The sequence below is a fragment of the Agathobaculum faecis genome, assembly GCF_014287995.1.
In the GTDB taxonomy this organism is placed as follows: Bacteria; Bacillota; Clostridia; order Oscillospirales; family Butyricicoccaceae; genus Agathobaculum; species Agathobaculum ammoniilyticum.
Genome location: NZ_JACOPL010000001.1, coordinates 56,190 through 113,860, shown reverse-complemented (window position 1 = coordinate 113,860; position 57,671 = coordinate 56,190). Strand labels below are relative to the sequence as shown.

Genomic DNA, 57,671 nt, shown 5'->3' with positions numbered 1-57,671 from the left:
GTCCGCTCCATACGCAATGGCAAAGCGCAGCTTTTCCATATCCCCTGCCGGCGCGAGCAGCTCCGGCCGCTTATTCACCGCTTCCCTCCGCGCTGGCGGCCGCAGCCTGCGCCGCGTTGGAGGCGGCGATATTCGCCTCATGCTCCGCATAGCTGTTGGCAAACAGATGGCTGCCATCCGGCATGGCGACATAGTAGAAATAGTTATGCTGCTCGGGATGGCTTGCCGCGTACAGCGAAGCGTAGCCGGGATTGCAGATCGGTCCGGGGGGCAAGCCCTGCTTGGTATACAGGTTATATGGCGTATCGGACTGCAGATCCTCCTCGCTCAGCTTTCCGCTCGTCCGTCCCAAGCCATACAGCACCGAGGCGTCCACCTGCAGGTAGGGGAACGAATCCGGATTGTTCAGACGGTTATAAATAACACCCGCGATCGTCGCACGCTCCCCGTCCTGCTGCGCCTCGCGTTCGATCAGGGACGCAACCGTTACGATATCGTGCATCGACATGCCAAGGTTCTCGGCCCCTGCCTGGATCTCATCGTCATACTTTTCATCAAAGTTGTTGAGCATCTTGTTGAGACTGGAAACGACCGTGGAGTTCCCCTTGTATATCTCATAGGTGTCGGGGAATACATACCCCTCCAGCCAGCCCTGCTTCGCCGGCTTTTCCTCCTGTAAAAACTCATGCTTGAACTCGTAATCGTTGAGCGCTTCGTCGATCGCTTCCTCCGTGCAGACGTGCTCATCAAGCAACAGCTGCTTGATCTGCATGGTCGAATAGCCTTCCGGCACGGTTATCTGGATCGTCTCCGTGCTGGTGGAATTTGCCAGCGTGTCGATGATCTGCCCGTAATCCATATTGGGATTGAGCGCGTAGGCGCCGGCCAAAACGCTCTCGTTATCCCCTTTCAGACGGACATACAGCTTGAAAATCGTGCCGTAATTAATCACGCCCTCATCGTCAAGCTGTTTGGCAAGGGAGAGAACGTCCGTATTCTCCGCAACGGTTATTTCTTTTACCGCGTCGTCCTTGACAAACGCAAACACGTCGTTTGCAACAAAAATCGCCACCAGCGACAGGACGATCGAAATGCCCAGCACGGCGATTACATACACAACCGTGCCCGCACACCCGCTGTTCTTGCGCCGCCTGCTCCGGCGGCGCGTTTGCTGTACCGGTTGGGTTTGCTGATTCTCCATGTTTTCCATGTTTTCACCTCATCCATTTCTCAAGGTTTTTTCAGATCCAGTGCAGCACTACTTTGACGAGAAACGCCACGATAAAAGCTATAACACCGGGATTGCGCACGAGCAGGAACAGGTCGTACAGCCCCGCACCCTTTTCCAGGTGCGGGATATACCCCTTTGCCAGCAGTCCTTCCGCCCCGCGCAGCGTCAGATACAAAAACAGCAGCAATACGATCGCATTGATCGCCGCGAAATGATTCCAAATGCCAAAGGCGGCATAAGTATCCGTGATCCAAAGGACAAAAACATAATACAGATTATTGACCGCGTGCGCAAGCACGGCCGGCCAAACGCTTCCGAACGCATACGTCAGATACGCATAGGCGATACCCGCCAGCAGCGGGCCGAAAAAATTCATCAGGCTGCCGTGCAGCATCGCAAACGCAAAGCCGCTGAACACCAGGCACGCGCCGGTGCCGACGCTTTGCTCCTGCGCGGCCATCAGCGCGCCGCGCAGATACATCTCCTCCACGGTCGCGCTCAGCGCTACGATCACCAGCAGCTTCCCTGGCAGCGTCATGCCGGTCTGCGGTGTGTCCAGCGCGGTTGCAGTCAGATCCGCTCCGGCAAGGCCGGCGATCTGGTATATCAGCAGGTTCAGAAAAAGCGACAGCACCGCCACCGTTACGCCGAGCTTAACCGTTACGCCGAGCGCCCCTTTGGGGAGCCGCCTGGGCCGCAGGCGCTGGCGGACCGCCTTCTGGTCGCGCAGAGAGACGACCGCCAAAACCATCGGCAGCAGAAAAGCCGCTGCCTCCGACAGCGCGGTCAGCGGCGCGCCGCCGCCGAGCCGTCCTGCCAGCCGCCCCATGCCGGTCAGCAGGCAAAAGCACAGAAACAATGACAGGCCGGGCAGCAGCGCGATCTTATTGTTTTTCATCCGTGTGCAGCACCCGCCTTTCGGTAAAAATCCAGCCGCAGCGCTGATCGAACGCCGTGCGCGGCAACCGTTCCAACAAACGCCCCTCCGCGCACAAGGCAGCCCGAATGGCCGGCGTCCGTATCATAAAGCGGTCGTAATATCCGCCGCCGTAGCCCAGGCGGTACCCCGCACGGTCGCAGGCCAGCGCCGGTGCGACAATCAGGTCGATACGCTCCGGCGGCACCTCCCGCGCAGACGCATCCGGCTCCAGAATGCCGAAGCGTCCCGTCCGCAGGCTGTCCAACGACGCGATATGGTACGCCCGCATCTCCCCCGCGCGGAGGCAGCGCGGCACGCAAACGTTTTTCCCCTCGGCAAGCGCCTGACGCAGGATACCATGCGTATCGATCTCATCCGGCGTGGATACATAACAGAACACGCATTGTGCGCGGGCAAAAACCGTACTGGCCAGCAGCCGCTCGGAGATACTCCGATCGGCCGCGGCTTTTTCCGCCCGCGGCTGCTCCATCCGCTGCTTCAGGAAAAAGCGGCGTAGCTCCGGTTTATTTTCCAAACGCATACAGCGCGGAATCCGCCACACGGCGGGCCTCCGCTTCACCGCAGAGCGCGGAGACGAGCGTACAGGCAAAATCCAACGCGCCGCCCACGCCGCACGCCGTGATGATTTTTCCATCCCGCACACAGGTCTGCCGAACTGCGGTCGCACCTTTCATTCCATCCTCCATGCCGGGGTAGCAGGTCGCCCTGCGCCCCTGCAGCAGCCCCATGCCGCCCAGAATGACCGAGGGCGCGGCGCAGATCGCCGCGACGAATTTGCCATCGTCATAGCACTTCCGCACGGCATCCGTCACACGCTTGTCCGCATACAGGTTGGCCGTACCCGGCATTCCGCCCGGCAGTATCACCGCTTCCGCCGCATCCCAATCCGCTTCGTCCATGGAAAGCTCGGTTTCCACGCCGATACCGTGAGAACCGTGTACGATTTTACCGGTCACGCCCACCAGCTTTACCTCCACACTCGAACGGCGCAGGAGATCGACCGGCGACAGCGCTTCCAGTTCTTCAAAGCCTTCTGCCAGCAACACATATACCATTGTTGTCACACACCTTTCAATTGAGCATTAAATTCATATAGCCGCAGGAAACCGCCCTGGGCACATGCCATTTGATACAGCCCAGGGCCGTTTCCCGACCGCATGCCGTATAGGTGAACGCATCTTTCCGCAATACCTCCAGCAAGCCCTGCTCCCGCTCCGGCGTCATGCCGAATGCTTCCTGTGCGGTATCCTCCCAGCAGAACGCATAGGCAGCCAGCTTACCAGCCTCCCGCCAGCCGTACACGCCCTTTCCCAAAGCGTCGAACAGCGCTATCTGCCCCGCCCAGCAGGATGGGCTGCGCGCGATACGGCAGGGTGCGGCAAGCCGGTCATACAGCGCCGCGAGCTGTGGGATATCCTGTTCGGAAAGACGCTGCGGAACGCTCCCCCGCGTCTTTTTCACGATCTCGTGGCGCGCTATGCGAAAAAACGGCTCATAGCCAAACGGCCGGTAAAAGCCGAACAGCCACTCCTCCGCAGGGATAAGCGTGGAGGCAGTTCGTCCCGCCGCGCGGTCAAGCGCAAAGGAATGCTCCAGAAGCCGCGCCATATGTCCCTGCCGGCGATAGTCCGGATGGGTGCATGCCCCGTAAATATAGGTCGCTTCGGACACATCGCCCCCGCAGTCCAGACGGTACGGCAGCATTTGCACCATCGCGCACAGCGTGCTTCCCTCAACCGAGAGCAGCGTTTTCCCGATATCGAAAAAATGGGCGAAAAAATACGGATTGAAGCCTCCCTCGTCCGGAAAGCAACGCTCCCAAAGCGCTCGAACCGCGCCGGCATCCTCCGGTCCAGCAAAGCGGATCATTCCGCACGCTCCTTTGGCACGGCCGTGTATTTCACGCCGCGCATCACCGGATAATAGGATTTTTTGGCTTTCCGAAGCCCCTCTATACCGAGGTCTTCCTCTCTGTTGACGTATTCCACATCATCGCAGTTCCGCAAAACGAACTGCTGGTTGATCATTTGGTAAGCGCCCGGAATCGTATGGTCGGCCTTTTCGATCTGTACCACATACATATCCGGCGTTGCCCGGCATCCAAACGTGAAAGCGATCACTTCGCCATCCAGACGCAGCAGCCCGCCTTTGAGCGCAAGCGCGGAGAAGTTGTGCAGCGCCTGCACAATCGCGCAGGTTTCCCCCTGAAAGTCCCGATTCTGCGCACAGCCGTTCTGATTGCACCAACGGATATGGTATCCAAACGCATCCTTGACGTTTTCCGGCGTCATATCCTCATAGCTCCATCTGCCCTCATACGCGGTTTTAAACCGGTTGACCAGATTGCGCTTAGACTGCAGCTTTTTTCCGGACAGGGTGCGCAGCTTTTCTGCAAGGTAAATGTAGTCATCCCCATCCTCATTATCGTGGGAGAAAGAATACTTTTCCGGCCGGACAGCTTCGATCCGTTCGATCATAGGCTCCGCTATGGATACCAGCTGGAACGGGATTCCCCGCTCCGCGGCGTCGGCTTCCAGCGCGTCTAGCGCGCCGCCCAGATCTCCCTCTCCAATCGGCGCCAAGTAACAGTCATGCCCGCCGTCAAGCGGCGTCATCTTGACCAGCAAAAAACCGTCGCGGAAGCAGATCTGCGTGCCATAATGACTACGCCACATAAACAGGTCGACAAAGCAACGCTCGCACAGATGGTAATTGTAATGGGCGCCGCAGGCCTCGACCGCCCGCTTGTCCTTCAGTGTGATTTCGCAAAATGGTAACATAAAAAATATCCTTTTCCTTATTGTCCCGCTGTCTCTCGCAGCTTTTGATAATATGCGCGTACTGCACCCGCCTTCCCGCAGGACATTTTACCCTCGGTGCAGGCGCCGTCCACGCACGCAGGCCCGCAGTGCGCGAACAGCGTCGGCGCGACCGCGTATACCACGCGGTACATTTCCTCTGCAAGCGCGCGGATCTCCCACTGCGCGCGGTTGCAGCAGCGCAGCTTAAAAAAGTTTTTCAGGCTGCGTGCATTGGCAGTCATCACAATGCGGGTAGCACAGGCATTCGGCAGCACATATCGAGCGTCCTCGATCGCGTGCTTTTCCGCCTGGCTGCGCGCCTGCTTCTCCGGAACGCCCTGCGCGAGCAGCTCCTCAACGTAGCCCTCCATCAGCGCGGCGGTCAGCGCCTCGTAGGTGCGCTGGTCATCCTCCATCGCCCGAATAAATTGTTCCCGCGCCGCTGGGATTTTATCGATCTCCGGCGGCACGACATACTCAAACCCGCGTTCCCTCACATACCGCTGGGACTGTACGGAAAACGAGGCCATGCGGTGCCGCGTGATCTGCGCGAGCAGCGAACGCGACACGCCCTCGATCGCAAATGTAAACGACACATGCTCGATCGGGCTTTCATGCCCGATCTCTGAAAGCATATGGACAAAACTTTGGGTTTTTTCCTCTGTCAATCCGTCCAGCACGCTGTCGACATCTGTGAAGGAATAGCAGTTCTTGGCCGCCGCCGCCACCAGCTTTTCCGGTTCGGGCGTGTGCGCCAACAGTTTCACTTTCATTTTTTATTTTCCTTTCCGTCCCAAAAGGCGCTCCCGAAACACGATAAGCAGGAATTTGGGCAGCTTCATCATACGGCCGATCCGGCTGGGCTGCTTGAGCAGGCGGTAAAACCATTCCAGCCCCAGCCGGATAAAAATATCCGGCGCGCGCTTTGCTTCGCCTGCGAAAACATCGAGCGAGCCGCCCAAGCCGCAGTACAGAGTGGCATGGATTTCGTCGATATGCGCGGAAATGAACTTCTCCTGCTTCGGCGCCCCCAGGCATACGAACACAGCGTCCGCGCCGCCACAGGCATTGATGGCCTCGACCGCTTCCTGTTCATCGGAAAAATAGCCGTCGTGCGTTCCTGCAAGGACCAGCCCGGGGTATTTTACGCAGAGGTTTCTGCCCGCCTTTTCTGCCACGCCCGGCTTTGCGCCGAGCAGGTAAAGGCGCATTCCTTCCTTTGCCATGGCAGCGGCAAGGCTTTCGGCAAAATCTATGCCGGCGACCTTGCCGCACAGCTCCTCGCCCAGGATTTTTGCGGCATAGATGATGCCGATGCCATCCGGCAATACCAGGGCGGCATGATTCACCACCCTCATAAAATCGCTGTCCTTTCGGCAAAGATCCACTATTTCCGGATTTGGCGTCACCACATACCCCTTTTGCCGCGCGCGGATCCGGCTCATGGCCAACTCCACCGCCTGCTGCAACGTTACGGCATGAAAATGCACGCCCAGAATTGAAGCGGTTTTCATCTCTTTGTCTCCCATATTTTCACATCATTGCTGCATAATACACATTCCAAATCTATTTTATTATAGCGCAGTTGTTTCAAAATCTCAAGCCTGCAAGGTATAAAACTGGATGATTCGGAAAATTGATGTAAAAAGCCAGGCAAAGCGCCTGACTTTTGGTGTTTTTCAATCTTTTTTGTCTTTCCGGCACGAACAGCCGCCTAGGCCGCAGTGCGAGATCACTTCATTGAGGTAAACGGACATTCCGGTGCAGAGGATTCCCTGCACCATACCATCGAACAGAGCGGCTGCCCAGTTTGCATACTCCCCGTAGCGGGAAACAGCCGACAGACAGGCCAGCATGATGCCGCAGCCGGTAAGGGCAAGTGGAATAAATTGATTGGGGAATTTTCTGATTGCCTTGAAAGCGCGCCCCAAGCAATACAGGACTGCCACCAGAATGGCATAATCCGCCTTGATATATTGCGAAACCTGCTCCAAATTCATTCACCTCCCATCCATTTTATGAAAGGAAGCGAAAAAAAGGAACGCCGGCCCACGGCCGGCGTTCCTCTCTGTCAACAATCAAAGTTGTGCGCGGATGAGCGCCCCCATCTCGCTGGTGGAGAGCGCTTTTTCCCCCGGCGCGGCGATATCCGCTGTGCGATGGCCCGCGTCCAGCACGGCCTCGACCGCGTTCTCAACCGCGTCTGCCTCGGCCATGAGGCCGAAAGAGTAGCGCAGCATCATCGCACAGGACAGGATGGTCGCGATCGGGTTGGCGATGCCTTTGCCGGCGATATCCGGCGCGGAGCCGTGAATCGGCTCGTACATGCCCTTGCCGCTCTCGTTCATCGAGGCGGAGGGCAGCATGCCGATCGAGCCGGTGATCATGGATGCCTCGTCCGACAGGATATCGCCGAACAGGTTGCCGGTCACGATCACGTCGAACTGGCTGGGATTGCGGACAAGCTGCATCGCGCAGTTGTCCACATACATATCCGAATATGCTACCTCGGGGTACTCGTCCTTGATGCGGTGCATGGTTTCGCGCCAGACGCGGCTGGTTTCGAGCACGTTCGCCTTATCGACCGAGCAGACCTTCTTATTCCGCTTCATCGCCATCTCGAACGCGCGGCGGCCGATGCGCTCGACCTCGTAGACCGAGTAGTTCATATCATCCGCGCCGGTCTCGCCCCAGCCCTTGTCGCTCTCGCGGCGGTAATGCCGGCCGAAGTATACGTCGCCGGTCAGCTCGCGGCAGACCAGGATGTCAAAGCCGTCGCCGATGATCTCGGGCTTGATCGGACACGCGTCGGACAGCGCCTTGTGCATCTGCGCCGGACGCAGGTTGACGAACAGGCCGAGCGCCGAACGCAGGCCGAGCAGCGCTTTCTCCGGGCGTTTTTCCGAGGGTACTTCGTCCCACTTAGGGCCGCCGACCGCGCCGAGCAGCACGGAGTCCGCGTTTTTGCATATCTCGATGGTCTCCTCAGTCAGCGGGATGCCGTTCGCGTCGATCGAACAGCCGCCCGCGAGCACCTCCTGATAGTGGAAGGTGTGGCCGAACCGCTCGCCCACCTTGTCGAGCACCTGCATGGCTTCGGTCACGATCTCCGGACCAATACCGTCGCCCTTGACGACTGCGATATTGTATTCCATCGGACTTACTCCCCTCTCTCTTTGAGCGACTTCAAAAGGCCGCCCGCCTGGATGATGCTCTGGATGAACGGCGGGAAAGCCGCCGCCTGATAGGTCTCGCCCTTGGTTTCATTGGTAATCACGCCGGTGTCGAAATCGACCGAAACCGTGTCGCCCGCATCGATGCCGTTCGCCGCCGCCTCACACTCGAGGATGGGAAGGCCGATGTTGATGGCGTTGCGGTAGAAAATGCGCGCGAACGAGGCCGCGATCACGCAGGACACGCCGTTTTCCTTGAGGACAAGAGGCGCATGCTCACGCGAAGAGCCGCAGCCGAAGTTGCGCGTTGCCACGACGATATCACCCGGCTGCATCTTTTTGACGAAATCCGCGTCGATATCCTCCATCGCGTGAGTTGCCAGCTCCTTGGCGTCCGCGATGTTCAGGTAGCGCGCGGGGATGATGACGTCGGTATCGACGTTATCCCCATATTTGAAAACTCTGCCTTTTGCATTCATGGTATTGTTTCCTCCCTTACTTCAGCTCGTCGGGCGCGCAAATATAGCCTGCGACCGCACTCGCCGCCGCAACGGCCGGACTTGCCAGATAGATCTCCGAAGTGATATGTCCCATGCGGCCGACGAAATTGCGGTTGGTGGTCGAAACCGACCGTTCGCCGTGCGCCAGGATGCCCATATGGCCGCCCAAGCATGGGCCGCAGGTCGGGGTGGAAACGATTGCGCCCGCCTGGATGAAGATTTTGGTCAGCCCCTCCTCGATGCACTGGAGATAAACCTCCTGTGTGGCAGGGATGACGATGGTACGCACGCTCGGATGCACCTTGCGGCCCTTGAGAATGGCTGCTACGGCGCGCATATCGTCGATGCGGCCGTTGGTACACGAGCCGATGACCGACTGCTGCACCTCGATATGACCCAGTTCGTTGATGGTCTTGGTGTTCTCGGGCAGGTGCGGACACGCGACCGTGGGCTTGAGGGCAGACAGGTCGATCTCGATCTCCCTCTCATATACCGCGTCCGGATCAGCCTCGAACACCGTGACCTCACGGTCCACGCGCCCCTGGATGTACGCCATGGTCTTTTCATCCACGGGGAAGATTCCGTTCTTCGCACCCGCCTCGATCGCCATATTGCAAATGGTGAAGCGGTCGTCCATGGACAAGGAGGCCACGCCCTCGCCCACGAACTCCATGGACTGATACAGCGCGCCATCCACGCCGATCTGGCCGATGATGTGCAGGATCACGTCCTTGCCGGACACCCACGGGCTAAGCTTGCCCTTGAGTACAAACCGGATCGCGCCCGGCACCTTGAACCAAGCCTTGCCCGTCGCCATGCCGGCGGCAAGGTCGGTCGAACCCACGCCGGTCGAGAACGCGCCCAGCGCGCCATAAGTGCAGGTGTGGCTGTCCGCGCCGATAATCAGCTCGCCCGGGGCGGTGAGCCCTTTTTCCGGCAACAGCGCATGCTCAATGCCCATCGCGCCCACGTCATAGAAGTTGACAATCTGATGTTTTTTGGCAAACTCTCGGCATTCCAGGCATTGCTCCGCGGACTTGATATCCTTATTCGGCACGAAGTGGTCCATCACCAGCGCGATCCTGGTGCGGTCAAACACCTTGTCAAAGCCGGCTTTCTCCATTTCACGGATCGCGACCGGACCGGTGATATCGTTGGCAAGCGTCAGGTCAACGTTCGCCTCGATCAACTGCCCGGCTTCCACGCTTTCCAGCCCCGCATGCTTTGCGAGTATTTTCTGTGTCATCGTCATGCCCATAACAGTGCTTCCCCCCTGTTTTAATCGATAAAGTACTTATTGATGCCATTGATGTAGGCCTTGATAGATGCCTCGATCACGTCGGTCGAAACGCCGCGGCCGGTAACGATCTCTCCCCCGTCAACGCTGATCTTGGCGATCGCTTCCGCCTGCGCGTCCTCACCATCGGTCATGGAGCGCAGCGAGTAATCCTCCAGCTCCACATCCTTGTCAACGATCTTATTGATTGCGCGGAACGCCGCGTTGATCGGGCCGTCCGACACGGCCGCGCGTTCGAAGGTTTCGTCGCCCTTCTTGACGCGGATGACCGCGGTCGAAGTGATGGTGTTGCCCGAGTTGATGACAAAGCGGTCCAGCGTGTAACGCTCCTCACCGGAAACCGGCACCGCGCCGACCAGCGCTTCCAGGTCGCGGTCCTTGATGACCTTTTTCTTGTCCGCCAGAGCTTTGAACTTTTCAAACGTCTTGTTGAGCTTTTCCTGATCCAGCGTATAGCCCAGCTCACGCAGCCGCTCCTCGAACGCATGGCGGCCGGAATGCTTGCCCAGCACGATTGCGTTCTTCGGGATGCCGACCGACTCCGGCGTCATAATTTCGTAAGTCTCCTTGTTTTCCATCACACCGTGCTGATGGATACCTGCCTCGTGCGCAAACGCGTTCGCACCGACGATCGGCTTGGTCGGCGCCACGGAAACGCCCGTGATGGTCTGGATCATGCGACTGGCGCGGTAGATCTGCGTCGTATCAATGCTGCAGGCGATGCCGAAAATATCCGCGCGCGTTTTGAGCGCCATAACGCATTCCTCCATGGAAGCGTTGCCCGCGCGCTCTCCAATGCCGTTGATTGTGCATTCGATCTGGTCGATGCCCGCTTCCACGCCGGCCAGCGAATTTGCGACCGCCATACCCAGATCGTTGTGCATGTGGCAGGAGAGTACAATATTTTCAATGCCCGGCGTATGCTCGCGCAGGTAGCGGATCCGCGCCGCATACTCCTCTGGAATCATATATCCGACCGTATCCGGAATATTAATCGTGGTCGCTCCTGCCTTGATTGCGGTTTCAAACACGCGGCACAGGAAATCCAGATCCGAGCGGCAGGCGTCCTCTGCGGAGAACTCGATATCGTCGCAGTATTTTTTCGCATAGGCAACATTGTGCGCAACCGATTCCACCACTTCGTCCGGCGTCATTTTAAGCTTATACTGCATATGCACCGGAGAGGTGGCCAAAAACGTATGGATGCGGGCGTTCTCTGCGCGGCGGATGGAATTCCACGCCGCATCGATGTCCTTTTCGTTGCAGCGTGCCAGCGAACAGATCGTTGAGCCGCGAACGATATCTGCGATCGCCGCGATCGCGGCCGCGTCGCCCGGGGAGGCGGCGGCAAAGCCGGCCTCTATGATATCGACCTTGAGCATTTCGAGCTGCTTGGCTACCTCGATCTTTTCGTTCAGGTTCATGCTACAGCCGGGGGACTGCTCACCGTCGCGCAGTGTTGTGTCAAATATTCGAATTGTTCTGCCCATTTTCTTGTCCTCACTTTCTTGTTTCAGGGTGTACAGGGACAAAAAAAACTTCGTCCCTTAATCCAAAATTAAGAGACGAAGCGAAAGCTCCGCGGTACCACTCTTGTTGCCGCATTCCTGCGACCACTCAGCGCGCATCTAACAATACGCCGCCCCTGTAACGGAGGGCCTCCGTTCCAGCCTACCGGCCAAAGGCTTTCAGCGGACAGCTCCCGGGCGAGTTTCACCGTTTTCTGACGCTGCCTTACACCGGCCGGCAACTCTCTGCGGACAGGGACGCGGTTACTTTACCCGTTCATCACTTTTTTCATTATGTGACTATATTACTCTCTGCCCTGCGGCTTTGTCAAGTGCTTTTTCAGATTTTTCTTTGTGCCATTCGCTACATTTTGATAAATCTTGCTAAGCAGCGCTTTATCTGGTATAGTTACTGGTATAGCAAATACGATTTTCAAAAAACCTGCATCTGGCGAAGGGAGCACCCACGTGTTCGCCCCTCCGCCGCAAATTCCACTGAGAGGAGTTCCGCTGTGGAAGTTTTCTGGGATATTGTCCATACGTTTGATTATGAAATCCTGCTGCAGCTTTTCCAGCATTGGCGCGGCGGTGTGTCCGACGCAGTCTGGACCGTATTCTCCACCCTGGGCAACGGCGGCGCACTGTGGATTGCGCTGGCGGTCATCCTGCTCTTTTTTAGGAAGACCCGACGCGCGGGGGCCGCGATGCTCGCGGCCCTGTTGATCGGCCTGCTGGTGGGCAATGTTTTTCTGAAGGAATGGGTCATGCGGCCGCGTCCCTTTGTCACGCATCCGGAGCTGACCGCGCTGCTCGACCCGGGCGATCAGTGGTCGTTCCCCTCCGGCCACACGCTGTCCTCGTTTGCCGCCGCAACAGCGCTCTGCTTTTTCCACCGAAAAGCCGGCGCTGCCGCTTATGTGGTCGCTGCGCTGATCGGTTTTTCCCGTCTTTACGCCTGTGTACACTATCCGACCGATGTGCTCGCCGGCCTGTTGATCGGTATCCTTTGCGGCCTGCTTGCCGTGTGGCTTGTCGACCGTCTTTTTGACCGTATCCATGCCGCTCGTCTGAGAAAGGGTGTCCAATGAATCAGTATAAGCGCCTTTTAAGCAACACGTTTATTTTTGCGGTCGGCACATTCAGTTCCAAAATCCTTGTGATTCTGATGCTCCGTTTTTACACGGGTATCCTCACGCAGGACGAAATGGGCGTGGCGGACCTGATCGTCAAAACCACAAGCATCCTTTATCCGGTCGTGTCCCTGTCCATCGGGCAGGCGGTCATCCGCTATGGGCTGGAACGCAGGCAGAGCAAGCCCGAGGTGTTTACCATCGGGCTGCTTACCTTACTCTGCGGCTTCCTGATCTCCCTGCCGTTCCACCCCGCGCTCAGCCTGATTCATTATAAAACCTCTTTCGGCACAAGCGGTTCCCTGTTGGATTACCAATGGCTGATTTACCTGTATGTGCTGACCTCCTGCACGCAGAATGTATGCAGCCAGTTCATCCGCGCGCTCGGCTTTGTCCGCCTCTATGCGGTCGACGGCATCTTCCGCACGCTGATGACCATTCTGCTCAACATCCTCTACCTGAAGGTATTTGAGTGGAACATATTCGGCTATGTATTTTCCATTATCTGCGCGGACGCTCTCTCCACGATCTGCCTGTTCCTGATTGCCGGACTGTGGAAATATATCAAGCCGCTGCAGATCAATTTCCACCTCTGGCGGGGCATGCTCGCCTATTCCCTGCCCCTTGTACCCGATGCGATTTTTGTTTATATTGTCGGCTTTTTCGGGCAGACCTTTCTGGCCAGCATGCAGAGCACCGCGGTCAGCGGCATCTACTCGGTCGCCTACCGCGTCCCCACGCTGATCGCGCTGGTAGCGTCCATATTTGTCGACGCTTGGCAGCTCTCCATGGTCAATGACAATTCCCGTCCGGAGCAGATCCGCTTCTTTTCCAACGTTGGAAACACCTACAGTTCAATCGTTTTCATTATCGCTTCGGGCGGCATCATGTGCGCCAAGCTGGCTATGATGATCCTCGCTGTTCCCAGCTACTTTATAGGCTGGATGTTTATTCCCCTGCTGGCGGTCGGCGCGGGGTTCAACTGTCTTTCCAGCTTCCAGAAAAGCGTCTATCTTTTGGAAAAACGCACGGTCCCCTCTTTCCTTTCCACCGCGTTTTCCGCGGTCGTTAATATTCTGCTCAACGTGCTGCTGATCCCGCGGTACGGCGGCATGGGCGCCGCCACCGCGTCCATGGTCAGCTATATCGGCCTGTTCCTCTATCGCGCGATTGACAGCCGCCGGTTCATGCCGATCCACTGGAATGTCAGGCGTCTGGGAGGCACCGTACTCCTGCTCGCCGTCCAGACCGCGCTCATGCTCACGGAGCCGCCGCTCTGGATCGTCTGGCAGCTGCTTCTGTTCGGTTTCGTATTCCTGCTCAACTGCAAGGAGTTGCTTCTCGGCGTAAAAAAGCTTTTGCACCGCGCGTAAGCAAATAAAAGCCGCAGGCCTAAGCCTGCGGCTTTTCAAATGGAAAAATCCAGCGACTGTCCCCTGTGGATCAAATCCTCGAGCGTCACGGAATCGACATACTGATTGATCGTATCAAATAAGCCGCGCCAAAAATTCAATGTGATACAGTCGCCCGCGCGCGAACATTCGACCGGCTCGCTCTCCAAACACGCGACCGGAGCGAGCGACCCCTCCGTGATGCGCAGGATATCGCCGACCGTATATTCCGCCGGCGGTCGGGAAAGCTGGTACCCACCCTGCGCACCGCGGATCGACCGGACAAAGCCCGCCCGCGAAAGCTGCACAACAATCTGCTCCAGATATTTTGCCGATATCTCCTGGCGCCTGGAAATATCCCGCAGCGGGATAAAGCCCCCTGCGTCATGCTGCGCAAGGTCGATCATCAGGCGCAGCGCATACCTGCCTTTTGTAGAAATCTTCATATGGCATTCCCCTCTTTCCACTATTATTCCACAGAATTACTATGAATTCAAGCAGTAAAGCGCAGAGCTACCCGTTCACCGGTTTTTCATCTCCCGCAAAACGCTTTGAATATGCTCGCTTGCCTGCTGCACTTCCCATTTCAGCTCGGTCGCAGACATGCGTTCCGCCCCATGCCCCAGAATAATCATCTGCTCCATACCGTCCGAGGTCGCGACCCGAACCCGATGCTTGCGGGACAAGTCATAGGATGCCTGCTCAATATACATATCCGCAGTCTCCGCCTCCTTGGTGTAAACGACATCCAGGCCATGTAGCTTCTCGACCGAGCCGACGCCGCCCTTAACCTTATACGCGTCAAACACCACGATCAAATGGCACTTGCGCACGCTTTGATAATCGCTGAGCAGGTTGAGCAGCGCTTCCCGCGCGGCGTTGATGTCCCCCGCCGCGATGTCGTGCAGCTCGTCCCAGGAGAATATGATGTTGTAGCCGTCCACCAGCAGGTAATCCTCCGCGCGGATGCGGGTCACATACAGCTGCTCGAGCGTAGCGCTTTTCCTGCGGCTTTGCTGGAACGCCTCGAACCCCCGGTCCTTGATCGGGCCATAGGTGCGTTCAAACAACGCGCGAAGCTCCGCGTCCTCCTCCAGGCCCGAACCTGCTCGGGAGCGTGTCTGCCGTGCCGGCGGCGTATCCGTCTGTTCTTTTCCGCCGCCCAGCCGGAGGCCGCTGTCCAGATGCGCCTGCGCGGGTACTTCGTCCCATTTGACGACATGCCCCGCGCCATGCGAGCAAAAAACCGAATCCGGTGTGTTTTCCACGTCATGCGCGGCGTCGTATGCCGCCGCCGCGATCACTTCCGCCGCATTATGGCACGGCTCGTAGCCGGACAGCTCGCAGGAAAGCCGCCCCTCACCGCGCGTATACGCCGCAACCTCAGTCCAGTAATCGCGTAGGGTGGACACTGGCGCCTTTCCGGTCAGTACCGCGCGGCCGTCTTTGCTTTCCGGTATCTCAAACGAACCATCCAACCGCTGAATATCGCTCATCGCCCGCCCGATACAGCTTTCCGGCACCTCAAGTCGAAAAGCATAATACGGCTCCAAAAGAATGCTGTCCGCCTGCATCAAGCCCTGCCGCACCGCGCGGTAGGTCGCTTCCCTAAAATCTCCGCCCTCGGTATGCTTAACGTGCGCCCGACCGGTGAGCAGTGTGATCTTCATATCCGTGACCGGCGCGCCGGTCAACACACCGATATGCGTCTTCTCTCCCAGATGGGTCAGGATGAGCCGCTGCCAGTTCAGGTCCAACACATCGGTCGGGCAGGCGGAAGCAAACACAAGGCCGCTGCCCCGCTCGCCCGGCTCGAGCAGCAAATGCACCTCCGCATAGTGGCGCAGCGGCTCAAAATGACCGATACCAACAGCCGGCGAAGCGATCGTCTCTTTATAAACAATCCTGCCCGTGTCAAACTGCACGGCCGCCCCAAAGCGTTCCTCAATCAGCCGTGCCAGTATTTCCAGTTGAACCTCGCCCATAAGCTGCAGGTGGATCTCCGCAGACGCTTCATTCCACGATACCCGAAGCTGCGGGTCTTCCTCCTCCAGCAGCCGCATGTTTTGCAGCATCACATGCGGGTCGCAGCCATCCGGCAGCCGCATCCGATAGGTCAGCACTGGTTCCAGCGCCGGTGATAGCGCGCCCGCCACGCTCCCCAGCCCCATGCCCGGCATGGTATGCGTCAGCCCTGTCGCCGCGCAAACCATACCGCATTCCGCTGTTTCCACCGTCCGGTACTTCATGCCGGAATAGATCCGAAGCTGGTTGACTTTTTCCTGCCAGCCGCCGTCCTCGCTGCCGCTGACCACCTCGCGCACACGCAGCGTACCGCCGGTCAGCTTGAGATAGGTCAGCCGGTTTCCCTGCTCATCCCGCGCGACTTTGAACACCCTCGCTCCAAAAGCCGCGCCATCCGCCGGCATGTCCGTATAGCGGTCCAATCCGTCCAGCAGGTCCTCCACACCCTGTAGATGCAGTGCGGAGCCGAAATAGCATGGGAAAACCGTTCTTGTCCGAATCAGTGCGGCAATATCCTTATCCCGCACGGCCTGTCCGTCCAGATACCGCTCCAGCAGCGTTTCATCGCATACCGCCAGGCTTTCTTCAAACGCCTGCCGCACGGCGTTTCCGTTGAAATCAACGCAGCCCTCCCCCAGCTGCTTTTTCAGTTCGGCGAGCAGTCCCGCCCGCTCCGTACTAGCGAGGTCCATCTTGTTGACAAAAACCACTACAGGGATCTGATGCCGCGCAAGCAGTCGCCAAAGCGTATGGGTATGCGCCTGTACGCCGTCCGTACCGCTGATCACCAGAACCGCATAGTCGAGCACCTGAAGCGTGCGCTCCATCTCCGCAGAGAAATCCACATGTCCCGGCGTATCCAGCAGGGTGACAGAGGTTCCCGCCAGATCAAAAACCGCCTGCTTGGAAAAAATCGTGATACCGCGCTCCCGTTCCAGCGCGGCCGTATCGAGAAAAGCATCCCTGTGGTCCACTCTGCCAAGCCTGCGCAGCACACCCGCCCGGTACAACATCGCTTCGGCCAGCGTGGTTTTACCGGCATCCACATGTGCCAGAATTCCGACGACAATTCGTTTCATAATTTCCTCATTTGCTGTAATTCGTTGTATTATAAAATTATTATAGCAAAAACACGGTGTTCGGACAAGCCGAATCCTCTCGCAAAGCGGGCCACGCGATCATCGGCCAAAAACACGAACAAATGTTTGCATGTCTCAAATCTTTATGCTATACTGTAAACAGCGGGTGCGGAAGCCGCCGGACGCCCGCACACGCAACAGAAAAAAGGTGGGGTCGCTATGCAGGATGTCCTGAAAAACTTAAACGCCGCGCAGCGTGAGGCGGTCACAACGACCGAGGGCCTGATCCGCGTCGTTGCGGGCGCCGGCTCCGGAAAGACACGCGCGCTCGCGCACCGGTTTGCCTATCTGGTAAACGAAGCTGGCATCCTGCCCGGCAATATTCTGTGCGTTACCTTTACGAATAAATCAGCGGGTGAAATGCGTCAGCGAATCCGCCAGCTTACCGGAGATAGCGACGCAGGCTATATCTGCACCTTTCACAGCTTTTGCGTATCCGTTTTGCAGGAGGACAGCCATGCCGTGCAGTATCCCAAGCGCTTCCTCGTGCTGGATAATTCGGATATCGACACCATGCTGCAAACCGTTTATGAGGAACGAAACCTCACCCTGCGCCATATGACGTTCAGCAGGGCGCGGGATATGATCGAAATACGCAAGCTGTTTCAGGAGCCGGACTATTACCAGGATATGCTGGCCATGCCGCTGGAGGGGCTGCGCGAGAAATATCTCTCTGCCGCCGCTGTGGAGGATATCATTTTTTACGGCTATCTGTATCAGGAAAAAAGGTGCTTTGGCCTAGATTATAACGATCTGATCAAATTTACGCTGTATCTTTTTGAGCAGGACGCCGGCATCCGTCTGAAATGGCAAAGGCGCTTGGAATATATAATGATCGATGAATTCCAGGATATCGACGAGCTGCAGTATAAGCTGATGTGCGTACTCTGCGGCTATCACAGGAACCTGTTCATCGTCGGGGACCCCGATCAGACGATCTATACCTGGCGCGGCGCCAATGTAAAATACCTGCTGGATTTTGACAAAGCGTTTCCGAACTGCAAAACCATCATGATGATGCAGAACTACCGTTCCTCCCCGCAAATCCTGCGGGCAGCCAATTCCCTGATCTCCAAAAATGTCCACCGCATCAAAAAGGAACTCCTCTCGACTTTGCCGGATAGCGGTCCGGTGTTTTTTCACCATGCGGAATCCGCGGAGCAGGAGGCGGAATGGATCGCCGCAAAAATCGCGGAGCTGGAGCAGCAGGGCGTCCCTTATCAGGATATTACAATCCTTTACCGTGCGCATTATGTAACGCGAACCTTGGAAGAAGTCTTTCGCAGGCGCAAGCTTCCCTATGTCATATACAGCGGCGCGCAGTTTTTTGACCGGAAAGAGATCAAGGACGCACTCTCTTACCTCCGCATGACGGCCTATCGGGACGACCTTTCTTTCCAGCGTATTGTCAATACCCCCAAACGAAACCTCGGTGAAAAGCGGATGCGCTTCCTGAAGCTCTATGCGGAACAAAACGGCTGCTCGCTGTACGAAGCGCTGCATCGTTGTTTGGAAGACGAACTGTTCCGAAACACGAAAGCGCGCCCGTTCATCCAGTTGATTGAGGGAACCGCGGCCAGATATGCCGGCAAGCCTGTCTCCGAGGTTCTCGGCATTCTGCTCAACCGGAGCGGCTATGAGGAAATGCTGCGGACGGAGGGCAATCAGGACCGGCTGGATAATTTGGCGGAGCTGAAGCAGTCCATCTATGAATATGAAGCCGCCTGCGGCGAAGAATGTACTTTGGAGGATTATCTTTCCCATGTCGCGCTTTTTTCCAACAGCGATACGTCAGAGCGGCGCAATGCCGTTAAAATGATGACCGTCCATACGGCAAAGGGGCTGGAATTCCCGTATGTTTTCCTCTGTTCGCTTTGCGAGGGCGTGTTCCCCTCTGTCAAAACGAAAACCCTGCCGGCCATGGAGGAGGAGCGGCGCCTCGCTTTTGTCGCCATGACCCGCGCAGAAGGCGGGCTGTTCCTATCGGACAATGCAGGCCGCAACATAGACGGCTCCTCCCGCATCCCCTCCCGCTTCGTTTTCGATATCGACCGCCTGCTGCTACAATATACCGCCGAGCTTCCGGAAAGCCTTGTGGCCGAAGCCTCGGACCATATCCGCTTTCACCAGCGTCAGCTCAGCGCCTTGGCGGCCGGCCCTTCTTTTTCAGCGGGACAGCGGATCTCGCATCCTATTTTTGGCGACGGCGCCATCCTTGCCATCGATCGGGAAGCTTCCACCTACACCGTTCAGTTCGACGATATCCCAACGCCGCGCAGCATCTCCTTCCGCGTCCGGATCACACCGCTTTAGCGCGCTGGGAGCGCAGCCGCCTTTTTATCCCCATCCCCCTTTGCCTGTGAGGTGAGAATATGTCGACAGATACCCCCCAAGAGCGCACCTATATCGCGATCGACTTGAAATCATTTTACGCCGCGGTCGAATGTGTGGAGCGTGGCCTTGACCCGCTGACAACCAATCTCGTCGTAGCGGACGCCAGCCGGACGGCAAAAACGATCTGCCTTGCGGTATCCCCTTCCCTCAAGGCTTATGGGATCGCCGGCAGGGCGCGCCTGTTTGAAGTGCTGCAGCGGGTCGGGGAGGTCAACCGCAACCGGAGGCAAAACGCGCCCAACCATATCCTGGCCGGTGAATCCTGCGACGATACCGTACTGAAGGCCTCCCCGTCACTGGCGGTTGGGTTTATCACAGCGCCGCCTCAAATGGCGCACTATATTGAATGGAGCGCCCGAATCTACCAGCTCTATCTGAAATATATCGCACCCGAAGATATCCATGTTTATTCCATAGACGAGGTATTTATCGACGCGACAGACTACCTGCCCTATTACGGGCTTTCCGCGCGTGAGCTTGCGTCGATGATCGCCCGCGATGTGCTGCAGACGACCGGTATTACTGTGACCGCTGGAATCGGAACCAACCTTTATCTGTCCAAGGTCGCCATGGATATCGTCGCAAAGCATATCCGGCCGGACAGCAAGGGAGTGCGCATTGCGCGCCTGAATGAAATCACTTACCGTCGCCTGCTATGGCGGCATCAGCCTCTGACCGATTTCTGGCGTGTGGGGCGGGGCTACGCCAGAAAGCTGGCGCAGCACGGGATATACACTATGGGCGATATCGCGCGCTGCTCCCTCGGCAAGCCGAATGATTATTATAACGAAGACCTGCTCTATCAGATGTTCGGCATCAATGCGGAGCTGCTGATCGACCACGCATGGGGCTGGGAGCCCTGCACCATCGCGGATATCAAAAGGTACCGCCCCTCCTCGAAAAGCATTTCTTCGGGGCAGGTATTGAAATCCCCCTACAGCTTTTCACAGGCCAGGCTGGTGGTGCAGGAAATGGCAGATCTGCTCGCGCTCGACCTGGTCGGACGCAGGCTCGTCATCGACCAGATCGTCCTGACCGTCGGATATGATCGGGAAAACCTGACCCATCCTGAAACGCGTCGGGCGTATCACGGTGCAGTCACCGCAGACCGCTATGGACGTACAATCCCCAAGCATGCGCACGGAACCGCCAACCTGGACCGGCATACCTTCTCCGCGCATCTTATCTCCAATGCCGTTCTGGAACTGTACGACCGCATTGTAAACAAAACGCTTACCATACGGCGGATCTACCTGTCCGCAAACCATGTGCTTGAAGAAGATGCGGCGATACACCAGCCGACTTTCGAGCAGCTCGATCTTTTCACCGATTATAACGTATTGTCGCAGCAGCGCCGGCAGCAGGACGCCCTGTTAGCGCGGGAAAGGAAAATGCAGCAGGCTGTGTTATCCATCAAAAGCAAACATGGCAAAAACGCGATTCTGAAAGGCACCAGCCTACAGGAATCCGCTACCGCGAGGGAGCGCAACTGCCAGATCGGAGGGCATCGGGCGTGAAAGGCGTAAACCGTTATGGGCAGGCGGACAAAATCCGCCGGTATGACGATATCCTCAAACGGCCGCATCACAGGTCTTTAAAGCATCCCTCCATGCCGATGCTGGACCGTGCCGCGCAGTTCGCCCCGTTCGCCGCGCTGACAGGGCATGGCGATACGCTAAAGGAGACAGCACGGCTCACCGACCGGAAGATTGATCTGGACGAAAACGAAAAAGCCGTGATCGATAGGCGGCTACGGCTCCTGCGGGAGCGTTCCGGTCAGCATCCGCATATCGCCGTCACCTATTTCATCCCAGACAGAAAAAAAGAGGGCGGCGCTTACGCCACAGTATCCGGTACAATCAAAAGGTTTAACGAGCATGAAAGAAAGATTCTATTGATGGATGGCACTGTTATTGCGATCGACGACCTCCTCGCAATCGAAAGCCCCTTATTCCGCGGCGTCGATATATAGATGGAAACACATTCTCCCCAACAAACAATCTTTTTCTGTCCCGTTTTTCCATTACTGCAGACCTAACCGGCTGCTATGGATACGCCGTCGAGCCTGCTGCATTTTGCCGCCACACCGGTATCCAGTGCCGCGTTTCACACATATTCATAGGAACGGCATGGCAAAACGCAAACGGATAATTCGCACATTAAAACTTTTTTTCCGTTTTTTCGTTCAAATCACTCAGCTTTTTCCATGAAGAGCAGCAATTTCAAGTCATATCATGCGTTTTGCCGCACAAGATACTATCAGCAAAACCCACTAAACAAAAAAACGAAATCGAAAAGGAGAGAACAATCATGACTAACACAAAAAATGGTTCTAATCAGGGTATGGTACCGGAAGCCCGCGCTGCAATGGACCGCTTTAAGATGGAAGCGGCAGCAGAGGTTGGCGTCAACCTGAAGCAGGGCTACAACGGCGACCTGACCTCCCGCCAGGCGGGCTCGATCGGCGGCCAGATGGTCAAGAAGATGATCGAATCCTACGAGCAGAATCTGGCTAACCAGGGCTAAGTCCTGAAAATAATAAGAGCGCTGTTTCCTTTGGTGAAGGAAACAGCGCTCTTTGTTTATTTTATCAAGCGCGCCACTCGGCAAATAGTTGCTCCGCTTCCGTAGCGCTCGCGGCGCACAGCAGGCGCTCGGCAAATTCCTTGCATTCCGCAAAGGAATGCGCCGCAAGATCGGCTTTCGCCGCCAGCATCGCCGATGCCGACATCGAAAGGTTGGTCACGCCGAGTCCGCAGAGAACGGGCGCCATCCCCGGCGTACCGGCCATCTCGCCGCAGACCCCCACCTCGATGCCGTTTTCATTTGCCGCTTTCGCAGTCATATGAATCAGCCGCAGCACGCCCGGATGCAGGGGGCGGTACAGGTAGGATATTTTTTCATTTATGCGGTCCACCGCGCAGGAATACTGGATCAGGTCGTTTGTGCCGATGGAGAAGAAATCCACTTCTTTTGCTAGCATATCCGCACAAACGGCCGCTACCGGAATTTCAACCATGATGCCGACCTTGACATTCGGATTATAGGCGACGCCCTCCGCATCCAACAGGTCCTTGGCCTGCTGGAGTACCTGCTTGGCGTTGCGTATCTCCTCAATGGAGGAGATCATAGGGAACATGATGCGCAGGTCGCCGTATTGCGCGGCGCGCAACAGTGCGCGGAGCTGGGTCACAAACAGATCGGTCTGGTTCAGGCAGATGCGAATCGCGCGGTAGCCCAAAAACGGATTCTGCTCTTTTTCCAGGTTCAGCGCGGGAACTTCCTTATCGCCGCCAATATCCAAAGTGCGGATGATGACCGGCTTGCCCGCCATCGTCTCGCAAGCCTTTTTGTAGGCTTCAAACTGCTCCTCCTCGCTCGGCAAGTCGTCGCGGTCCATAAACAGGAACTCCGAACGGAACAGGCCGACGCCCTCGCCGCCCAGCTCGGCAACGCGCACCGCATCCTCCGGTGTGCCGATATTCCCTTCCACGATCACACGGCGGCCATCGCTCGTTTCGCCCGGTCGGTTCTTAAACTGCACCAGCATTGCCCGGCGCTCATCCTCCGCCGTTTTCTTCTGTTCAAACTGGGACAGTGTTTCCGCATCGGGCGACACGACGATCTCGCCCGTCGCACCGTCCAGCAAAAGCTCCTCTCCATCCTTTATTTCATCCGCCTTCTCGCCGGCACCGGCTACGGCAGGGATGCCCATGGAGCGCGCCATAATCGCGGAATGGCTGGTCCGTCCGCCGATACGCGTAACGAAGCCCACCACGGGCTTGGAGCCGATCTTTGCCGTATCCGACGGAGTCAGATCGTTGGCAATAATGATGCACGGCTCGGAGATCGAGTCGATCGCGTTGTCTGCGATCCCCTTCAGGTTTTTCAGGATGCGCTGGGAGATATCGCCGATATCCGCCGCGCGCGCCTGCATATATTCATCGTCCATCGCCCTGAACATGGCCTGGAAATTCTCGCAGTTGACAAAGCAGGCATATTCTGCGCAAACCATTTCATCTGCGATCAGATTGGTGATGCCTTCCACAAAATCAGGGTCGTCCAGCATGAGCAGATGCGCGTCAAAGATTTCCGCCTCGGCCGCGCCGATATTCTTCTCCGCCTCATCCCGCAGAAGCTCTATCTGCTTTTTCGCATGCTCCACGGCATCGATTACCCGTTTCTGCTCAGCGGCAGCATCCGTAATACTGTTTTTTACGACCGTTAAATCCGCCTCTTTGATCACGAGCGCTTTCGCGTGTGCAAGGCCTTCAGAGACACCAATCGCTTTGAATTTCAACATGAGCCGTTTTCCTCCTGTGGATTGTAAATCCTAACAAATATTTCAACACCATTGTACGGTATCTTGGTGCTTTCGTCAAGCAAATCCTTGTCTTTCCTCCATTTTCCGCAAGCGCGCCCCGCAGTCCGGTATCGTGGTCAAAGCGCGTCTGTCAGCGTTTATTTTCACAGCGCTTCCCCCGTAACCCCCTGTGTTTCGAGTACCTCCAGCACCCGTATCCCGTTTGCCGTCAGCGCCATGCTGCCCTTGCAGGGATATGTCTCATACCCGTCATAAGCAAAATTTTTTAAGGGGATGTCATAATCCACCCGTATCAGCCCCTTTCGCTGCAGCAATGCGATCGCCGCCGCATAGTTCCCCGCCTTGTCCCGCCCGTTTTCCAGGTAGACCGGCTCTGCCGCCCCTGCCGCGCACGCGACCGGTAGAAACGGGCTCTGCGCAAAGCAGCGCAGCAGTTCCAGTTCCTCCCGAAACAGGGATAAACCGTTTCCGCAGCCGCCGCAGCCCTGGCATCCTTTGCAGTTTCCGGTATGACAACTCATCTTTCGATCATCCTATCTTACAATCGGGGCTTCCGCCCCGTCCATTTGCATTTGCCGCAGGCCTCCCTTTTGCAGTTAGCCTTTGCTTATTTATTTTAGTTTACCACATATCCCTACCTTGTCAATAGGGTATCCGCCGTGCCGGCTGTTTGTACAGTTTATCCTGTTTTGCTTTCCAGATCCACACGGATTTATCCATTATGCGAAACCTTCTTTATCGATTTGCAAAACTCCGGAATAAATTTGCAAAAAAACGTGCTTGCGCACCGTTTTTCTGCTATACTGGAATCATTCCAACATTTTGTGAGGAGGAACGACAAAACATGGCAAACCGTTGCACCCGTATTCCCGAAATCATGCTGCCCCCAAAAGGGACCGACCTTTCCAAATGGGCGGTCATCGCCTGTGATCAATATACCTCGCAGCCCGAATATTGGGCGGAGACCGACCGCATCGTTGGAGACGCCCCCTCCACGCTGCGTCTGACCCTGCCGGAAGTCTATCTGGAAGAGGTGGACGTTGCAGCGCGCACCGAAACCATTCATAAGACTATGCGCCGCTACATTGAGGAGGGAACGCTGCAAACGCTTCCCGCCGGCATTATCCTGACCGAACGCTGGTCTGGCGGCGCCTGCCCGCGGCGCGGAATCGTGCTTGCCATGGATCTTGAGGCGTATGAATACACGCCCGGCTCTGCTTCCCTGATCCGTCCCACGGAAAAAACCGTTGTCGAGCGCATCCCGCCGCGTCTCAAGGTGCGCCAGGGAGCCTGCATGGAGCTGCCGCACATCATGATCCTGATCGACGATCCCGACCGCACGATTATCGAACCGCTCTTTGAGAAAACCGCTTCTTTTGACAGAATTTACGACACCGATCTGATGCAGAACGGCGGCCATATCACCGGCTGGTTCATTCCCAAGGGCGTGGAAACCGACACGGTCGAGGCTGGGCTTGAAGCACTCTGCGACCGAGCCGCATTCAACCAAAAGTATGGCTGCACGGACGCCCAAGCCCTCCTTCCCTATGCGGTCGGCGACGGCAACCACTCCATGGCGACCGCGAAGGCATACTGGGAGGAAACAAAAAAAAGCCTGTCCGCCGAGGAGCAGCAGAACCACCCCGCGCGTTACGCCCTGGTCGAAGTGGTCAATATCCACGACGAAAGCCTGATTATCGAACCGATCCACCGCATCCTGTTCGGTGTGGAGACTAACGAACTGTTCGGCAGTCTCACGGCATTTTACGAATCCCAAGGCTGCAAGGCCTATGTCGCCGAGCAGGCGCCGGCAGATGCCGCCGCACATTATTATCCTTTCCGCGCGGAAAACCGCTCCGGCGTATTCGTTGTCGAGAATCCCAAATGGTCCATCCCTGTCGCGACCATCCAGACCGGCCTTGACGCATATCTGGGCGCGCATCCCTCGGCCAAGATTGACTACATCCACGGCGCGGATGTTGTGGCCGCCCTCGCCGAAAAGCCCGGCAATCTTGGCTTTATCCTGCCCGATATTGCCAAAAACGATTTGTTCCGCGGCGTTATTTTCGACGGTGTGCTTCCCCGCAAAACTTTCTCCATGGGAGAGGCGCACGAAAAGCGCTACTACATGGAAGCCAAAACGATCGTCAAGTGATCTCTTCGGACGCAGCCTTTCCGGCTGCGTCCTTTTTCGTCCAGCGAAGCACCGCTTCCCCGTTTTCCACCGTGCAAAGCACGAATGCCGGCGCCAGCAGGAACGGCCGGTCCGGCGCAAAGGGACAACGCAGGCAGAGCGTCCCCTCCGCAGCCTCCGCTTTCAGCTCGCCGCGCTCCACCAGGCTATCCAACACCACATCCCCTGTCCATAACTGCCTTTCTGTCTGCCGTGCGTCCGGAGGCGGCGCCTGTTCTGAAGCGTCCTGTTGAGACACGGACTGCCGGCCGACCTCCTCTTCCTCTCCGGCAGAGAGATAAAAGTCGGATGGCTGCTGGTTCGCATACCCGGCCGTTTTCAGTGTTTCTCTGGATAAATGCCGCGTCAGCCGCAGCCGTCCTCCGACCGGTTCCGGTAGGCCGACCAGCAGCGGCCTTGCCCCATCCGCCGCTGCATAGCAGCGCAGCAGCAGGTCGCAGGGAATCGCACAGTCCAAATCAATCCGTACTCCGTAAGCGTCGGGCAGCCATTCCAGCCTGCCTACCGCACTGCCGCGGAACCGAACCTCTGCCTGCACCGCCGCTCCCCCTCCTCCCGTAAAAAAGCGCGTATCCAATAATAGGATACGCGCTTTTGCCTGCAAATATGACGTTCAGCCCTGTACAGATCCCAAGCCGAAGCTGACGGCCAGAGCCTCATCCACATGGCGCATCGCATTTTCATCGAGCGAGCCCATCTTTTCGCGCAGGCGCTTTTTATCCAGCGTCCGGATCTGTTCGGTCAGGATGATGGAATCCTTGGTCAGTCCGTAGTTGGGCGCACCAAGCGTGATGTGGGTCGGCATCTTGGCCTTGTTGACCTGCGATGTGATAGCGGCGGCAATCACCGTCGGGCTGTACCGATTGCCCACATTATTCTGGACAATAAGTACTGGACGGATGCCCCCCTGTTCGCTGCCGACCACCGGGCTGAGATCGGCATAGTAAATATCTCCCCGTTTGATGCTGGTATCCACTTTGGTTCACTCTCCGATGAAATAGATTTGCGGTTTGTCCGCAAACCTATTTTCCCCACGCCACAAGAAAATATAACAGTCGTGTAAAAAACTATGGCATAAGGTCAGGGAATTTTCCCCGATTCATCCTATGCGAACCACAGGCGGATTGTCAGCCCCTGTAAAAACGCGGTACCCGTCGGCTGATGCTGCACACCACCTCGTAGGAGATCGTGCCAGCAGCCGCCGCTGCGTCCTCCGCCGTCCAGGTATCTGCGCCCCATACGATAACCTCGTCCCCGCGCTGCACGCTTTCTCCCTCTGGGACGCGTGCCATACACATATCCATGCAGATGCGTCCAAGCACGGGCGTACTCCGTCCATTGATGACCACCCGCGCCTTTCCGGAGCCGGTGCGCAGGAATCCATCCGCATAGCCGATCGAAACGACCGCAATGCGTGCCGGACCATCTGTTTCAAAGGTGCGGCCATAGCTGACCGTCGTATGCGCAGGGATATCGCGAACCTGCACCACGCGTGCCTTGACCGTCATGGCCGGCCTGAGATCGAGCACCGGCGGCACAGAGACATCCGGCCGGTATCCATACAGGATGATGCCCGCCCGCGTCATGCTGCAGTGCATCTGCTCATAACTCTGGATTGCGCCGCTGTTGGCGCAATGCCGCAGAGGCAGGTCGAGTCCGGCCTGCCGCAGGCCGTCGCACACCGCCTCAAACCGCTGATATTGGAGCGCCGTGTACGCTCTGCCTTCCGGTACGTCGGAAACCGCAAAGTGTGTAAAAATCCCCTCGGAATCCAGCCCAGCCAGATCGGAACACCACAAAATCTGCTCTATTGTCCGCTCCGTGTCCCATGCTGAAAAACCCAGGCGCGTCATGCCGGTATCCAGCTTGTAGTGTACCGCGATCCTCTCCCCCGTGCGCACGGCGGCCTCTGACAACAGGCGCGCGGTTTCGGTATCATAGACCGGCGCCGTGATATGGCAGCGGGCAATGGTATCCATATCGGCCTCATCCACATATCCCAGAATCAAAATTGGCTTGTGGATACCGTTTTCGCGCAGCTCCACCGCCTCCGGCACGGTCGCGGCGGCGAAATACGGCGCGCCGATCTCCTGTAAACGCGTCGCGATCTGCACCGCGCCATGCCCATACGCATCCGCTTTTACCACACACAGCACCGGCGATTTTGCCTGCGCACAGATTACACGGTAATTATGTTCGATCGCACCCAAGTCTACTTCCGCCCAGGTGCGGTGCTTGCTCGGTTCCATTCTTTGCTCATCCCCTAATTTATGTTTCCTGATACGACATGACCTGGATTGTCAGCACCCGTTTTCCGTCCGCATACAGCTCCGCGCAGACGAGCTGCCGTCCGTTTTCGGTCAGCCATACCTGTTTTTCTATTTTGCCATCCGTACCGTCCTCCGCATACCGGAGAACAAGCAACTCGGTCCCCGAAGACTGTTCTGTCCATTGCTGCTCCGGCTCGCTGTTACGCAGATCGGACAGCAGGCAGAACAGCCCGTCCGCAGGCGTCAGCCCGGTGCGCTGCGGCATCGCGTCGTCCAGCACCATGCCATCGTACTGCAGAGAAAACGCCCCGTTGTCCGTTCCGGCAATGCGCCCTCCGATCCCCGCCAGGGATTCCGGCGCGGTGATCGTGAATGTGTCCGCATCTTCTTTATTATAATTATAATCCATCTCATATTCCAGCACAGAATCCTCTAAATCGGATAAAACTTTGATATGCGCCTCAAATCCCGTCAGCGCGCTGAAATATTCGCGCACACTTTCCCCGTCCGCCGCGGGCGCGCCGCAGCCGGAAAGCAGGCACAGGGCCAGCGCGGCCGCACATAGCCTTTGTTTCAGATCACCACTCCCTCGTATTATACCGTTTGAGCAAATCGGGCAGGAAGTGCAGCAAATCGCCCGGCGTCATGCCGTACTCAGAGCGCGCGTTGGCCGCCATGTCCCCGGCGCGTCCATGCAGCCAAGCCGCCGCACAGGCGGCGTCCACAGGATCCAGCCCTTGTCCGCACAGGGAGACCAGCATCCCCGCAAGCACATCCCCGCTGCCCCCTTTCGCCATGCCGGGATTCCCCGAATGGTTCCGGTACAGTCTGCCATCCGGCGCCGCGATCAGCGTGCGGTGTCCCTTGTACAGCAGTATGCAGCCCATCTTACGGGCGAACAGCGTCAGCTCGCCCTGCTGCGGATTTTCCAGGCCGGACAGACGGGCGAATTCCCCCGCGTGCGGCGTAAGGATGACCGGCTGTGCCGCCTGCCGCAGTATATCCTTATGCGCGGTCAGCGCATTTATACCATCCGCGTCCAAAACAATCTGACATTTTGCATTTTCGATCAATGTCACGACAATTTCCGCGACCGCGTAAGACCGCCCCAGACCGCAGCCGATCAGCAACGCGTCTGCCTTTTCCGCGAGCGACAGCAACGCCGGCAGTGCCTCGCGCGACAGCATCCCATCCGCACCGCACGGCATCGGCCGAACAACCGGTTCATTGAGCTTCACCGCGAGCACGGGCCAAGCGCGCTCCGGTGTCGCCAGCGTCACCACGCCGCTTCCCATGCGCACCGCTCCCTGCGCGGCAAAATAAGCCGCTCCGGTATATCCCGCACAGCCGCAGACGCACAGCACGCGGCCAAAGTCATTCTTGTTCGCCTCCGCAGCCCGCTCCGGTATGATGCGGTCCACATAGCTCTGATCAAGTTCTGTCATCATTTTGTAAGGCTCCTTCATCCCGCTCCTGCGGGTATGGTCATAATTTTGTCTTCCGGATCCGCAATATCCCTTTGTTTATGAAAAAACGGACTCCCTGCTATCCAAACCTTTCCTGCCCTCTACAGCATAGCATTTTTACCGGATCCCCGTCAAGGAATCCGGCGGCATTCTTTCTTTTCCGTCACCGGCGGCCACTGTACCGGAATAAACTGAACCGAAGGAGTGTGATCAATTGGCTATTCGCATTTTTATAGACCAGGGACATAATCCCAGCGGCCCCAATACCGGAGCGGAGGGCAACGGCCTGCGCGAGCAGGACGTCAATTTTATCGTTGGCGTATATCTGGCCGACCTGCTCCGCGCTGACCCTCGCTTCGAGGTGCGCCTGAGCCGCAATTCCCCTGACGAAATACTTGGCACCAGTAATGCCAGCAGCCTTGCCGCGCGCGTGCGCATGGCAAACAGCTGGCCCGCCGATTATTTTATCAGCATCCACTGCAATTCCAACGTCAATCCGGCCATCAACGGTACGGAGGTCTATGTTTTTCAGCAAAATACGCAGCCCTATTGGCTTGCACAGCATGTCCTGATCGGCATTGTCGAGCGCGTCGGTACCAAGGATAATGGCGTCCGGCTGAATCCCAGCCTGTTCGTACTGCGGCGCACCTCCATGCCCGCGATCCTGGTCGAGCTTGCCTATCTCAGCAACGCCGAGGACGCCCAAAAGCTGCGCGACGACCCTTACGGCTTTGCCCAGGGGATCTACAACGGCCTGCTCAGCTATTTCGGCTTTGCCCCACTTTGACAGGAAAAAGCAGGCGGTCCAAAGGCGGATACGCATAAGGAATAACAAAAAGGGCAGAAAAAGCGCAAAAAAGAGGCAATCACCGTACAAGAGTCTTTATGACAAGAGAATAAGCGCCAGAAAACGGCACTATCCGACGGATAGTGCCGTTTTTCTTATCTACAAGGAGGACCAAGAACTTGACTCTGCTGTTCTACAGCTATTGTATCACGGGCATCTCTAAGCCTACTGATACATGATTTCATTAACCTTAAAACTTATTATACGAGGAGGAAAGTCTATGAGAGAAATGAGCTTTGATTATTACTACGACGAACAGTCGGAGAGTTTCCGCTTTCTGCGCGTCCCCCGGTTGCTGTTTACCGCCCCGCAGTTTCGCGGCCTGTCCACAGACGCCAAACTGCTATATAGCCTGATGCTGGACCGTATGTGTTTATCCGCCCGTAATGGCTGGTATGACGAGCAGGGACGCGTATTTATCTATTACACTGTCACGGATATCGCGGAGCATCTCAACTGCAAAAAGGACAAGACATTAAAGCTGCTGAATGAGCTGGATAACAAAAAAGGCGTCGGCTTAATAGAACGTATCCGTCAGGGACAGGGCAAACCGTCCAAAATTTATGTCAGGCAGTTTACCGCGCAAGGGCATCCAGAGCCGCCCCATCATCCCACCGGCAGCCGTAATCAAAACTGCACAGAAACGGAAGTCTTGACGGCTCAAAACGATACCTCTGCACCGCGGAAAACAGGAAGTCAAGAATACGGGAAAACCGAATGTAATTATACGAATAAGAATTATACTGAGTTAATGAAATCTATCCATCTATCTATCCATCCCGAAACGGATTTACAGCGGGACAGTCAGTTATCAGGCCAGCCAAATCCAGTCACACAACAGGCAGCGACGCCTCGCGGCGTCGCTGTCCGCGCAAGTATGGCATTTGTGTCACAAACGCCGCTTGTCAGGGGTATGCCCCTGAAACCCCACCCGCAGCAACAGGGCGTTACCCCATGCGCGGAGGGTATCCCGCCGTCCGTCCGCCGTCAAGGCCGGGCGTTTGCTGCGCAACCGCCCGCGAGCAGCCCTTTTGATGGGGCGGGCCTTGACTGCGGGCCTCCGGCGGGATTAGAGGCCGCCAAGGGGATAACACCCTCACAGGGCGCGGCAATGCGCGCCCTGCGTTTATTCTGGGAAACTACGGAAAGCCTGCGCCCAAAACGCAGGCAGAAAGAAATCAGTCCCAAGTTGGGACTGATTAAATCCCGTGAAAGCAGAGGAATCCAATATGCGTTACACTAACAAGCAAGGTAGCAGTCTATGGAAATTAAACGCAGGGAGGTATATAAAATCGGAGAACAATACGCATATATCCGCGTCAGCAGCCGTGACCAGAACGAGGAGCGGCAGCTTATCGCCATGCAGGAACTTTGCATCCCGAAACGAAATATTTACATCGACAAGCAGAGCGGAAAGGACTTCAAGCGGCCGCAATATAAAAGGCTCGCGCGGCGCATGAAAAAAGACGACCTGCTCTATATCAAGAGCATCGACCGTCTGGGGAGGAATTATAAAGAAATTCTGGAACAATGGCGCATTTTGACTAAGGAAAAGGGCGTGGATATCGTCGTGATGGACATGCCCCTGCTCGATACCCGGCGCGGCAAAGACCTGATGGGGACATTCCTCAGCGATATTGTATTGCAGGTGTTGTCCTTTGTCGCGGAAAATGAGCGCGAAAACATCCGGCAGCGGCAGGCCGAGGGCATCGCCGCCGCCAAGGCGCGCGGCGTCAAGTTTGGCAGGCCAGCCCTGCCCCTGCCCGATAACTTCCGCGAGGTACATAAGGCATGGCGGGAAAAGAAAATCCCTCTCCGGCTGGCAGCGAAAGCCTGCAATATGCCGGAAGGGACTTTTTATTATAAGGCTGTGAAGTTTGAAAAAGGGGGTTAAATAAAGCGGCCAAAAATTTGGGAATGTGTACATTTCCAAATTTTTGGCCGGTAAGCACCTATGGCAATTATACTCTATATTCCTTACTTTTTCAATGGATTCCATGCAAATTTGTAGTTCCAAATAACACTTTGAAAACGTACAATTATCCAAAACGATAGGGGGTGATTTCCACATTTTCTGCTATTTACGTCAAAAAATAAGGAGGGAAACCACATGAAAAAGCAAATGTTGTCGGCATTTTTGGCTGCGTCCATGGTGCTGACAATGGTTCCCGCTGCGTCTGCTGTGGATGAGACAGAAGAAACATCCACTGTGACGACCAGCACAGAACCACAGGAAACAACAACGCCTGCGGGCACAGAGCAGCCACAGGCACCAGATGAAGAAACGGTCGAAAAAAACGAAGATGCTCAGGGTGGTACCAATAATGTAGAGGCCGACTCCGAAGATGCCACTGACGTTGAAGATACAACGGAAGATACAGGCAATGAAGGTATCGACACATTAGCGGAACTCAAGAGTGCAATCACAAATGCTGATGACGATGCATCATCTGAAATCACGCTTAGTGGTGATATTACGATTCCAGCAGGCCCGGAAAACAATATCGTGATTAACAGCGAAATCACAATTAATGGTAATGGGCATAAGTTGATAAAAACTTTTGATACTACCCAAGGCGATTCGGGCTACGGCAACTACGAAGCCGTTTTCCAGATCAATGCCGGGAATGTCACGATTAAAAACCTGACCATGTCCGGCCTGGAGAACGGAATGAAGGACGAAGCCGCGATTTATATTGCGACCAATGAAAGTGTTACTATTACGGAGTGCAAGTTCATAGGAACACAGAATGAGGATAATTCCTATGGAACTGCCGGTATCATAGGAGCAACCGGTTATTCTCCGGTAGTTCATGTGAGTGACTGTGAGTTCCAGTACGTCAAGTATGGCATGTACTTTAACTCGATTGGCAGCCAGTCTGTCATTTCCGACAACATGCTTGATACCACAAGCTATACGGGCATTTATATGGATGTACCGGCAAGCAGTACAGGGATAACTGTCAGCAATAATAATTTGACGAATATTGCGATGACATCCTACAATTCTGTACCGTTTATTTCAGGTATCTATGTAAATGAGTTGAGCGAAAGCACTTCGGCACTTCCGGTAACAATGAAAAACAATACCGTTGAGCTGTCAGAAACCGCCCAAAACAACGGCGGTATCGCTATCAAAAACAGCAAGGTGGCGAAAATTGGCGAAACTTATTATGCAACGCTTGAAGGTGCGATTACGGCAGCAAAAGCAAACGATACCATTGTGCTGAAGCAGGACATTCAAATTGCTGCCGGAAATGCAAATAATATTGTAATTAATAAAGCAATTACGATTGACGGTGATAACCATACGATTATCCGTTCCTTTGATAAGGTACCGGATACAGCTGATCCGAGCTACGGTAACTATGAATCTGTTTTTGTGATTCAGTCTGCTGGTGTCACTATTCAGAACTTGAAAATGGCTGGTCTGGAACAGGGAATGAAGGACGAAAGTGCAATCTGCATTGAAGCAAATGGCACAAACGAATCGCCGATTCAAATTCTTAACTGTACATTTGTTGGTTCTGCGGATGCAGTAAATTCCGGTATTGTTGGTATTCTGACGCTTCCACGCCAGCCACAAACAGGCGGATATGTGAATGTCCAGAATTGTAAGATGGAAAATCTGAAATATGGTATGTATTTCAATTCGATTTCCAATGCAACGATTCAGGGGAACACGATTGACGGTACTGCGTATACCGGTATTTATCTGGAAGGCACTGACGTTACTCTGAAAGGCAATACGCTGAAAAACATTGCGACAGCAAACAACGAAACCGCAGATTTTTCCTCCGGTATTTTTATGGGCGGAACGAGCAGCCGGATGAAGGTCAGTGAAAATAACATTGCACTGGCTTCTGGTAATACCAATGGTTACGAATTGGGCATGACGCAGGATGGAAGCGCAGCCGAAGTGACCGTTATGGTGGGCGATGCACCATATACCTCTTTGGAAGCAGCCGTTGCCGCTGTGCAGGCAGGTCAAACCATCACCCTGTTACAGGATGCAGAGCTTACGCAGTCCATTGTGATTGACGAAGCCAATGTGACGCTGGACGGTGCCGGTCATACGATTGCCTATACCGGGAATGCAACGGCAGAAAAACCCGCAGGTGCTCTGATTGTCGCACAGGCGACGGGAGACCCGGCAGGCGGCACCCCGCAGTCCGGCGCAGATAGCTTTACCCTGAAGAATGTAACGGTGGATGCTGAAAACTGTAAGTACGGTGTACAGCTGTATTGCATTGAGAAAAGTAAGCTGGACAGTGTTACCGTAACCAATGGAGTATACAGCTCGATTCTGGTCAACGGTGCAGAAGCAGAAGTTGCAAATACGACCGTAGATAATGGAATTGAGTACGGCGTAGGAACCGGCGTAACCACGTTGCCCGAAATCACGTTGAACAACGTCACCGGTAAGCCGAATGGGCCGCTGATTAAGGTGGACAAAAGTACTATTGAAAATATTAAGAACAACGTGTCAGGAATGAACAACTTCACTCCTGAGCAGATCGTTGGAGAAATCAACAAAAAACTGGAAGGCGCACAGGTCGTACTCGGAGAAGATGGTTCGGCTACCAGTCCGGTTACGTCGTTTACCATCACCTTTGACCCAGCGGGCGGCACCTTCTCGGATGGCGATACCAATAGCAGAACACTGACGACAAACAACGAAGGCAAGCTGAAGGCGTTGCCGACTGTCACAAGAGAGGGCTATACTTTCGAGGGCTGGTACGCGAGCGGAATCGGTCAGATTGATGTAAATACAACCTTTACGCAGGATACTACCGTTTCTGCAAGCTGGGATTCAAGCAATTCCTCTTCCGGCGGTGGTTCTTCCGGCGGCGGTGGCGGTTCCAGTAGCTCCAGCAGCCGCTATTCGGTTTCTGTCTCCTCCACTTCCAACGGTAGTGTGAGCGTCTCCCCGAAGAGTGCATCCAAGGGCAAGACCGTTACCATTACTGTCAAGCCCGATGCCGGCTATGAGCTGGACGAGCTGACGGTAACTGATAAGGACGGCGACGAAATCAGCGTGGAGCGTGAGAGCGACACCAAGTACACCTTTACCATGCCGTCCGGCAAGGTGACGGTTAAAGCGACGTTTGCCAAGGTGAGCGAGCAGCCGGAACCCGGTTCGATGGCCTTTACCGATGTAGCGTCCAGCGCATACTACTATGACGCGGTCAAGTGGGCGGTCGAGCAGGGTATTACCAGCGGTATCACCGCGACTACTTTCGGCCCGGATGCGTCCTGCACCCGTGCGCAGATGGTATCTTTCCTGTGGCGTGCAAACGGCTCGCCCAAGGCGGCCGGTGCAAACCCGTTCACCGATGTAAGTGCGGATGCGTATTACTATGACGCGGTTCTGTGGGCGGTTGAAAAGGGCATCACAAGCGGCACCAGCGCGACTACGTTCAGCCCGAACGCAACCGTTACCCGCGGCCAGACCGTATCTTTCCTGCACCGTGCGAACGGCTCCCCGGCCGTTTCCGGCAGCAGTCCGTTTACCGACGTAGCGGCAGACGCTTACTATGCGGCGGCTGTCCAGTGGGCGGTTGCGGAGAATATTACCGCAGGCACGAGCGCGACCACGTTCAGCCCGGATGCAGCCTGCACCCGCGGCCAAATCGTGTCGTTCCTGTATCGTGATATGGCATAAGCGATCTCTTATTGCGTAAGCACCTGAAAGAAGGACTCCCGTGTGGATATCACACGGGAGTCCTTTTATCTCTTTCACAGGCTGTTCGTATATTGACTTTTCCTGCTTTCGGCGGCCTTAATGTGTCCCGAGTCGGGACTCATTTTTTCTGCCTGCGTCTTGGGCGACGGCCTGCTGGAGTACCAGAATAACCACTGGGCGCGCAATGCGCGCCCAGTGGGGGCGTTATCCCCTTGGCGGCCTTTAATCCCGCCGGAAATCCGCAGTCAAGGCCCGCCCCTTGATGGGGCGGCTCGCGGGCGGCTGCGCAGCGGACGCCCGGCCTTGACGGTGGACGGACGGCGGGATACCCTCCGCGCGCGGGATAACGCCCCGCTGCTGCGGGTGGGGTTTCAGGGGCTCGCCCCTGACAAGCGGCATTTTTGTCACAAATGCCATACTTGCTTGTACAGCGCCCCTCCGGCGGCGCTGTATATTGAATATCCTGGTTTAGCCGGCCTGATAGCTGTCCGGCTGTAAATTCATTGTGGGATAATGAATAGAGCGAATTAGCCTGGTACAATTTTTTCTATTCTGTATTTTTAAGAATAGCCTCGAAAAGAAGTTTATTTTTAGAATCTTTGCTTTCATTTGTCGAAAATTTTTAATTTTATCTCATTTCTCAGTAATAATAGTCAGAGGGAATACTTGATAACTGAATAAAGCGTTCCAGATACATTCCCATGCAGGAGAGCCAGACAGCAGGTGCGCCATAATTGCCCGGATAGGCAGGAGCGAACAACGCCACGCTGTAAAGCAGCCACAGGTCAAAACTGCGGGCCATGACCCTGTATGGATGATAATGATACTTGCGTCGGCTATGCGTCACAGCGCAGGACGCCCCGCCACGGGAATGGAGGGAGGTACAGACCTATGGAGCGGCTCGGCCAGCCGCCGTCTGAATTGCTTTTGATTCCTTTTAAGGCATAAGGAAAACCGCGCTGGATAGTACGGCGCGGTTTTTGTCGTATCATTTGAAAATCGGTCCCAAGTCGGGACGCATTAAGGAGGTGTTTTTTCATGGCAGGCCGTACCCAGGTAAAGCCGCCACAGAGAAAAAGAATGATTGACGGTACTACATACATCGTGACCTCGCATTTCAAACAGACTGGCAGCACCGCAGCCGACCATATCCGGCGTCTGATCGACACAGAAACCAAAAGTGATAAAATAAAGCGGATTCATTGAAAATTTGCATTATTTATTGATTTTTGGTATAATAATAGTGTCATAAAAGACCAATTGCGGTGACTGCCGGAATGGAGGTCTGCAATGAAAAGGCAGTCTGATAAACAAACTTTCAGCATGAACTTTGGAGCAAAAAAATGGGCGGCTCTCTATGTTCGTCTCTCCCGTGATGACGACAGCGAGGGCGACAGCAACAGCATCGCCCATCAAATTGAAATCCTGAAAAAGTACGCAAAAGACCATAATATTATTCAATATAAAATCTATAAGGATGATGGTTATTCTGGTGCGAACTTCAACCGACCCTGCTTTCAGGAGATGATTTCCGATATCGAAAGCGGCCTTGTGAATATGGTTATTGTCAAGGATATGTCCCGTTTCGGACGCAACTATCTTGAGGTGGGAATGTATACCGAAATCCGCTTCCCGGAATTTGACGTGCGGTTTATCGCCGTCAATGACGGTGTAGACAGCGAACGCGAGGACAACGATTTCACTCCGTTCCGCAACATCATCAACGAATGGTATGCGAAGGACACCAGCAAGAAAATCAGGGCTGTATTCAAGGCAAAAGGCATGAGCGGCAAACGGCTTTCCACGCAAGCGCCTTACGGCTATTTGCGGGATAGGGATGGTAATTTGAGTGTAGACCCGGAAACGGCTCCGGTTATCCGCTTGATTTTCCAACTTGCCGCCGAGGGCAACGGCCCCGGTAAAATCGCACGCCATCTGCGGGAAATGGAAATCATCACACCGGGAACGCTGGAATTTGAGCGGACGGGACGAACCAAAAATTATGACCCGATACGACCTTGCCATTGGTATAGCAGCACGATTGAAAAAATTCTGCGCAACAAAGATTACCTCGGCCACACGGTAAATTTCAAGACCACCAGAAAATCCTATAAAAGCAAGAAGAAAATCCAAAATCCCGAAGAAAAGCAGGTGCTCTTTGAAAATACCCATGAAGCCCTTGTATCACAGGAGACATGGGAGATCGTGCAGAAGAACCGGGAAAACCGGCGCAGGCCCACCCGCATGGGCGATATGGGCATGTTCTCCGGCCTGTTATATTGCGCCGACTGCGGCCATACCCTCAATCTCAACCGCACAAAATCCTTGGCGCGAGAGAAGGACAGTTACACCTGCGGCGCTTACAAGCAGCAGAGAGGCAAATGTACGGCCCACTTTATCCGGGCGATTGTGCTGGAACAGCTTGTACTGGAAAACCTGCGGGCAGTCATCGCCTTTGCCCGCGAGGATACCGATGGTTTCATCCGGCAGGCCATGTCCAACCGGATGGAAGCGCAGATGCAGGAGCAGGCTCAGGCCAAGCGGACGCTGGAGCAGCAGGAACGGCGTATTGCGGAAATCGACGGCATCATCAAGCGATTGTATGAGGACAACATCAGCGGCAAACTGACCGATGAACGCTTTTCAAAAATGTCTGCTGATTATGAGCAGGAGCAGGCCCACTTACAGATGAGCGTCAAAGAACTACAGCAGACCGTAGAAGCCTGCGAGCAGCAAAACGTAAACATGGACAGCTTCATCAAGTTGGTGAAGAAATACACTGTTCCGGACAAGCTGTTTCCAGAACTTCTCCATGCTCTTGTGGAAAAAATCATCGTTCATGCGCCGGATAAGTCCAGCGGCCACCGTACTCAGCAAATTGATATTCACTATAATTTTATTGGTGAAATTGGACTTTCCCATGCAATCGACAAAAAGGAATCGGCGTGATATGCCGATAGCATATCATGCCGATTTTCCGTAGCATGAACATCCTTATGAACACGCCCCTAACGACCGCCTGCTTTTTTACCACCGCCCTATGACGGTTTTTCATAGCTTTTCGCCCGCGCGCTGTCCGTTATCCCCGCGGTTGTCGGGTCGTTGAGCGCCGCCCAAATATTGGACGCCATCAGAAACAGGCAGTAGGGATTGGTGAACGCTCCTTTCAGCACCTCCCATACCGCGCCCCATGTCGTCATATCCGAGGCTGTCAGCCCTGCATAGGCCAACGCCGTGGCGAATATTCCCAGCAGAAGCTGTATCCAGAATATCGGGTTCCTGAGCCGCACTTTCAGATTCATATGCCGCCTCCCATCCGTATATATTGAGACGCCGCCCTGCGGCGACCCTCCCGCTTTTATTTATATGCGCCACGCATTGTCCAATTTCGAATAAATGGGAAGTCGAGTACCCGCATCAGACCCATTTCAGAATGTCTTTCCGCATCCGCGCGATAATCCGTTTTTCCAGTCTTGATATGTAGCTCTGCGAAATGCCGAGCAGGTCCGCGACCTCCTTCTGCGTCATGGCTTCCGGCATATTGATGCCAAACCGCATGGAGATGATCTGTCGCTCCCGCGCTGGCAGGCGTTCCAGCGCGCGCAGCAGCAGCGTGCGGTCTACATCGTCCTCCAGCGGCCGCATCACGCTGTCCGGCTCGGTACCCAGAATATCCGACAGCAGCAACTCGTTTCCATCCCAGTCCGAGGAAAGCGGCTCATCAAACGAAACCTCTGTCCGGCGGCCCGCGATTTTGCGGAGATACATCAATATCTCATTCTCAATGCAGCGGGACGCATAGGTTGCCAGCTTGACGTTTTTATCGCTCCGGTAGGTGCTGACCGCCTTGATCAGCCCGATTGTCCCGATCGAGATCAGATCCTCCGTCCCCACGCCGCTGGATTCAAATTTGCGCGCCAAAAACACGACAAGCCGCAGGTTGTGTTCGATCAGCGTATTTCTGGCCTGCTCGTCTCCGGATTGGCAGGCCAACACCGCATCGGCCTCCTCCTCTGCAGAAAGCGGCGGGGGCAACACCTCGCTGCCGCCGATGTAGTAAACCGGCTGCTTTGCAAACAGGCTCTTCAGCTTTCTGATGATCCATTGGAATATCATGCTTCTCTCCCTTTCATACACCGATCAATCCGTCATACGCACCCTGTCCGATCTGATCCGGCCCAACCGCACAGACGCAGTCCAGCGGTTTCCCATCTGCACGGTACACGCTGTCTGGACGGAAATACAGCAGCAGGCCGCTCTCCGTGCCCACCGCGCGGTACGGCAGCAGCCCAAACCGGCCTGCCAGCCTGGGCGGGAGTCTGGCAAGCGCCTCCGAGGCAGCCATTGTGCCATCCCGTAGCGGCCGCCCTGCCTCTCCCAGCAGTTCCACAGCGGCCGCTCGATCCATCACGACCACCGGTTTTCCCGAAACCGGTTCAAACAGCCCGTTTCCGGTATCATGCAGGACGCGCAACTCGCACGCCTTTCCCCCAAAGCAGATCCGCAGCGTCTCCACCTCCCGCCGAACCGGCCCATGCAGCGCATCTCCACGCAGAAATATCCCGCTGACCGCGTAACCGGCTGCGGCGGCTAAAACCAGAACGCGCAGCGGAACAGCGGCATAGTATCCCGCCCCTGTCAAAAGCTGCCGGCCGGACGCCGCGCCAAGCGCCGCCGCAAGCCCCGCAAAAGAGGCTGCGACGACAAAGTACAGCGCGCACAGGCGCGCGAAAGCGCGCTGTCCAGCAAAGGCCGCGGCGCACAGGCCGATTCCGGACAAAATCCGCAACGGAGCCAGCGCCAGTGCGGGGAACAGCATCGCCGCAGCCGAATAGGTGCCGCCTACCGCTGCCGCCCCCAGTAGCCGCCTCCGTTTGACGGATACCCCGCCCAGCCTGGCCGCGGCGAGCAGCGTCGTATAATCCATCAGTGCGTTGACCCCAAACAGGACATCCAGATAGACGACCATGCTCCACCTCCGTTCGGGGTCTATCTTATCACATACCCTGTACAATATTTGCCGAATGGAGGGCTGCTGTTTCCTGTCGAAAACCCGATCCGCCCTGCCGGTTATGGGCAGAGCGCAGCCTAATAACCGAACGATGGGCGAAAAAGCAGGGGATCCGGCTCGATACAGCCGGATCCCCTGCGGTTCCTTTTACACGGCGGAATTGCCGTTTATTTTTGCTGCAGCACAAATTTTTCCAGCAGTCTTGCAGCCGCCTCTACGTCGGACACCGCGCACATCTCGCTCGGCGAGTGGATATACCGCGTCGGGATGGATACCGCGCCCGCCTGCACGCCGGCACGCGTCTTTTGCAGCGCGGCCGTGTCCGTGCCGCCGAACTGCAGTATCTCCCGCTGGACGTCGATACCGCAGGCTGCGGCCGCCCGTTCGAGCGCCGCGCAGACCTCCGGCGTGCAGATCACCGACCGGTCCATGACCTTGACCGCCGGTCCCCTGCCCATATCGACCGCCATGGGCGTTTTCCGCTCGGGCAGGTCGCCTGTGTCCGTCACATCGACTGCAACGGCGATATCTGGTTCCACCGCGAACGCCGCCGCGCCCGCGCCGCGCAGGCCAACCTCCTCCTGCGCGGTGAACGCAAAATACAGGTCGTTTTCGATTTCCTGCTGGGCCAGACGCTCCATCGCGAGCAACAGGGTCACGCAGCCGATGCGATTATCCAAGTACGGACCGCACAGCACCCCGTTCTGTTCAAAGCGCGGCGCGTCGAACACCGCGAAGTCGCCGATCTGCACCTGTCTCTCTGCATCCGCCCGATCCGCCGCACCAATATCAATGAAGAGGTTGTCCAGTGTAATATCCTTGAACGGCGTTTTTTCCTCATAGGAAATCACGCCGCGCGTGCCGCCCGCAAACCGGACCTGAATATTGATCAGGTCGCCCTTGAACAGCCCGCCGACCTGTGCAAACCGGATAAATCCTTTTTCGTCGATATAGGTCGCCACCACACCGATCGAATCCATATGCGCGGCAAACAGCAGCTTTTTGCCCGCGCCTTTTTTGCGGCAGATCAGATTGCCGAGCGCATCCGTGGTGATATCGTCAATATATTCCCCCGCGATGGCGGCGATGGCTTCGCGCACCGCGTCCTCGCGGCCTGACGGGCCGAACGCGCCGCCGACCGTATTCCATAAATCAAAAACCTTGCTCATTCGTCGTCCCCTCTCAGGTCTTCCAGAAATGCCCGCGCAGCGGCCAGCACCGCCTCGCAGTCCGATACCGCCGCCACAGAGGACGGCGAATGGATATACCGCACCGGCGCGGCGGCCGCGCAGACGCGCACCCCTGCCTTGCTTTTGTGAATGCGTCCGGCATCCGTCCCGCCGGAAACACGCGTCTTGGTCTGCCAGGCGATGCCGCGCTTTGCACACGCATCGCGCAGCAGCTCAAACAGACCCGCATCGTAAATCGTCGCGCCATCCATGAGCGGCAGCACGACGCCGCCGCGCACATGGCAGACCGCTTTCCCATCCGTCACCTCCGCCAAGTCGGCGGCGGTCGTGCCTTCCAGCACCAGCGCAAAGTCCGGATCCAGTGCATAGGCCATGCTTGCCGCGCCGCGCAGTCCTACCTCCTCCTGCACGGTAAAGCAGAACCAGGTATCGATAGGCGGCTGCTCCTCCAGCAGCTTGAGCAGGGCCGCGCAACCCACGCGGTCATCGATCGCCTTTGCCTTGATCAGCCCATCGCCAAACTCGACCACTGGGGAGTCGAACACACCATAGTCCCCCAGCGACACCCGCTCCTCCGCCACCGCGCGGCTGGACGCACCAATGTCGATATACAGATCCTTGGCCTTGGGCATGGTCCGGCGCTCGGCAGCGGTCGTCAGATGCACCGCCTTGATACCGATGACGCCTGTCACTTCCCCGAAGCGCACCGGACGCCCGATCACGACGCGCGGGTCCACCCCGCCGACAAAGCCGAATTTAATCATACCATCGTCCGTGATCTTTTTGACGATCACGCCGACCTCGTCCATGTGCGCGCACACGACAACCGGACGTTCAAGGGTTTTTCTCCCTTTGCGGAATACCATCACATTACCGATCGCATCCGTCCGCAGCGCGTCCGCGTACGGCTTTGCCTTTTTCAGCACGAACGCGCGCACAGCGTCCTCACAGCCGGACGGCCCCGGCAGCGCGCACAGCGTTTTCAGCAGCTCGGTCATTCCTCGGCCTCCCCATCAAACTCACGCAGAAACGCGGCGATCAAATCAGCTGCCGCCTCTACATCGGACAGCTTCACAACTTCGACCGGCGTATGCATATATTTCTCCGGAATCGAGAGCAGCGCGGTCGCAATCCCGCACGCCACGGTCTGCATAGTCCAGGCGTTCGTGCCGGTGTTGCCCTCCATCACCTCAAGCGAATAGCCGATGTCATTGGCCTTGGCCGCCTTGATCAGCCGCTTTGTCAGCCCTCGGTGCAGGTTCGGACCCATGCCGACCGCCACGCCGCTGCCCAGCTCAAACACACCGTCTGCGGGGCCGTCCGGCGTTTTGCCATGCGTCACATCCACCGCGATCGCATATTCCGGCTGTACGGCAAACGCGCCGGTCTGCGCGCCGAGTCCGGTGACCTCCTCCTGCGTGCTGATCAGCACCGCGATATTGCAGCCCAGCTTTTTCACCTTTTTCAGCTTCTCCACGGCCAGCAGGATTGCGGCTACACCCGCGCGGTCGTCCAGACATTTGCTGCAAAGCTGCCCGCCGAGCAGCCGCACCGGCTTCTGGGCGAATGCGATCGGCGTACCGATCCTGATCCGGTCTTTCGCATCCGTCAGGCCCGTGTCGATTAGCATTTGATCGACCGTCACCGCCTTATCCTGTTCACCCGCCTTGAGCAAATGCGGTGGCATACAGGCCACCACGCCGTACAGCGGTTCGTCCGCGAGGACCGTCACCTCCCCCGCGAGCAGCATCCGCGGGTCGACGCCACCGACCGGAGCGAAACGCAGAAAGCCGCCCTCCAGCACTTCGGTCACTACAAAGCCGATCTGATCCAGATGCGCATCCAGCAAAACGGTTTTTGCATGCTTTTTCCCGCATTTTCTATAAGCCAGCACATTGCCGCTGCGGTCTGTTTCTACCGTATCACAGTATGGTTGGAACAACGCCGCCACAGCCTGCGCCGCCTGCATTTCAAACCCACTGACCGCCGGCATTGCGCACAGCGTCCGCAGGGTTTCCTCCAAACGCAAAGACAATTCCTCCTTTTTCTGTAGAATATGGCCTGTCTCTATTATAACCGCTTCCCCCGTCCGATACAATAGCGCGGTTGACAAAGGCCGTGAAAAACAGTATAGCTGAGCTATCCTGACGGGAGTGCGTTGTTTTATGGGGCCTGTTACAGGCCGCGTTGACCGTGCGTGCCGGCGTATCCCGAAACACGATCAGCCTGACCGTGACAGGCCCGTTTAACCCAACACCCAAGCTCACCCTGATCCAGTTCATCGCGCTGTACAAAAAATTCGAGAACCTGTTCTATTTCTGACGACAGGCGCAAAAAGAATGCTGTAAATCGCAGCATCTGTTCTTCCTATTTATCAAACTGACCATTTACCCCAAGTAAAACAGACAACCACCCACATTACCCCGTATTCCAAGAAACCGTTTTTATCCATCCCCCATAGGAGAAGAAAGGCATTTAACCACATTTTGGGGAGGTGAGAAACACCTTTTTCTTACGCAACATTTTTCTCAAAAAAACATCTTTATTTTTCATATTTTCATTTTATATTCCTGTTTTCACCAACAAATATTTTAAACAAATATCGTCTTGATTGATGACTTTCCCGCATAGCAAGAACAATAAAAAAGACCTGAGGCAACAATCCAAATTGAATCATTGCCTCAGGTCTTGTCTGTTTTTTCTGAGGGATTTAGCCTATTTTATTTGAGGGAGCTACAACAAACATCTTTTTTATCAAAGCTTCGCCAGCTCCTGCGCGATCAGCTTATTGATGATCTGCGGGTTGCCCTGACCCTTGGAGGCTTTCATGCACTGGCCTACAAGAAAGCCGGTGACGTTCTTGCCCGCTTTGAAGTCCGCGACCGCTTTTTCATTTTTGGCGATCACGTCCTGCACGATGGCGAGGATAGCGCCCTCGTCCGATACCTGCTTGAGTCCCATGCGCCCGACGATGGCTTCCACTGTTTCGTCGGTTTCAAACATGCTCGGCAGCACCTTTTTGCCCGCGTTGCCCGAAATCGTCCCCGCTTCGATCAGCTTTACCAGATCGACCAGCTTATCCGCGGTCAGCTTGGTGTCCGGCAACTCCACGCCCTTGTCATTAAGGTATTTGGAAATGTCGGACAAAATCCAGTTTGCCGCAGCCTTGGGCTTGACCTGCCTGGCCGCCGCGTCGAGCAGCTCTGCCTTGGCAAAGCTGTCCGAGATCAGGCGCGCCTCCATCGCGGTCATGCCATATTCGTTCAGGTAACGCTCATAGCGCGAAATCGGCAGTTCGGGAATCTCGCTTTCGATCTGGCGCATCCATTCGTCCGAAATTTCGACCGCGATCAGGTCGGGGTCTGGGAAGTAGCGGTAGTCCTGCGCGTCCTCCTTGGTGCGCATGACCGTGTTTTTGAGCTTGACGTCGTCCCACCGGCGGGTTTCCTGCTGGATCTCGCCGCCATTTTCCACGACCTCGATCTGGCGGGCAATTTCATAATCGATCGCGCGCACCGCGCCCGAGAAGGTGTTGATGTTCTTCATCTCCACGCGCGTCCCCAGCTCCTCCGAGCCCTCCGGCCGGATGGACACGTTCACGTCGCAACGGATCGAGCCTTCCTCCATCTTGCAGTCGCAGATATCAAGGTAGGACAGCGTGGTTTTGATCATTTCGAGGAACTCCTTGGCCTCGGCCGAGGAATGCAGGTCGGGCTTTGTGACCATCTCGATCAGCGGCACACCGCAGCGGTTGAAGTCCACAACCGTACCGTCGATCTCGTCATGCAGCAGCTTGCCCGCGTCCTCCTCAAAATGGATGCGCTCAAGGCGGCAGGACTTCTTTTCTCCGTCCACATAGAAGAACACCTCGCCGTTTTCGCAGATCGGCACATCGAACTGCGAAATCTGGTAGGCCTTGGGCAGGTCAGGATAAAAATAATTCTTGCGGTCGGCTTTGCAGAGCTGGTTGACCGTGCAGCCGGTCGCCTTGCCCATCTTGGCCGCATAGTGCACAACCTGCTTGTTGAGCACAGGCAGCGCGCCCGGCATACCGGTGCAGACCGGACAGGTGTGAGTATTGATCGGCGCGCCGAACGAGGTCGAGCAGGAGCAGTAGATCTTGCTCTTAGTGGAAAGTTCCGCATGCACCTCAAGGCCGATGACAGCTTGATATTTCATTTGTCGTTTCCTCCCTTACAGCGCCGCGATGATATTTCTAAGCCCCGACGCCTGCTCAAACGCAAGGCCGGCGTTCAGTAGCTTCTGCTCGCCAAAACGCGGGCCGATGAGCTGCATTCCGATCGGCAGCTTGTTCGCGTCAAATCCGCAGGGCTGCACAAGTCCCGGCAGACCCGCGATGTTGACCGATACCGTACAAACATCCCCCGCATACATTTCCAGCGGATTGCTGGTCTTGGCGCCCAAGCCGTAGGCCGTGGTCGGCGCGACCGGAGTCAGGATGACATCGCACTTCTCAAACGCATTTGCGAATTCCTCTTTGATCTTGCGCTGCGCAGCGCGCGCCTTTTTGTAGTATGCGTCGTAATAGCCGGACGAAAGCACATAGGTGCCAAGCATGATGCGGCGCTGCACCTCCGCGCCAAAGCCCTCGGAGCGGGATTTGGTGTACAGCGCGATCAGGTCGTCGCCCGCGTTCGGGGTACGGTAACCGTACTTGACGCCGTCAAAGCGCGCCAGGTTGGAGGACGCCTCCGCGGACGACAGGATGTAGTACACCGGCAGCGCGTACTCGACCAGCGGCAGGGAAATTTCAAACACTTCTGCGCCGAGGCCCTTATAGGCTTCAGCCGCGGCGAGTACGCTCGCGCGCACCTCGTCCGAAATGCCCGCGCCGAAGTATTCCTTGGGCAGACCGATCTTCATGCCCTTGATATCCGCGTTCAGGTTTGCGCGTACGCTGCCCTCGAACGGAGCCTTGACCGAGGTCGAGTCATGCAGCGGGTCATGGCCGGTGACCGCGTCGAGCAGCATCGCCGCGTCCTCGACAGAACGGGCGAACGGGCCGATCTGGTCGAGCGAGGACGCGAACGCGATCAGGCCGTAACGGGATACCGCGCCATAGGTCGGCTTGAGGCCGACCACGCCGCAGAACGACGCGGGCTGGCGGATCGAGCCGCCGGTATCCGAACCGAGCGACAGCGGGGCCTCGCCTGCGGCGACCACCGCCGCCGAGCCGCCGGACGAGCCGCCCGGCACGCGGGTCAGGTCGTGCGGGTTGTGCGTCGGGTGCGTGGCGGAGTTCTCGCACGAGGAGCCCATCGCAAATTCGTCCATATTCGCCTTGCCGGTCACAACCACATCATGCGCGGCCAGCTTTTCCACCACGGTTGCGTTATACGGCGGCTTGAAGTTATACAGGATCTTGGAAGCGCAGGTGGTCAGCGTACCCTTGGTGCAGATGTTGTCCTTGACCGCGATCGGAATGCCCGCCAAAGCGGACAGTTCCTCGCCGGCGGCGCGCTTCTTATCCACTGCCTCGGCCTGCGCGAGCGCGGCCTCCTCAGTGACGGTCACATAGCCCTGTACCCTGTCCTCAACCGCTGCGGTGCGGGCGAACACATCCTTCGCCAGCTCGACCGCCGAAACCTCCTTTTTCGCGAGCAGTTCGGACAGCTCGGCCGCTGTTTTCTCATAAAGTGCCATATTTTCCTGTCCCTCCCTTTACTCGACCACACGCGGTACGGCTACGCCGCCTGCCTGGAAATCCGGCGCGTTCGGCTCGATCAGCTCGTCCGGTGTATACTCCTGGATGACTGCATCCTCGTGGAACGCGTTCTTGCGCTCGGTGTCGATCACGTCGGTAATATCGCCGAGGTCAAGCTCAGCCAGTTTGTCCACCATGCCGACGATGCCCTGCATGTCGTCCGCCAGCCGGTCAAAAATGCCCTCCGACGAGTCCAGACGCGCAAGGGACGCGATGTGTTCAATTTCTTTTCGCGAAATTGCCATGTCAAAGTTCCTCCTGCTGTGTTGTATTTTCATTTTCTATCATTTGCTTGAATTCCTGCTCGGTCAGCACGGGAATGCCCAGTTCGGCCGCTTTCTGCAGCTTGCTGCCCGCGTTCTCCCCCGCAACGACATAGCTCGTCTTTTTGGAGACCGAACCCGCCGCCTTGCCGCCGAGGGCTTCGATCAGGTCGTTGATCTCCTTGCGGGTGTAGAGCGTCAGGCTGCCGGTCGCGACGATGGTCTTGCCCGCAAGCAGATCGCTTTTCGCGGTCTTTTCTCCGGTGAAGTTGACCCCATGCACACGCAGCTTTTCGATCAGCTCCTTGGACTGGTCAAGCTCGCGCCATGCCGCGATGCTCTCCGCGGTGGCCTGGCCAATGTCACGGATCTCGGTCATCTCCTCGACCGGAGCCGCGAGCAGCGCGTCCAAGCTACCGAAATGGTCGCTGAGCACTTTGCCCGCTTTCTGGCCCACATGCCTTATGCCAAACGCAAACAGCAGCCGCGACAGATCGCGCGTCTTGCTGGCTTCGATACCGCTAATCAGATTATTGGCCCAGGTATCCACCTTTTTGCCGAGCGGCAGGAGCTGCTCGACCGTCAGGTCATACAGGTCGGCGGCGGAGCGTACCAGTCCCGCGTCGATCAGCTTTTGCAGGTTGCCCTCGCCGCAGCCGTCGATATCCATCGCGTCGCGCGAGGCAAAGTGCATCAGGTTGCGCAAAAGCTGCGCTGGGCAGGACGCGCCCGTGCAACGGATCGCGGCCTCCTCCTCGTCGTCGAACACCGGCGCGCCGCACACCGGACAGAAGCGCGGCATTTCGTAGGGCTGCGCGTCCGCGGGGCGCTTGTCCGTGTCCACGCCGACAATCTCGGGGATGATCTCGCCCGCCTTGCGCACGGATACCGTGTCTCCTACCCGCACGTCAAGCTGGCGAATAAAATCGCGGTTGTGCAACGTTGCGCGGGAAACCGTCGTCCCCGCAAGCCGCACCGGTTCGAGCACCGCGTTAGGCGTTAAAACGCCCGTCCGTCCGACCGAGATGATGATATCCTTGAGAAGCGTCTGCTTGACCTCAGGCGGATACTTATACGCCGCCGCCCAGCGTGGGAATTTGGCGGTCGAACCCAACGTTTCGCGCTGTACGAACGCATTAACCTTGACCACCGCGCCGTCGATATCAAAATCCAGCTCGCCGCGCGTTTCACCCATGCTTTCGATCTCGCTCCGCACATCCTCCGGATCGGTATAGACCGGATAGCGCGGGCTGACCGGAAAACCAAGCCGTTTCAGGTAGTCCAATGACTCCGTATGGCTCGCGAGCGGCAACTCGTCGCTGTTCTGGATGTTAAAACAGAAAATGGAGAGCTTGCGCTGCCTGGTGACACCGCTGTCCTTTTGCCGCAGCGAACCCGCCGCCGCGTTGCGCGGGTTGGCGAGCAGCGGCTTTTCATGCAGCTCGAGCTCGCGGTTGAGTGCGTCAAACACGGACTTTTTCATATATACCTCACCGCGCACGATCAGGTGCGGCGGCGCGTTTTTCAGCTTGCGCGGGATATCCCTGACTGTTTTCAGGTTGGCGGTCACGTCCTCGCCGACCTGCCCGTCGCCGCGCGTCGCGCCGCGGACGAACACCCCGTCCACATACTCGAGCGCGACTGAAAGGCCGTCGATCTTATACTCGACCACATATTCCGCCTGCCCCACTGCGCCCTCGACGCGGTCATAGAATTCGGAAAGCTCGTCGAACGAGAATACATCCTGCAGGCTCTCGAGCGGGTAGGCATGCGTCACCTTGGCGAACCGGCCGGAGGCCGTGCCGCCGACCCGCTGGGTCGGGGAATCCGCGTCCACATATTCCGGATGCGCGGCCTCAAGCGCGCGCAGCTCGCGCTGCAGCATATCGTACTCATAGTCCGATATTTCGGGCGCGTCCTGATCGTAATATTTTTCATTGTGATACCGCAGCTTTTCGCGCAGCGCGGCGATCTGTTTACCCGCGTCCATGCCAACATCCCTTCTTGATCCAATACAGAATATAGTATACCAAATTTTGCGCGGTTTCGGAAGTATTATTTTCCGTTTTCCGACGAATTATCCGAAAGCTGCGGCCCGCTTCCGCCCTCTGCCGCGCCGCTGTAATCGCTCACCTGCCCGAGCAGGTTGCCGCCCAAATCATCAATATAGGCATAGCGTTCGGGTACGGTGCCGACAATCACCGTATCCGTCACCGGATAGCTGGTCACAATCTCGCGGTCCTCGCCGCCGAACGGAGTCAGGATGCGGAATCCCGCATGAATTTCAATGATAATATTATGCCGCGTCTGGTTAATACCCGCCGAGGAAAACGCACTGATGAACTCCGCCGACATCTGCGTCAGCCCCGCCATGCCGATATCCACGCTCGGCCCCATGCCAGTGAAATAATTGGGGGCGAACACCGTACCCAGCGGCACCTCGATGGTTGTCTGTTCCAGATCCTCCAGCCGTTCAAACAGGCCGTTGACAAGCCGCGCCTTGATCTGGCCGATCGCGATTACATCCGTCCGAAGCGCCGTGACATGGTTTTCGCTGTCCCGTTCCAGCACGACCATATTTTCATACGTCTCGGGGTCGTCAAACACTTCATCCTGCATCAGGTTGTTGATTTCCTGCAGCGCACTGTCCTCGCATACATTGGTGGCGTATTCCATGAACACCCGATGCATCCGCATGGTTACCAGCACGCCAAGCCCCGCCGCAGCCGCCAACAGCAACAGCAGCGCAGTTCTTCTTCCTTTCTTCCGGTATCTGCGCCGGTGCATCCGCACGCCCCCTTTCGGAAAATCATACGAGGCCGGCACGAAAAAAAGAAGCACCCTGTGGGTGCTTCTTTGTATCTGGGGAGAATTATTCCTCGTCTTCGCCCTCGTCCTCGCCTGTGAGCAGCGCGCGGATGGACAGAGAAACCTTTTTCTTCTCATCGTTGATATCGATGATCTTGGCCTCGACCTGCTGGCCGACCTCAAGCACATCCTCCGGCTTTGCGATGCGGTGGTCAGCGATCTGGGAGATGTGGATCAGCCCGTCAACGCCCGGAACGATTTCCGCGAACGCACCGAACGGCATAAACTTGAGGATCTTGACTTCCGCTACATCGCCCACACCGTACTTGGACTTGAATACATTCCACGGATTATCCTCTTCGCGCTTGTAGCCGAGAGAGATCTTCTTGTTGTCCTTGTCCAAGCCGATCACGAACACCTTGACCTTATCGCCCACATTGACTACCTCGGACGGGTGCTTGATGCGGCCCCAGGACAGCTCGGAAATATGAACCATACCGTCCACGCCCCCGATATCGACAAACGCGCCGTAAGAGGTCAGGCTCTTGACCGTACCCTCATACTCGTTGCCGACCTCGATGGTACTCCAGATCTGCTCGGCCGCCGCCTTGCGGGCTTCCTGCTGGATCTGGCGGATCGAGCCGACCACGCGCTTGCGCTGGCGGTTGATCTCCGTGATATAGAAAGACTGCTTGGTCTTCACCAACTGGCTCATCGGCTGATCCTTCGGGATGCCGGTCTGGCTGGCCGGAATGAACACACGCACGCCGTAAGCGGTCGCAACCACGCCGCCGCGGTTCTCCTCAACGATGATGCCCTCAACGACCGAATGCTCTTCATACGCCTTTTCCACGGTCTCCCAGCCCTTAAGCTGGTCAACGCGCTTCTTGGACAGGGTCACGGTGCCTTCGCCGTCGTTGACGCGCACGACCACCGCCTCGATCTCATCGCCGGGATGGATGTTTGCGGCCGCGTCGTAGTTCGGGTCGTCCGACAGCTCACTCAGCGGGATATACGCAGTATGCTTTACGCCAAGGTCGACCTGTACGTCGGTCGAGGATACAGCGACTACGGTACCGGTGACTTTCTCTCCTGTATTCAAGGTTTTGAAGGACTCTTCGAGCATTGCCGCAAAGTCCTCACCATTTTCGATTTTCGTTTCTTCGCTCATCATGTTACTGACCTCCTTAATTATCCATGCCGGTGTCGATGCCCCAGCCGTGATCCCGACGCGCCCATTCCTTCGGAGCCCCTGCGTTGTAAGCTCCGCGGCATCCTCGATATAAAGCACATTGTTGCACAGCGTGCGGCTGATCTCGTACAGCCGCTTTGTGTTGGAACTTTTTTTATCGCCGATCACGATCATCTGATCCGACGCACCGGCAAGCAGACGAGCCTCCGACTGACGCTCATCCGTCGCTTTACATATTGTATCAAAAATTTTGAGGTTTGTACACCTTTTTTTTATCAAACCGACTGAAATATTCCAAAGATTCCGATTGACGGTCGTTTGCGCGACAACAGCCAGCGTTCTTTCCGTCGAATCCGGCCGATCCAAATAGGCTCTCACCTGTGCTTCGTTCTCGAGTACGTCCGAGCCGCCACACCATCCCTGGATGCCAACAACCTCGGGATGGCCTGCGCTTCCTAGGATGAGGATATGACGTCCCTCGCGGCTCTGTTCGTCCACAATACGGTGTATTTTCTGCACGAACGGACAGGTCGCGTCAAACACCTCGCAGTTTTTCTCCTGCAGCATTTGATATACCCACCGCGGCACACCATGCGCGCGGATCAGGACCTTTGCCCCATCCGGTATTTCCTGCAGCGTGTGGGCGGTGCGCACCCCCTGGCGCTCCAGCCGCGCGATCTCATGCATATTGTGGATGATTTCGCCATACGCGTAAATAACGCCGTTTGCCTGCGCCTGCCGCTCGGCCAGCTCGACCGCGCGCCGCACGCCGAAGCAGAACCCGGCTGTTTTTGCTACTGTAATGCTCATATCTGCTTTTTCAGGGCATAGATACGGTGCAGGATATCGTCCGCAATCGCGCCGTAATCCTTTTCCTTTCCGTCCGGCAGGAACGGCTTGCCGATTATGACCGTTGCCCGGCAGCGGAAGCCTTTGTTTTCCGAGATATACATGGGCAGGATCGGCGCGCGCGTTTTGACCGCCAGCATTGCCGCGCCCTTTTTGGCGTCTCCCTCTGACGCGCCGCGCGTACCCTGTGGGAAGATGATCAGCTTCTGCCCTGCGCGGACCGAGCCGAGCGCGGTCTTGATCGAATCGATATCTACGCCGCCGCGGTCGATCGGGAAAGCGCCGAGCGCCGCAATCAGCCAAGCAAAAAGCGGCTTGCGGAACAGCTCCTTTTTCGCCATCAGTCGCAGCGGTATCCTATGCCCCAGGGCCACCGCCGCGAATGGCGGGTCGGAAAGCTGCACATGGTTCGGGCAGACGACACAACCGCCCTCCGGAATGTTTTCCCGCCCGATGACCTTAAAGCCGAAATAAATATGGAACGCCAGCGCCACAAAGGGAACCGCGAACCATTGGAACCAGCGGTGATATTTCTGTTTCATGTATTATCTCTCCGTCTTTTCCCGAATTATCCGCAGAACCGCGGCAATGCTCTGCTCCAAATCAAGCGCGCTCGTGTCGAGCAGGACCGCGTCGTCCGCCTGACGAAGCGGGGCGACCGCGCGCGTCGTATCCTGCCGGTCGCGCGCCTGTATGTCCGCCAGTACGCCCTCGAGCGTCACCTGCTGCCCTTTTTCCTTCAACTCGCGGTAGCGGCGCTCCGCCCGCGTTTTCGCGGAGGCGGTCAGGAATATTTTCACTGGTGCGTCCGGCAGGATCACCGTGCCGATATCGCGTCCGTCCATCAGGATATTGCTGTTTTTTGCCATGTCCCGCTGTACATCCAGCAAAAAACGCCGCACCTCCGGCACGGCCGAAACCTTTGACGCATATTGCGAGATTTCCGGCGTGCGGATCGCTTCGGATACGTCCTCTCCGTTGAGCAGCACATGCTGCATACCGTCCTGATAAGCCAGCGAAATATCCACCGTCGGCAGGGACGCGATGATCCCCGCCGTATCCTCACCCGCGATTCCCCTGCGGTACACGGCCAGGCCGATCGCACGGTACATCGCGCCGGTATCCACATAGACATATCCCATCCGCGCCGCCACAGCCCGCGCGACCGTGGATTTCCCCGCGCCGGATGGCCCGTCTATCGCAACCGAAATGTATTCCATATGTCCCTCCTACTGCCGCGCCGCCGACAGGCCGGCCAGCCGTCCGGTCGACCACGCGATCTGTAAATTGAAGCCGCCCGTATAAGCGTCCACATCGAGTACCTCTCCCGCGAAATACAGCCCGGGCAGCTTTTTGGATTCCATGGTTTTGGGGTCTACCTCACGGACCGAGACACCGCCCGATGTCACGATTGCCTCCGCGACCGGCCGCTTGCCGGACACCACAACCAGAAAATGCTTCAATGTATGCAGCAGTGCGGCGCGCTGCTGCCTGGTGATGCCGTTTACCTTGGCATGCGGGTCGATCTGGGACAGCCGCACGACCGCCGGAATCAGCTTGCGGGGTAGCAGCCCGCCCAGTGCGTTGATGAAATCGCTGTTTTTATGTGCCCCGAAATCGGACAGCAGGCGCTTATCCAGTGTCTTTTCATCCAGCGCCGGCTTGAGGTCGATCTCGATATGGTAACCCTTGCTGCCAAAGTGCCGCATATGCGCGGAAGCGGAAAGGATCAGCGGGCCGGACAGGCCGAAATGTGTAAACAGCATCTCCCCGAATTCCGACCAGATCCTTTTGCTGTCCTCAAACACTGTCACCTGCACATTGCGCAGGCTGAGCCCCATCAGCTCCTCACAGCCGCCCGGTGTCACCAGCGGCACCAGCGAGGGATTGGGCGGCACGACCGTATGCCCTGCCTGCTTTGCAAAGCGGTAACCGTCCCCGGTCGAACCGGTCTGCGGATAGGATACCCCTCCGGTCGCGACAATCACACGGTCGGCCGGATAAAGCGCGCCGCCCGCCTGCACGCCTGCGAGCCTGACCCCCTCAATGACAAGCCGCTCCGCGGCCGTATGCTTTATTATAACTCCCACACGTTTAATCCATGTAAAAAGTGCGTCAATAATATCCGCAGCCTTGTCCGACACCGGAAAAACGCGGTTTCCCCGTTCGGTCTTGAGCGGCACGCCGTGGGAGGTGAAAAACGCCATCGCATCCTCTGGCGAAAAGCCGCCGAGCGCGGAATACAGGAAGCGCGGGTTGACCGGAACGTTCTGCAAAACCGTCTGGATATCGCAGTTATTGCAGACATTGCAGCGTCCCTTTCCCGTGATGAACAGCTTGCGGCCGACCTTTTCATTTGTTTCCAGCAGCGTCACCCGCGCGCCGTTTTCAGCCGCCGTACCCGCTGCCATCAGACCCGCCGCACCGCCGCCGATTACCAATATGTTCAATTCGCGTCGTCCTCCGGCTTTTCATATACGTCGTATTCTTCCCAGATGCGTTCCAGCCTGTTGAACGTCTGCTCGATCTCCCCCCGCCGGCTCATGCCGACCGCGACGATCAGCGCGTTGATGACCGACAGCGGCGCGACTAGGGAATCGACAAAACTTGCCATATCGCTGCGCGCCAGCAGCACATGATCCGCCACCCGCGCCAGCGGCGACAGGTGCGAGTCCGTCAGCGCGACCACCCGCGCGCCGCGGTCGCCCGCGTACCGCATGGCGCTGAGCGTGCGCTTGGAATAGCGCGGAAAGCTGATGCCCAGCAGCACATCCCCCGGGCCGACCCGCAGGATCTGCTCAAATATTTCGCTGACGCTGTTGGTATGGACCAGCGTGACATTTTCAAACAGCAGGTTAAAGTAAAACCCAACAAAATTAGCAAGCGCGCTCGCGGAGCGCACGCCTAAAATGTAGATCCGTTTCGCGCCGGTCAGCGCGTCGACCGCCCCTTGGAACGCATCGCGGTCGATCTCGTCCAGCGTCATGCGAATCATATCCATATCCGCGTGAAGAACGGTCTGTAGCACGTCGCGGCCGCCCATGCGGTCACTGGAAACCTCCATGCGCTGCACCGAGGTCAGCTTGTTGCGTATCATCTCCTGTAGCGCGCGCTGCAGATGCGGATAGCCGTCGTATCCCAGCTCAGTCGCGAAGCGCACCACGGTGGACTCGCTCACACCGACGGTAGCGCCGAGCCGGCTAGCTGTCATAAAGGCGGCCTTGTCATAGTGCTCCAGGATGAAGCGCGCGATCTGCTTCTGCCCCTTGGAAAAATCCGGTAATTCATTTTGAATCTTGTTGATCAGATCGTTCATGACATTCACTCCTGCATTATCGCCTGCTTTTGCCGTTATTATTGTAAGCGGTTTGCCGCAGAAATGCAAGATATTTTGCATCAATCCTGCAAAATCGCACCCACCCCCCGCAAATAGGCGACCTCCTCCGGCGTCAGTTCACGCCACGCCCCTGCCTTGAGCGCCGGATCGAGCGGCAGCTCGCCCACCGCTACCCGTTTCAGCCTGCGCACCTCCAGACCGCACTGCTCGCACATTTTCCGGATCTGGCGGTTGCGCCCCTCATGGATCGTAAGCCGCAGCTTCGCGCTTTCGCTGTCTTGCTCCAGAATGACGACCCGCGCGGGCCGGATTGCATACCCGTCTATCTCCATCGGCTCTTCCAGGCGCGGGATGTTATCCAGCCGGCCGCGCACGCGCACCTCGTAGTGCTTTTCGATCTCGTGCCGCGGATGCGTCAGCGCGTTGACCAGCGTCCCGTCGTTGGTGAGCAGCAGCAGCCCCTCCGAATTGTAATCCAGCCGGCCGACCGGTACCACGCGCACGCCGCAGCCCTGGGTCAGATCGGCCACGGTCCTGCGGCCCCGCTCGTCCTTGAGCGTTGTTACATAGCCGCGCGGCTTGTACAGCATCAGGTATTTTTTCTCCTCCGAAAGGCCGACCGGCTTGCCATCCGCCTGGATCCGGTCGCGCCGGATATCCGCCCGATCGCCCAGCGACGCCGCACGGCCGTTTACCGTCACCCGTCCGTCCAGTATCCATGTTTCCGCTTCGCGGCGCGAGCAAAGTCCGGCCTGCGCCAAAATTTTCTGCAGTCTCTCCTCCACAGTTGTCCTCCTATGCTGTCATTGATCCTTTTCACCGAATATCCGGTCGAGTATCCGTTCGGTCAGGCTCTTTTCCTCCGGCGCCAGTATAGAGGCGCTGCCGTACAGCAGCGTATCCTTTGCCAGCACCTTGTCGCCGATCCGGTATTCGATCTGTCCCGCCGCCGCGCTTTTGACAACCGGCGCATAGCAGAT

56 protein-coding genes and 1 other annotated feature (2 of these 57 cut by a window edge) are annotated in these 57,671 nt (G+C 56.7%); of the genes, 14 read left to right on the top strand and 42 right to left on the bottom strand.

Translation table 11 applies throughout. The features are described from left to right. The 14 genes from H8S45_RS00600 to H8S45_RS00535 all read right to left on the bottom strand — a co-directional run. Positions 1–78 carry the beginning of a peptidase U32 family protein gene (locus H8S45_RS00600; RefSeq protein ID WP_242977783.1) on the bottom strand. Its footprint begins 1,155 nt before the window's first position, so the window shows 78 of its 1,233 coding nt (coding positions 1–78); the start codon lies at positions 76–78; the stop codon falls past the left edge of the window. Beyond that, a complete protein-coding gene (gene mltG / locus H8S45_RS00595) occupies positions 71–1,210 on the bottom strand; it encodes an endolytic transglycosylase MltG (RefSeq protein WP_186949425.1) in 1,140 nt (379 codons plus the stop codon). Before mltG ends, H8S45_RS00600 begins: the two co-directional genes overlap by 8 nt. Positions 1,211–1,241: 31 nt before the next feature. Then, positions 1,242–2,129, bottom strand: coding sequence for a CPBP family intramembrane glutamic endopeptidase (locus H8S45_RS00590; RefSeq protein ID WP_054325849.1), 888 nt, complete (start codon positions 2,127–2,129; stop codon positions 1,242–1,244). Further along, on the bottom strand, positions 2,116–2,691 hold the full coding sequence (locus tag H8S45_RS00585) for a 5-formyltetrahydrofolate cyclo-ligase (protein ID WP_054325848.1): 576 nt from the start codon (positions 2,689–2,691) through the stop codon (positions 2,116–2,118). Before H8S45_RS00585 ends, H8S45_RS00590 begins: the two co-directional genes overlap by 14 nt. After that, complete coding sequence (locus H8S45_RS00580; RefSeq protein WP_054325847.1) at positions 2,675–3,226, bottom strand: DJ-1 family glyoxalase III; 552 nt, start codon at positions 3,224–3,226, stop codon at positions 2,675–2,677. The genes H8S45_RS00585 and H8S45_RS00580 overlap by 17 nt, the downstream gene beginning before the upstream one ends. Positions 3,227–3,242: 16 nt before the next feature. Beyond that, positions 3,243–4,040, bottom strand: a complete 798-nt coding sequence (locus tag H8S45_RS00575) for a GNAT family N-acetyltransferase (protein ID WP_054325846.1) — start codon at positions 4,038–4,040, stop codon at positions 3,243–3,245. Then, positions 4,037–4,951, bottom strand: coding sequence for a DUF2156 domain-containing protein (locus H8S45_RS00570; protein ID WP_054325845.1), 915 nt, complete (start codon positions 4,949–4,951; stop codon positions 4,037–4,039). Before H8S45_RS00570 ends, H8S45_RS00575 begins: the two co-directional genes overlap by 4 nt. Before the next feature lie 17 nt (positions 4,952–4,968). Next, positions 4,969–5,745: an FAD-dependent thymidylate synthase gene (thyX, locus tag H8S45_RS00565; protein ID WP_107630410.1), complete on the bottom strand. Its 777-nt coding sequence runs from the start codon at positions 5,743–5,745 to the stop codon at positions 4,969–4,971. 3 nt (positions 5,746–5,748) lie between these two features. Further along, positions 5,749–6,486: a WecB/TagA/CpsF family glycosyltransferase gene (locus H8S45_RS00560; protein WP_147573654.1), complete on the bottom strand. Its 738-nt coding sequence runs from the start codon at positions 6,484–6,486 to the stop codon at positions 5,749–5,751. Between the two features lie 165 nt (positions 6,487–6,651). Next, entirely contained in the window at positions 6,652–6,966 is a 315-nt protein-coding gene (locus H8S45_RS00555; protein ID WP_161804664.1) for a phage holin family protein, read from the bottom strand. 84 nt (positions 6,967–7,050) lie between these two features. Continuing rightward, complete coding sequence (gene leuB / locus H8S45_RS00550) at positions 7,051–8,127, bottom strand: 3-isopropylmalate dehydrogenase (protein WP_147573653.1); 1,077 nt, start codon at positions 8,125–8,127, stop codon at positions 7,051–7,053. Between the two features lie 5 nt (positions 8,128–8,132). Further along, the gene (gene leuD, locus H8S45_RS00545; protein WP_054325843.1) at positions 8,133–8,624 is read right to left on the bottom strand and encodes a 3-isopropylmalate dehydratase small subunit; all 492 of its coding nucleotides are present in this window, start codon (positions 8,622–8,624) and stop codon (positions 8,133–8,135) included. Between the two features lie 16 nt (positions 8,625–8,640). Further along, entirely contained in the window at positions 8,641–9,903 is a 1,263-nt protein-coding gene (gene leuC / locus H8S45_RS00540) for a 3-isopropylmalate dehydratase large subunit (RefSeq protein WP_174887834.1), read from the bottom strand. A gap of 20 nt (positions 9,904–9,923) precedes the next feature. After that, positions 9,924–11,459, bottom strand: a complete 1,536-nt coding sequence (locus tag H8S45_RS00535) for a 2-isopropylmalate synthase (RefSeq protein WP_390126344.1) — start codon at positions 11,457–11,459, stop codon at positions 9,924–9,926. A 41-nt stretch (positions 11,460–11,500) separates the two neighbouring features. Then, positions 11,501–11,740, bottom strand: a binding site (T-box leader). Between the two features lie 222 nt (positions 11,741–11,962). Between H8S45_RS00535 and H8S45_RS00530 the strand changes: the two genes are divergently transcribed. Continuing rightward, a complete protein-coding gene (locus H8S45_RS00530; RefSeq protein WP_159068003.1) occupies positions 11,963–12,538 on the top strand; it encodes a phosphatase PAP2 family protein in 576 nt (191 codons plus the stop codon). Beyond that, a complete protein-coding gene (locus H8S45_RS00525) occupies positions 12,535–13,953 on the top strand; it encodes a lipopolysaccharide biosynthesis protein (RefSeq protein ID WP_147573651.1) in 1,419 nt (472 codons plus the stop codon). Before H8S45_RS00530 ends, H8S45_RS00525 begins: the two co-directional genes overlap by 4 nt. Before the next feature lie 35 nt (positions 13,954–13,988). Here the strand turns inward: H8S45_RS00525 and H8S45_RS00520 are convergent, their stop codons facing one another. Next, positions 13,989–14,417 (bottom strand): RrF2 family transcriptional regulator, encoded by a 429-nt coding sequence (locus tag H8S45_RS00520; protein WP_054325841.1) that lies wholly within the window; start codon positions 14,415–14,417, stop codon positions 13,989–13,991. 75 nt (positions 14,418–14,492) lie between these two features. Continuing rightward, entirely contained in the window at positions 14,493–17,075 is a 2,583-nt protein-coding gene (locus tag H8S45_RS00515; RefSeq protein WP_054325840.1) for a translation factor GTPase family protein, read from the bottom strand. Positions 17,076–17,294: 219 nt separating this feature from the next. On the opposite strand from H8S45_RS00515, the gene H8S45_RS00510 reads away from it, so the two are divergent. From H8S45_RS00510 to H8S45_RS00495, 4 genes are all read left to right on the top strand, one after another. Next, positions 17,295–19,448, top strand: a complete 2,154-nt coding sequence (locus H8S45_RS00510; RefSeq protein ID WP_186949423.1) for an ATP-dependent helicase — start codon at positions 17,295–17,297, stop codon at positions 19,446–19,448. A gap of 59 nt (positions 19,449–19,507) precedes the next feature. Next, the gene (locus H8S45_RS00505; RefSeq protein WP_107630400.1) at positions 19,508–21,046 is read left to right on the top strand and encodes a Y-family DNA polymerase; all 1,539 of its coding nucleotides are present in this window, start codon (positions 19,508–19,510) and stop codon (positions 21,044–21,046) included. After that, the gene (locus H8S45_RS00500) at positions 21,043–21,501 is read left to right on the top strand and encodes a hypothetical protein (protein WP_242977782.1); all 459 of its coding nucleotides are present in this window, start codon (positions 21,043–21,045) and stop codon (positions 21,499–21,501) included. Before H8S45_RS00505 ends, H8S45_RS00500 begins: the two co-directional genes overlap by 4 nt. 338 nt (positions 21,502–21,839) lie before the next feature. Next, the gene (locus H8S45_RS00495; RefSeq protein ID WP_054325839.1) at positions 21,840–22,055 is read left to right on the top strand and encodes an alpha/beta-type small acid-soluble spore protein; all 216 of its coding nucleotides are present in this window, start codon (positions 21,840–21,842) and stop codon (positions 22,053–22,055) included. Positions 22,056–22,119: 64 nt separating this feature from the next. Here H8S45_RS00495 and ptsP read toward each other — a convergent pair whose 3' ends face one another. Both ptsP and H8S45_RS00485 read right to left on the bottom strand, forming a co-directional pair. Next, positions 22,120–23,832, bottom strand: a complete 1,713-nt coding sequence (ptsP, locus tag H8S45_RS00490) for a phosphoenolpyruvate--protein phosphotransferase (protein WP_054325838.1) — start codon at positions 23,830–23,832, stop codon at positions 22,120–22,122. 164 nt (positions 23,833–23,996) lie between these two features. Then, the gene (locus tag H8S45_RS00485) at positions 23,997–24,374 is read right to left on the bottom strand and encodes a hypothetical protein (protein ID WP_054325837.1); all 378 of its coding nucleotides are present in this window, start codon (positions 24,372–24,374) and stop codon (positions 23,997–23,999) included. A 323-nt stretch (positions 24,375–24,697) separates the two neighbouring features. Between H8S45_RS00485 and H8S45_RS00480 the strand changes: the two genes are divergently transcribed. After that, the gene (locus H8S45_RS00480) at positions 24,698–26,008 is read left to right on the top strand and encodes a DUF1015 domain-containing protein (protein WP_107632081.1); all 1,311 of its coding nucleotides are present in this window, start codon (positions 24,698–24,700) and stop codon (positions 26,006–26,008) included. Here H8S45_RS00480 and H8S45_RS00475 read toward each other — a convergent pair. The 5 genes from H8S45_RS00475 to H8S45_RS00455 form a co-directional block, all read right to left on the bottom strand. Then, positions 26,001–26,585, bottom strand: coding sequence for a hypothetical protein (locus H8S45_RS00475; RefSeq protein WP_054325836.1), 585 nt, complete (start codon positions 26,583–26,585; stop codon positions 26,001–26,003). The genes H8S45_RS00480 and H8S45_RS00475 overlap by 8 nt on opposite strands. Positions 26,586–26,660: 75 nt before the next feature. Further along, positions 26,661–27,023, bottom strand: coding sequence for a type II toxin-antitoxin system PemK/MazF family toxin (locus H8S45_RS00470; RefSeq protein ID WP_054325835.1), 363 nt, complete (start codon positions 27,021–27,023; stop codon positions 26,661–26,663). Positions 27,024–27,174: 151 nt separating this feature from the next. After that, positions 27,175–28,296 (bottom strand): alanine racemase, encoded by a 1,122-nt coding sequence (gene alr / locus H8S45_RS00465; protein WP_147573647.1) that lies wholly within the window; start codon positions 28,294–28,296, stop codon positions 27,175–27,177. A 19-nt stretch (positions 28,297–28,315) separates the two neighbouring features. Continuing rightward, entirely contained in the window at positions 28,316–28,813 is a 498-nt protein-coding gene (locus H8S45_RS00460; RefSeq protein ID WP_147573646.1) for a hypothetical protein, read from the bottom strand. An 82-nt stretch (positions 28,814–28,895) separates the two neighbouring features. After that, the gene (locus H8S45_RS00455; protein WP_159068217.1) at positions 28,896–29,765 is read right to left on the bottom strand and encodes an NAD(P)H-hydrate dehydratase; all 870 of its coding nucleotides are present in this window, start codon (positions 29,763–29,765) and stop codon (positions 28,896–28,898) included. 232 nt (positions 29,766–29,997) lie between these two features. Here H8S45_RS00455 and H8S45_RS00450 point away from each other — a divergent pair, with 232 nt between their 5' ends. The 4 genes from H8S45_RS00450 to H8S45_RS00435 all read left to right on the top strand — a co-directional run bounded on the left by H8S45_RS00450 (position 29,998) and on the right by H8S45_RS00435 (position 36,295). Beyond that, on the top strand, positions 29,998–30,570 hold the full coding sequence (locus H8S45_RS00450) for an N-acetylmuramoyl-L-alanine amidase family protein (RefSeq protein ID WP_107632080.1): 573 nt from the start codon (positions 29,998–30,000) through the stop codon (positions 30,568–30,570). 280 nt (positions 30,571–30,850) lie between these two features. Next, complete coding sequence (locus H8S45_RS00445) at positions 30,851–31,873, top strand: replication initiator protein A (RefSeq protein ID WP_186949422.1); 1,023 nt, start codon at positions 30,851–30,853, stop codon at positions 31,871–31,873. An 18-nt stretch (positions 31,874–31,891) separates the two neighbouring features. Beyond that, positions 31,892–32,524, top strand: a complete 633-nt coding sequence (locus tag H8S45_RS00440) for a recombinase family protein (RefSeq protein WP_207724418.1) — start codon at positions 31,892–31,894, stop codon at positions 32,522–32,524. Positions 32,525–32,740: 216 nt separating this feature from the next. Next, positions 32,741–36,295 (top strand): S-layer homology domain-containing protein, encoded by a 3,555-nt coding sequence (locus H8S45_RS00435; protein ID WP_054327638.1) that lies wholly within the window; start codon positions 32,741–32,743, stop codon positions 36,293–36,295. 243 nt (positions 36,296–36,538) lie between these two features. Here the strand turns inward: H8S45_RS00435 and H8S45_RS00430 are convergent, their stop codons facing one another. After that, positions 36,539–36,733, bottom strand: a complete 195-nt coding sequence (locus H8S45_RS00430) for a hypothetical protein (RefSeq protein ID WP_054327639.1) — start codon at positions 36,731–36,733, stop codon at positions 36,539–36,541. Positions 36,734–37,354: 621 nt separating this feature from the next. Between H8S45_RS00430 and H8S45_RS00425 the strand changes: the two genes are divergently transcribed. Together H8S45_RS00425 and H8S45_RS00420 are read left to right on the top strand one after the other, a co-directional pair. After that, complete coding sequence (locus tag H8S45_RS00425; protein ID WP_147573644.1) at positions 37,355–37,522, top strand: hypothetical protein; 168 nt, start codon at positions 37,355–37,357, stop codon at positions 37,520–37,522. An 84-nt stretch (positions 37,523–37,606) separates the two neighbouring features. After that, positions 37,607–39,265 (top strand): recombinase family protein, encoded by a 1,659-nt coding sequence (locus H8S45_RS00420; protein WP_243182335.1) that lies wholly within the window; start codon positions 37,607–37,609, stop codon positions 39,263–39,265. 89 nt (positions 39,266–39,354) lie between these two features. On the opposite strand, the gene H8S45_RS00415 is transcribed toward H8S45_RS00420, so the two are convergent. The 6 genes from H8S45_RS00415 to H8S45_RS00390 all read right to left on the bottom strand — a co-directional run bounded on the left by H8S45_RS00415 (position 39,355) and on the right by H8S45_RS00390 (position 44,546). After that, positions 39,355–39,618, bottom strand: coding sequence for a phage holin family protein (locus tag H8S45_RS00415; RefSeq protein ID WP_054327641.1), 264 nt, complete (start codon positions 39,616–39,618; stop codon positions 39,355–39,357). Positions 39,619–39,733: 115 nt separating this feature from the next. Further along, on the bottom strand, positions 39,734–40,432 hold the full coding sequence (sigE, locus tag H8S45_RS00410; protein WP_054327642.1) for an RNA polymerase sporulation sigma factor SigE: 699 nt from the start codon (positions 40,430–40,432) through the stop codon (positions 39,734–39,736). Positions 40,433–40,445: 13 nt separating this feature from the next. Next, on the bottom strand, positions 40,446–41,285 hold the full coding sequence (locus H8S45_RS00405; protein WP_054327643.1) for a sigma-E processing peptidase SpoIIGA: 840 nt from the start codon (positions 41,283–41,285) through the stop codon (positions 40,446–40,448). 209 nt (positions 41,286–41,494) lie between these two features. Next, positions 41,495–42,496, bottom strand: a complete 1,002-nt coding sequence (locus H8S45_RS00400; RefSeq protein ID WP_054327644.1) for a M42 family metallopeptidase — start codon at positions 42,494–42,496, stop codon at positions 41,495–41,497. Next, the gene (locus H8S45_RS00395) at positions 42,493–43,515 is read right to left on the bottom strand and encodes a M42 family metallopeptidase (RefSeq protein WP_186949421.1); all 1,023 of its coding nucleotides are present in this window, start codon (positions 43,513–43,515) and stop codon (positions 42,493–42,495) included. The genes H8S45_RS00400 and H8S45_RS00395 overlap by 4 nt, the downstream gene beginning before the upstream one ends. Continuing rightward, positions 43,512–44,546, bottom strand: a complete 1,035-nt coding sequence (locus H8S45_RS00390; RefSeq protein WP_054327646.1) for a M42 family metallopeptidase — start codon at positions 44,544–44,546, stop codon at positions 43,512–43,514. Before H8S45_RS00390 ends, H8S45_RS00395 begins: the two co-directional genes overlap by 4 nt. A 164-nt stretch (positions 44,547–44,710) precedes the next feature. Here H8S45_RS00390 and H8S45_RS00385 point away from each other — a divergent pair, with 164 nt between their 5' ends. Then, the gene (locus tag H8S45_RS00385; RefSeq protein WP_390124101.1) at positions 44,711–44,839 is read left to right on the top strand and encodes a hypothetical protein; all 129 of its coding nucleotides are present in this window, start codon (positions 44,711–44,713) and stop codon (positions 44,837–44,839) included. 432 nt (positions 44,840–45,271) lie between these two features. Here the strand turns inward: H8S45_RS00385 and gatB are convergent, their stop codons facing one another. The 12 genes from gatB to H8S45_RS00325 all read right to left on the bottom strand — a co-directional run. Then, on the bottom strand, positions 45,272–46,696 hold the full coding sequence (gatB, locus tag H8S45_RS00380) for an Asp-tRNA(Asn)/Glu-tRNA(Gln) amidotransferase subunit GatB (protein WP_054327647.1): 1,425 nt from the start codon (positions 46,694–46,696) through the stop codon (positions 45,272–45,274). 15 nt (positions 46,697–46,711) lie between these two features. After that, complete coding sequence (gene gatA / locus H8S45_RS00375) at positions 46,712–48,181, bottom strand: Asp-tRNA(Asn)/Glu-tRNA(Gln) amidotransferase subunit GatA (RefSeq protein WP_054327648.1); 1,470 nt, start codon at positions 48,179–48,181, stop codon at positions 46,712–46,714. Positions 48,182–48,199: 18 nt separating this feature from the next. Continuing rightward, positions 48,200–48,487, bottom strand: coding sequence for an Asp-tRNA(Asn)/Glu-tRNA(Gln) amidotransferase subunit GatC (gene gatC / locus H8S45_RS00370; protein ID WP_054327649.1), 288 nt, complete (start codon positions 48,485–48,487; stop codon positions 48,200–48,202). Position 48,488: 1 nt separating this feature from the next. After that, positions 48,489–50,495, bottom strand: a complete 2,007-nt coding sequence (gene ligA / locus H8S45_RS00365; protein WP_054327650.1) for an NAD-dependent DNA ligase LigA — start codon at positions 50,493–50,495, stop codon at positions 48,489–48,491. Positions 50,496–50,560: 65 nt separating this feature from the next. Then, on the bottom strand, positions 50,561–51,292 hold the full coding sequence (gene yunB / locus H8S45_RS00360) for a sporulation protein YunB (protein WP_161804758.1): 732 nt from the start codon (positions 51,290–51,292) through the stop codon (positions 50,561–50,563). A gap of 85 nt (positions 51,293–51,377) precedes the next feature. Then, positions 51,378–53,315, bottom strand: a complete 1,938-nt coding sequence (locus tag H8S45_RS00355) for a bifunctional 4-hydroxy-3-methylbut-2-enyl diphosphate reductase/30S ribosomal protein S1 (protein ID WP_107632073.1) — start codon at positions 53,313–53,315, stop codon at positions 51,378–51,380. Beyond that, positions 53,312–53,896 carry a lysophospholipid acyltransferase family protein gene (locus H8S45_RS00350; RefSeq protein WP_054327652.1) on the bottom strand — a complete coding sequence of 195 codons (585 nt, stop codon included), beginning with the start codon at positions 53,894–53,896 and terminating at the stop codon, positions 53,312–53,314. Before H8S45_RS00350 ends, H8S45_RS00355 begins: the two co-directional genes overlap by 4 nt. Positions 53,897–53,899: 3 nt before the next feature. Next, positions 53,900–54,574 carry a (d)CMP kinase gene (cmk, locus tag H8S45_RS00345; protein WP_186949420.1) on the bottom strand — a complete coding sequence of 225 codons (675 nt, stop codon included), beginning with the start codon at positions 54,572–54,574 and terminating at the stop codon, positions 53,900–53,902. A 9-nt stretch (positions 54,575–54,583) separates the two neighbouring features. Beyond that, positions 54,584–55,804: a BaiN/RdsA family NAD(P)/FAD-dependent oxidoreductase gene (locus H8S45_RS00340; protein WP_186949419.1), complete on the bottom strand. Its 1,221-nt coding sequence runs from the start codon at positions 55,802–55,804 to the stop codon at positions 54,584–54,586. After that, positions 55,801–56,670, bottom strand: a complete 870-nt coding sequence (locus tag H8S45_RS00335; RefSeq protein ID WP_054327653.1) for a MurR/RpiR family transcriptional regulator — start codon at positions 56,668–56,670, stop codon at positions 55,801–55,803. The genes H8S45_RS00340 and H8S45_RS00335 overlap by 4 nt, the downstream gene beginning before the upstream one ends. Positions 56,671–56,750: 80 nt before the next feature. Then, positions 56,751–57,476, bottom strand: coding sequence for a pseudouridine synthase (locus H8S45_RS00330; protein ID WP_107632071.1), 726 nt, complete (start codon positions 57,474–57,476; stop codon positions 56,751–56,753). Positions 57,477–57,494: 18 nt separating this feature from the next. Next, positions 57,495–57,671, bottom strand: partial view of a D-alanyl-D-alanine carboxypeptidase family protein gene (locus tag H8S45_RS00325; protein WP_107632070.1) — the end only. Its footprint extends 915 nt past the window's final position; only the last 177 of its 1,092 coding nucleotides appear in the window; its start codon lies off the right edge, out of view; the stop codon is at positions 57,495–57,497.

Coding starts and splice junctions, on each gene's coding strand:
- mltG (WP_186949425.1), bottom strand. CDS start 1,210: ATGGAAAACATGGAGAATCAGCAAACCCAACCGGTACAGCAAACGCGC.
- H8S45_RS00590 (WP_054325849.1), bottom strand. CDS start 2,129: ATGAAAAACAATAAGATCGCGCTGCTGCCCGGCCTGTCATTGTTTCTG.
- H8S45_RS00585 (WP_054325848.1), bottom strand. CDS start 2,691: ATGCGTTTGGAAAATAAACCGGAGCTACGCCGCTTTTTCCTGAAGCAG.
- H8S45_RS00580 (WP_054325847.1), bottom strand. CDS start 3,226: ATGGTATATGTGTTGCTGGCAGAAGGCTTTGAAGAACTGGAAGCGCTG.
- H8S45_RS00575 (WP_054325846.1), bottom strand. CDS start 4,040: ATGATCCGCTTTGCTGGACCGGAGGATGCCGGCGCGGTTCGAGCGCTT.
- H8S45_RS00570 (WP_054325845.1), bottom strand. CDS start 4,951: ATGTTACCATTTTGCGAAATCACACTGAAGGACAAGCGGGCGGTCGAG.
- thyX (WP_107630410.1), bottom strand. CDS start 5,745: ATGAAAGTGAAACTGTTGGCGCACACGCCCGAACCGGAAAAGCTGGTG.
- H8S45_RS00560 (WP_147573654.1), bottom strand. CDS start 6,486: ATGAAAACCGCTTCAATTCTGGGCGTGCATTTTCATGCCGTAACGTTG.
- leuB (WP_147573653.1), bottom strand. CDS start 8,127: ATGGAATACAATATCGCAGTCGTCAAGGGCGACGGTATTGGTCCGGAG.
- leuD (WP_054325843.1), bottom strand. CDS start 8,624: ATGAATGCAAAAGGCAGAGTTTTCAAATATGGGGATAACGTCGATACC.
- leuC (WP_174887834.1), bottom strand. CDS start 9,903: ATGGGCATGACGATGACACAGAAAATACTCGCAAAGCATGCGGGGCTG.
- H8S45_RS00525 (WP_147573651.1), top strand. CDS start 12,535: ATGAATCAGTATAAGCGCCTTTTAAGCAACACGTTTATTTTTGCGGTC.
- H8S45_RS00520 (WP_054325841.1), bottom strand. CDS start 14,417: ATGAAGATTTCTACAAAAGGCAGGTATGCGCTGCGCCTGATGATCGAC.
- H8S45_RS00515 (WP_054325840.1), bottom strand. CDS start 17,075: ATGAAACGAATTGTCGTCGGAATTCTGGCACATGTGGATGCCGGTAAA.
- H8S45_RS00510 (WP_186949423.1), top strand. CDS start 17,295: ATGCAGGATGTCCTGAAAAACTTAAACGCCGCGCAGCGTGAGGCGGTC.
- H8S45_RS00505 (WP_107630400.1), top strand. CDS start 19,508: ATGTCGACAGATACCCCCCAAGAGCGCACCTATATCGCGATCGACTTG.
- H8S45_RS00495 (WP_054325839.1), top strand. CDS start 21,840: ATGACTAACACAAAAAATGGTTCTAATCAGGGTATGGTACCGGAAGCC.
- ptsP (WP_054325838.1), bottom strand. CDS start 23,832: ATGTTGAAATTCAAAGCGATTGGTGTCTCTGAAGGCCTTGCACACGCG.
- H8S45_RS00485 (WP_054325837.1), bottom strand. CDS start 24,374: ATGAGTTGTCATACCGGAAACTGCAAAGGATGCCAGGGCTGCGGCGGC.
- H8S45_RS00480 (WP_107632081.1), top strand. CDS start 24,698: ATGGCAAACCGTTGCACCCGTATTCCCGAAATCATGCTGCCCCCAAAA.
- alr (WP_147573647.1), bottom strand. CDS start 28,296: ATGGAACCGAGCAAGCACCGCACCTGGGCGGAAGTAGACTTGGGTGCG.
- H8S45_RS00455 (WP_159068217.1), bottom strand. CDS start 29,765: ATGATGACAGAACTTGATCAGAGCTATGTGGACCGCATCATACCGGAG.
- H8S45_RS00445 (WP_186949422.1), top strand. CDS start 30,851: ATGAGAGAAATGAGCTTTGATTATTACTACGACGAACAGTCGGAGAGT.
- H8S45_RS00440 (WP_207724418.1), top strand. CDS start 31,892: ATGGAAATTAAACGCAGGGAGGTATATAAAATCGGAGAACAATACGCA.
- H8S45_RS00435 (WP_054327638.1), top strand. CDS start 32,741: ATGAAAAAGCAAATGTTGTCGGCATTTTTGGCTGCGTCCATGGTGCTG.
- H8S45_RS00430 (WP_054327639.1), bottom strand. CDS start 36,733: ATGGCATTTGTGACAAAAATGCCGCTTGTCAGGGGCGAGCCCCTGAAA.
- H8S45_RS00425 (WP_147573644.1), top strand. CDS start 37,355: ATGGCAGGCCGTACCCAGGTAAAGCCGCCACAGAGAAAAAGAATGATT.
- H8S45_RS00420 (WP_243182335.1), top strand. CDS start 37,607: ATGAAAAGGCAGTCTGATAAACAAACTTTCAGCATGAACTTTGGAGCA.
- H8S45_RS00415 (WP_054327641.1), bottom strand. CDS start 39,618: ATGAATCTGAAAGTGCGGCTCAGGAACCCGATATTCTGGATACAGCTT.
- sigE (WP_054327642.1), bottom strand. CDS start 40,432: ATGATATTCCAATGGATCATCAGAAAGCTGAAGAGCCTGTTTGCAAAG.
- H8S45_RS00405 (WP_054327643.1), bottom strand. CDS start 41,285: ATGGTCGTCTATCTGGATGTCCTGTTTGGGGTCAACGCACTGATGGAT.
- H8S45_RS00400 (WP_054327644.1), bottom strand. CDS start 42,496: ATGAGCAAGGTTTTTGATTTATGGAATACGGTCGGCGGCGCGTTCGGC.
- H8S45_RS00395 (WP_186949421.1), bottom strand. CDS start 43,515: ATGACCGAGCTGCTGAAAACGCTGTGCGCGCTGCCGGGGCCGTCCGGC.
- gatB (WP_054327647.1), bottom strand. CDS start 46,696: ATGAAATATCAAGCTGTCATCGGCCTTGAGGTGCATGCGGAACTTTCC.
- gatA (WP_054327648.1), bottom strand. CDS start 48,181: ATGGCACTTTATGAGAAAACAGCGGCCGAGCTGTCCGAACTGCTCGCG.
- gatC (WP_054327649.1), bottom strand. CDS start 48,487: ATGGCAATTTCGCGAAAAGAAATTGAACACATCGCGTCCCTTGCGCGT.
- ligA (WP_054327650.1), bottom strand. CDS start 50,495: ATGGACGCGGGTAAACAGATCGCCGCGCTGCGCGAAAAGCTGCGGTAT.
- yunB (WP_161804758.1), bottom strand. CDS start 51,292: ATGCACCGGCGCAGATACCGGAAGAAAGGAAGAAGAACTGCGCTGCTG.
- H8S45_RS00355 (WP_107632073.1), bottom strand. CDS start 53,315: ATGAGCATTACAGTAGCAAAAACAGCCGGGTTCTGCTTCGGCGTGCGG.
- H8S45_RS00350 (WP_054327652.1), bottom strand. CDS start 53,896: ATGAAACAGAAATATCACCGCTGGTTCCAATGGTTCGCGGTTCCCTTT.
- cmk (WP_186949420.1), bottom strand. CDS start 54,574: ATGGAATACATTTCGGTTGCGATAGACGGGCCATCCGGCGCGGGGAAA.
- H8S45_RS00335 (WP_054327653.1), bottom strand. CDS start 56,670: ATGAACGATCTGATCAACAAGATTCAAAATGAATTACCGGATTTTTCC.